The sequence below is a fragment of the Tardiphaga sp. GW821-FHT12E02 genome (genome assembly GCF_058807155.1).
Window position 1 is genome coordinate 2,281,176 of record NZ_JBXAQK010000001.1, and the last position, 54,781, is coordinate 2,335,956.

Annotated in this window: 58 protein-coding genes, 1 other RNA gene and 1 riboswitch (2 of these 60 only partly in view); of the genes, 29 read left to right on the top strand and 30 right to left on the bottom strand. The window is 62.6% G+C overall.

The features are described from left to right. The 3 genes from AC1RQ5_RS10775 to AC1RQ5_RS10785 form a co-directional block, all read right to left on the bottom strand. On the bottom strand, positions 1 to 450 hold the 5' portion of the coding sequence (locus AC1RQ5_RS10775; RefSeq protein ID WP_398481998.1) for an AAA family ATPase. 393 nt of this gene lie to the left of the window's left edge; 450 of the gene's 843 nt are visible here — the first part of the coding sequence; it begins with the start codon at positions 448 to 450; its stop codon lies beyond the left edge, outside the window. A 74-nt stretch (positions 451 to 524) separates the two neighbouring features. Further along, on the bottom strand, positions 525 to 767 hold the full coding sequence (locus AC1RQ5_RS10780; protein WP_398481996.1) for a GlsB/YeaQ/YmgE family stress response membrane protein: 243 nt from the start codon (positions 765 to 767) through the stop codon (positions 525 to 527). A gap of 140 nt (positions 768 to 907) precedes the next feature. Next, positions 908 to 2,818, bottom strand: coding sequence for a sensor domain-containing diguanylate cyclase (locus tag AC1RQ5_RS10785; protein WP_493198849.1), 1,911 nt, complete (start codon positions 2,816 to 2,818; stop codon positions 908 to 910). A 292-nt stretch (positions 2,819 to 3,110) separates the two neighbouring features. On the opposite strand from AC1RQ5_RS10785, the gene AC1RQ5_RS10790 reads away from it, so the two are divergent. From AC1RQ5_RS10790 to sseA, 3 genes are all read left to right on the top strand, one after another. After that, complete coding sequence (locus tag AC1RQ5_RS10790; protein WP_398479980.1) at positions 3,111 to 4,292, top strand: vWA domain-containing protein; 1,182 nt, start codon at positions 3,111 to 3,113, stop codon at positions 4,290 to 4,292. Beyond that, positions 4,289 to 4,708: a rhodanese-like domain-containing protein gene (locus AC1RQ5_RS10795; RefSeq protein WP_398479978.1), complete on the top strand. Its 420-nt coding sequence runs from the start codon at positions 4,289 to 4,291 to the stop codon at positions 4,706 to 4,708. The genes AC1RQ5_RS10790 and AC1RQ5_RS10795 overlap by 4 nt, the downstream gene beginning before the upstream one ends. Before the next feature lie 119 nt (positions 4,709 to 4,827). After that, on the top strand, positions 4,828 to 5,685 hold the full coding sequence (gene sseA, locus AC1RQ5_RS10800; RefSeq protein WP_493198852.1) for a 3-mercaptopyruvate sulfurtransferase: 858 nt from the start codon (positions 4,828 to 4,830) through the stop codon (positions 5,683 to 5,685). Positions 5,686 to 5,698: 13 nt separating this feature from the next. On the opposite strand, the gene AC1RQ5_RS10805 is transcribed toward sseA, so the two are convergent. Then, the gene (locus tag AC1RQ5_RS10805) at positions 5,699 to 6,478 is read right to left on the bottom strand and encodes a hypothetical protein (protein WP_493198854.1); all 780 of its coding nucleotides are present in this window, start codon (positions 6,476 to 6,478) and stop codon (positions 5,699 to 5,701) included. Between the two features lie 337 nt (positions 6,479 to 6,815). On the opposite strand from AC1RQ5_RS10805, the gene AC1RQ5_RS10810 reads away from it, so the two are divergent. Further along, positions 6,816 to 8,108, top strand: coding sequence for a L,D-transpeptidase (locus tag AC1RQ5_RS10810; RefSeq protein ID WP_398479972.1), 1,293 nt, complete (start codon positions 6,816 to 6,818; stop codon positions 8,106 to 8,108). A 183-nt stretch (positions 8,109 to 8,291) separates the two neighbouring features. Here AC1RQ5_RS10810 and AC1RQ5_RS10815 read toward each other — a convergent pair whose 3' ends face one another. Together AC1RQ5_RS10815 and AC1RQ5_RS10820 are read right to left on the bottom strand one after the other, a co-directional pair. Next, positions 8,292 to 9,251, bottom strand: coding sequence for a D-2-hydroxyacid dehydrogenase family protein (locus AC1RQ5_RS10815; RefSeq protein ID WP_493198855.1), 960 nt, complete (start codon positions 9,249 to 9,251; stop codon positions 8,292 to 8,294). 114 nt (positions 9,252 to 9,365) lie between these two features. Next, positions 9,366 to 9,563: a hypothetical protein gene (locus AC1RQ5_RS10820; protein ID WP_493198857.1), complete on the bottom strand. Its 198-nt coding sequence runs from the start codon at positions 9,561 to 9,563 to the stop codon at positions 9,366 to 9,368. A 232-nt stretch (positions 9,564 to 9,795) separates the two neighbouring features. On the opposite strand from AC1RQ5_RS10820, the gene ettA reads away from it, so the two are divergent. The 4 genes from ettA (at position 9,796) to AC1RQ5_RS10840 (ending at position 14,221) form a co-directional block, all read left to right on the top strand. After that, on the top strand, positions 9,796 to 11,445 hold the full coding sequence (ettA, locus tag AC1RQ5_RS10825; protein WP_398479966.1) for an energy-dependent translational throttle protein EttA: 1,650 nt from the start codon (positions 9,796 to 9,798) through the stop codon (positions 11,443 to 11,445). Positions 11,446 to 11,459: 14 nt separating this feature from the next. Next, complete coding sequence (gene tam, locus AC1RQ5_RS10830) at positions 11,460 to 12,230, top strand: trans-aconitate 2-methyltransferase (RefSeq protein ID WP_493198859.1); 771 nt, start codon at positions 11,460 to 11,462, stop codon at positions 12,228 to 12,230. Positions 12,231 to 12,341: 111 nt separating this feature from the next. Next, on the top strand, positions 12,342 to 12,974 hold the full coding sequence (locus AC1RQ5_RS10835) for a TIGR00645 family protein (protein WP_398479962.1): 633 nt from the start codon (positions 12,342 to 12,344) through the stop codon (positions 12,972 to 12,974). Between the two features lie 32 nt (positions 12,975 to 13,006). Then, complete coding sequence (locus AC1RQ5_RS10840; protein ID WP_493203384.1) at positions 13,007 to 14,221, top strand: lytic murein transglycosylase; 1,215 nt, start codon at positions 13,007 to 13,009, stop codon at positions 14,219 to 14,221. 71 nt (positions 14,222 to 14,292) lie between these two features. On the opposite strand, the gene AC1RQ5_RS10845 is transcribed toward AC1RQ5_RS10840, so the two are convergent. Next, positions 14,293 to 14,592, bottom strand: a complete 300-nt coding sequence (locus AC1RQ5_RS10845; protein ID WP_398479960.1) for a hypothetical protein — start codon at positions 14,590 to 14,592, stop codon at positions 14,293 to 14,295. A gap of 206 nt (positions 14,593 to 14,798) precedes the next feature. Further along, on the bottom strand, positions 14,799 to 15,107 hold the full coding sequence (locus tag AC1RQ5_RS10850) for a hypothetical protein (RefSeq protein WP_398479958.1): 309 nt from the start codon (positions 15,105 to 15,107) through the stop codon (positions 14,799 to 14,801). Between the two features lie 357 nt (positions 15,108 to 15,464). Here AC1RQ5_RS10850 and AC1RQ5_RS10855 point away from each other — a divergent pair, with 357 nt between their 5' ends. Together AC1RQ5_RS10855 and bfr are read left to right on the top strand one after the other, a co-directional pair. Next, on the top strand, positions 15,465 to 15,755 hold the full coding sequence (locus AC1RQ5_RS10855; protein WP_398479956.1) for a (2Fe-2S)-binding protein: 291 nt from the start codon (positions 15,465 to 15,467) through the stop codon (positions 15,753 to 15,755). A gap of 148 nt (positions 15,756 to 15,903) precedes the next feature. Continuing rightward, positions 15,904 to 16,389: a bacterioferritin gene (gene bfr, locus AC1RQ5_RS10860; protein ID WP_398470010.1), complete on the top strand. Its 486-nt coding sequence runs from the start codon at positions 15,904 to 15,906 to the stop codon at positions 16,387 to 16,389. Positions 16,390 to 16,409: 20 nt separating this feature from the next. On the opposite strand, the gene AC1RQ5_RS10865 is transcribed toward bfr, so the two are convergent. The 5 genes from AC1RQ5_RS10865 to AC1RQ5_RS10885 all read right to left on the bottom strand — a co-directional run bounded on the left by AC1RQ5_RS10865 (position 16,410) and on the right by AC1RQ5_RS10885 (position 18,805). Then, positions 16,410 to 16,928: a hypothetical protein gene (locus AC1RQ5_RS10865; protein WP_493198862.1), complete on the bottom strand. Its 519-nt coding sequence runs from the start codon at positions 16,926 to 16,928 to the stop codon at positions 16,410 to 16,412. 161 nt (positions 16,929 to 17,089) lie between these two features. Beyond that, positions 17,090 to 17,710: an MSMEG_1061 family FMN-dependent PPOX-type flavoprotein gene (locus AC1RQ5_RS10870; protein ID WP_493198864.1), complete on the bottom strand. Its 621-nt coding sequence runs from the start codon at positions 17,708 to 17,710 to the stop codon at positions 17,090 to 17,092. A 57-nt stretch (positions 17,711 to 17,767) separates the two neighbouring features. Continuing rightward, positions 17,768 to 18,160, bottom strand: a complete 393-nt coding sequence (locus AC1RQ5_RS10875; RefSeq protein WP_493198865.1) for a DoxX family protein — start codon at positions 18,158 to 18,160, stop codon at positions 17,768 to 17,770. Positions 18,161 to 18,210: 50 nt separating this feature from the next. Further along, positions 18,211 to 18,456, bottom strand: a complete 246-nt coding sequence (locus AC1RQ5_RS10880) for a DUF2188 domain-containing protein (RefSeq protein ID WP_398479948.1) — start codon at positions 18,454 to 18,456, stop codon at positions 18,211 to 18,213. Between the two features lie 34 nt (positions 18,457 to 18,490). Then, positions 18,491 to 18,805, bottom strand: coding sequence for a hypothetical protein (locus AC1RQ5_RS10885; RefSeq protein ID WP_398479946.1), 315 nt, complete (start codon positions 18,803 to 18,805; stop codon positions 18,491 to 18,493). 278 nt (positions 18,806 to 19,083) lie between these two features. Here AC1RQ5_RS10885 and AC1RQ5_RS10890 point away from each other — a divergent pair, with 278 nt between their 5' ends. Further along, complete coding sequence (locus tag AC1RQ5_RS10890; RefSeq protein ID WP_493198868.1) at positions 19,084 to 20,151, top strand: alpha/beta fold hydrolase; 1,068 nt, start codon at positions 19,084 to 19,086, stop codon at positions 20,149 to 20,151. Between the two features lie 177 nt (positions 20,152 to 20,328). Here the strand turns inward: AC1RQ5_RS10890 and AC1RQ5_RS10895 are convergent, their stop codons facing one another. After that, positions 20,329 to 20,907 (bottom strand): collagen-like protein, encoded by a 579-nt coding sequence (locus tag AC1RQ5_RS10895; RefSeq protein ID WP_493198870.1) that lies wholly within the window; start codon positions 20,905 to 20,907, stop codon positions 20,329 to 20,331. Between the two features lie 143 nt (positions 20,908 to 21,050). Between AC1RQ5_RS10895 and AC1RQ5_RS10900 the strand changes: the two genes are divergently transcribed. After that, complete coding sequence (locus tag AC1RQ5_RS10900; RefSeq protein ID WP_493198872.1) at positions 21,051 to 21,245, top strand: hypothetical protein; 195 nt, start codon at positions 21,051 to 21,053, stop codon at positions 21,243 to 21,245. Here AC1RQ5_RS10900 and AC1RQ5_RS10905 read toward each other — a convergent pair. From AC1RQ5_RS10905 to AC1RQ5_RS10940, 8 genes are all read right to left on the bottom strand, one after another. Beyond that, the gene (locus tag AC1RQ5_RS10905; RefSeq protein ID WP_493198874.1) at positions 21,242 to 21,547 is read right to left on the bottom strand and encodes a helix-turn-helix domain-containing protein; all 306 of its coding nucleotides are present in this window, start codon (positions 21,545 to 21,547) and stop codon (positions 21,242 to 21,244) included. The genes AC1RQ5_RS10900 and AC1RQ5_RS10905 overlap by 4 nt on opposite strands. Positions 21,548 to 21,672: 125 nt before the next feature. Beyond that, positions 21,673 to 22,608 carry a YiiG family protein gene (locus AC1RQ5_RS10910; RefSeq protein ID WP_493198875.1) on the bottom strand — a complete coding sequence of 312 codons (936 nt, stop codon included), beginning with the start codon at positions 22,606 to 22,608 and terminating at the stop codon, positions 21,673 to 21,675. A 225-nt stretch (positions 22,609 to 22,833) separates the two neighbouring features. After that, positions 22,834 to 24,762, bottom strand: coding sequence for a phosphomethylpyrimidine synthase ThiC (gene thiC, locus AC1RQ5_RS10915; protein WP_493198876.1), 1,929 nt, complete (start codon positions 24,760 to 24,762; stop codon positions 22,834 to 22,836). 145 nt (positions 24,763 to 24,907) lie between these two features. Next, entirely contained in the window at positions 24,908 to 25,501 is a 594-nt protein-coding gene (locus AC1RQ5_RS10920; RefSeq protein ID WP_493198877.1) for a thiamine phosphate synthase, read from the bottom strand. After that, positions 25,488 to 26,297, bottom strand: coding sequence for a thiazole synthase (locus AC1RQ5_RS10925; protein WP_493198879.1), 810 nt, complete (start codon positions 26,295 to 26,297; stop codon positions 25,488 to 25,490). Before AC1RQ5_RS10925 ends, AC1RQ5_RS10920 begins: the two co-directional genes overlap by 14 nt. Before the next feature lie 163 nt (positions 26,298 to 26,460). After that, entirely contained in the window at positions 26,461 to 26,658 is a 198-nt protein-coding gene (thiS, locus tag AC1RQ5_RS10930; RefSeq protein ID WP_493198880.1) for a sulfur carrier protein ThiS, read from the bottom strand. Continuing rightward, the gene (locus AC1RQ5_RS10935) at positions 26,649 to 27,686 is read right to left on the bottom strand and encodes an FAD-dependent oxidoreductase (RefSeq protein WP_493198882.1); all 1,038 of its coding nucleotides are present in this window, start codon (positions 27,684 to 27,686) and stop codon (positions 26,649 to 26,651) included. The genes thiS and AC1RQ5_RS10935 overlap by 10 nt, the downstream gene beginning before the upstream one ends. Next, a riboswitch (TPP riboswitch) is annotated at positions 27,674 to 27,812 on the bottom strand. Its footprint overlaps the gene before it by 13 nt. A 73-nt stretch (positions 27,813 to 27,885) precedes the next feature. Further along, positions 27,886 to 28,401: a transglycosylase SLT domain-containing protein gene (locus AC1RQ5_RS10940; protein ID WP_493198884.1), complete on the bottom strand. Its 516-nt coding sequence runs from the start codon at positions 28,399 to 28,401 to the stop codon at positions 27,886 to 27,888. Positions 28,402 to 28,615: 214 nt separating this feature from the next. Here AC1RQ5_RS10940 and AC1RQ5_RS10945 point away from each other — a divergent pair, with 214 nt between their 5' ends. Then, positions 28,616 to 30,076 carry a hypothetical protein gene (locus AC1RQ5_RS10945; protein WP_493198886.1) on the top strand — a complete coding sequence of 487 codons (1,461 nt, stop codon included), beginning with the start codon at positions 28,616 to 28,618 and terminating at the stop codon, positions 30,074 to 30,076. A 78-nt stretch (positions 30,077 to 30,154) separates the two neighbouring features. Here AC1RQ5_RS10945 and AC1RQ5_RS10950 read toward each other — a convergent pair whose 3' ends face one another. Further along, complete coding sequence (locus AC1RQ5_RS10950) at positions 30,155 to 31,471, bottom strand: ATP-binding protein (RefSeq protein WP_493198887.1); 1,317 nt, start codon at positions 31,469 to 31,471, stop codon at positions 30,155 to 30,157. A 2-nt stretch (positions 31,472 to 31,473) separates the two neighbouring features. Continuing rightward, positions 31,474 to 32,226, bottom strand: coding sequence for a response regulator (locus tag AC1RQ5_RS10955; RefSeq protein ID WP_398479916.1), 753 nt, complete (start codon positions 32,224 to 32,226; stop codon positions 31,474 to 31,476). A gap of 172 nt (positions 32,227 to 32,398) precedes the next feature. Between AC1RQ5_RS10955 and AC1RQ5_RS10960 the strand changes: the two genes are divergently transcribed. The 3 genes from AC1RQ5_RS10960 to AC1RQ5_RS10970 all read left to right on the top strand — a co-directional run bounded on the left by AC1RQ5_RS10960 (position 32,399) and on the right by AC1RQ5_RS10970 (position 34,094). Next, complete coding sequence (locus tag AC1RQ5_RS10960) at positions 32,399 to 32,965, top strand: hypothetical protein (RefSeq protein ID WP_493198890.1); 567 nt, start codon at positions 32,399 to 32,401, stop codon at positions 32,963 to 32,965. Between the two features lie 101 nt (positions 32,966 to 33,066). Next, positions 33,067 to 33,444, top strand: coding sequence for a PRC-barrel domain-containing protein (locus AC1RQ5_RS10965; RefSeq protein WP_493198891.1), 378 nt, complete (start codon positions 33,067 to 33,069; stop codon positions 33,442 to 33,444). A gap of 95 nt (positions 33,445 to 33,539) precedes the next feature. Then, a complete protein-coding gene (locus AC1RQ5_RS10970) occupies positions 33,540 to 34,094 on the top strand; it encodes a PRC-barrel domain-containing protein (protein WP_398479910.1) in 555 nt (184 codons plus the stop codon). A 109-nt stretch (positions 34,095 to 34,203) separates the two neighbouring features. Here the strand turns inward: AC1RQ5_RS10970 and AC1RQ5_RS10975 are convergent, their stop codons facing one another. Continuing rightward, the gene (locus AC1RQ5_RS10975) at positions 34,204 to 35,754 is read right to left on the bottom strand and encodes a DUF4403 family protein (protein ID WP_493198892.1); all 1,551 of its coding nucleotides are present in this window, start codon (positions 35,752 to 35,754) and stop codon (positions 34,204 to 34,206) included. Positions 35,755 to 35,829: 75 nt separating this feature from the next. Beyond that, a complete protein-coding gene (locus AC1RQ5_RS10980; RefSeq protein ID WP_493198894.1) occupies positions 35,830 to 36,525 on the bottom strand; it encodes a L,D-transpeptidase in 696 nt (231 codons plus the stop codon). 686 nt (positions 36,526 to 37,211) lie between these two features. Here AC1RQ5_RS10980 and AC1RQ5_RS10985 point away from each other — a divergent pair. The 4 genes from AC1RQ5_RS10985 to AC1RQ5_RS11000 all read left to right on the top strand — a co-directional run bounded on the left by AC1RQ5_RS10985 (position 37,212) and on the right by AC1RQ5_RS11000 (position 40,656). Beyond that, positions 37,212 to 37,448 carry a hypothetical protein gene (locus tag AC1RQ5_RS10985; RefSeq protein WP_493198896.1) on the top strand — a complete coding sequence of 79 codons (237 nt, stop codon included), beginning with the start codon at positions 37,212 to 37,214 and terminating at the stop codon, positions 37,446 to 37,448. After that, positions 37,449 to 37,706 (top strand): hypothetical protein, encoded by a 258-nt coding sequence (locus tag AC1RQ5_RS10990; RefSeq protein ID WP_493198897.1) that lies wholly within the window; start codon positions 37,449 to 37,451, stop codon positions 37,704 to 37,706. It begins immediately after the preceding gene. A 95-nt stretch (positions 37,707 to 37,801) separates the two neighbouring features. Further along, positions 37,802 to 39,205, top strand: a complete 1,404-nt coding sequence (locus tag AC1RQ5_RS10995) for an aldehyde dehydrogenase family protein (RefSeq protein WP_493198898.1) — start codon at positions 37,802 to 37,804, stop codon at positions 39,203 to 39,205. A gap of 197 nt (positions 39,206 to 39,402) precedes the next feature. Further along, the gene (locus AC1RQ5_RS11000; RefSeq protein WP_493198900.1) at positions 39,403 to 40,656 is read left to right on the top strand and encodes an extensin-like domain-containing protein; all 1,254 of its coding nucleotides are present in this window, start codon (positions 39,403 to 39,405) and stop codon (positions 40,654 to 40,656) included. Here AC1RQ5_RS11000 and AC1RQ5_RS11005 read toward each other — a convergent pair whose 3' ends face one another. Next, complete coding sequence (locus AC1RQ5_RS11005; RefSeq protein WP_493198901.1) at positions 40,657 to 41,289, bottom strand: TetR/AcrR family transcriptional regulator; 633 nt, start codon at positions 41,287 to 41,289, stop codon at positions 40,657 to 40,659. Positions 41,290 to 41,464: 175 nt separating this feature from the next. Between AC1RQ5_RS11005 and AC1RQ5_RS11010 the strand changes: the two genes are divergently transcribed. Together AC1RQ5_RS11010 and AC1RQ5_RS11015 are read left to right on the top strand one after the other, a co-directional pair. Next, positions 41,465 to 42,685 carry an HlyD family secretion protein gene (locus AC1RQ5_RS11010; protein ID WP_493198902.1) on the top strand — a complete coding sequence of 407 codons (1,221 nt, stop codon included), beginning with the start codon at positions 41,465 to 41,467 and terminating at the stop codon, positions 42,683 to 42,685. A 12-nt stretch (positions 42,686 to 42,697) separates the two neighbouring features. Continuing rightward, a complete protein-coding gene (locus AC1RQ5_RS11015) occupies positions 42,698 to 44,287 on the top strand; it encodes a DHA2 family efflux MFS transporter permease subunit (RefSeq protein WP_398479894.1) in 1,590 nt (529 codons plus the stop codon). 29 nt (positions 44,288 to 44,316) lie between these two features. Here the strand turns inward: AC1RQ5_RS11015 and AC1RQ5_RS11020 are convergent, their stop codons facing one another. The 3 genes from AC1RQ5_RS11020 to AC1RQ5_RS11030 form a co-directional block, all read right to left on the bottom strand. Then, positions 44,317 to 45,015, bottom strand: a complete 699-nt coding sequence (locus tag AC1RQ5_RS11020) for a pentapeptide repeat-containing protein (RefSeq protein ID WP_493198904.1) — start codon at positions 45,013 to 45,015, stop codon at positions 44,317 to 44,319. A gap of 76 nt (positions 45,016 to 45,091) precedes the next feature. Further along, positions 45,092 to 45,513: RNase P RNA component class A (rnpB, locus tag AC1RQ5_RS11025), an RNA gene on the bottom strand. 37 nt (positions 45,514 to 45,550) lie between these two features. Next, positions 45,551 to 46,390 (bottom strand): N-acetylmuramoyl-L-alanine amidase, encoded by an 840-nt coding sequence (locus tag AC1RQ5_RS11030; RefSeq protein ID WP_398480388.1) that lies wholly within the window; start codon positions 46,388 to 46,390, stop codon positions 45,551 to 45,553. A 489-nt stretch (positions 46,391 to 46,879) separates the two neighbouring features. On the opposite strand from AC1RQ5_RS11030, the gene rsmH reads away from it, so the two are divergent. From rsmH to murD, 7 genes are all read left to right on the top strand, one after another. Continuing rightward, a complete protein-coding gene (gene rsmH, locus AC1RQ5_RS11035) occupies positions 46,880 to 47,872 on the top strand; it encodes a 16S rRNA (cytosine(1402)-N(4))-methyltransferase RsmH (RefSeq protein ID WP_493198906.1) in 993 nt (330 codons plus the stop codon). Between the two features lie 2 nt (positions 47,873 to 47,874). Beyond that, positions 47,875 to 48,270 (top strand): cell division protein FtsL, encoded by a 396-nt coding sequence (gene ftsL / locus AC1RQ5_RS11040; RefSeq protein ID WP_493198908.1) that lies wholly within the window; start codon positions 47,875 to 47,877, stop codon positions 48,268 to 48,270. Further along, complete coding sequence (locus AC1RQ5_RS11045) at positions 48,267 to 50,027, top strand: peptidoglycan D,D-transpeptidase FtsI family protein (protein ID WP_493198909.1); 1,761 nt, start codon at positions 48,267 to 48,269, stop codon at positions 50,025 to 50,027. Before ftsL ends, AC1RQ5_RS11045 begins: the two co-directional genes overlap by 4 nt. Before the next feature lie 89 nt (positions 50,028 to 50,116). Continuing rightward, positions 50,117 to 51,574: a UDP-N-acetylmuramoyl-L-alanyl-D-glutamate--2,6-diaminopimelate ligase gene (locus tag AC1RQ5_RS11050; RefSeq protein WP_493198910.1), complete on the top strand. Its 1,458-nt coding sequence runs from the start codon at positions 50,117 to 50,119 to the stop codon at positions 51,572 to 51,574. After that, positions 51,571 to 53,007 carry a UDP-N-acetylmuramoylalanyl-D-glutamyl-2,6-diaminopimelate--D-alanyl-D-alanine ligase gene (locus AC1RQ5_RS11055; protein WP_493198912.1) on the top strand — a complete coding sequence of 479 codons (1,437 nt, stop codon included), beginning with the start codon at positions 51,571 to 51,573 and terminating at the stop codon, positions 53,005 to 53,007. The genes AC1RQ5_RS11050 and AC1RQ5_RS11055 overlap by 4 nt, the downstream gene beginning before the upstream one ends. A gap of 10 nt (positions 53,008 to 53,017) precedes the next feature. Beyond that, complete coding sequence (gene mraY / locus AC1RQ5_RS11060) at positions 53,018 to 54,100, top strand: phospho-N-acetylmuramoyl-pentapeptide-transferase (protein ID WP_398480375.1); 1,083 nt, start codon at positions 53,018 to 53,020, stop codon at positions 54,098 to 54,100. 4 nt (positions 54,101 to 54,104) lie between these two features. Further along, positions 54,105 to 54,781, top strand: the beginning of a protein-coding gene (gene murD, locus AC1RQ5_RS11065; RefSeq protein ID WP_493198914.1) for a UDP-N-acetylmuramoyl-L-alanine--D-glutamate ligase. 724 nt of this gene lie beyond the right edge of the window; only the first 677 of its 1,401 coding nucleotides appear in the window; it begins with the start codon at positions 54,105 to 54,107; its stop codon lies beyond the right edge, outside the window.

The following is a 54,781-nucleotide window of genomic DNA, read 5'->3' on the forward strand; positions in this document are numbered from 1 at the left end:
CTTGGCGGCCTTGATGGTCTCGCCGGTCTCGTAGACATGGAATTCCATGCGGTCGAGTTCGAGCAGCAGATCGTTGGGGAATTCGATATCAGCCTTGTCGATTTCGTCGATCAGCAGCACCGGGCGCTCGGCATGGGTGAAGGCTTCCCACAATTTGCCGCGCTTGATGTAATTGGCGATATCCGAGACGCGGGGATCGCCGAGCTGGCTGTCGCGCAGGCGCGACACGGCATCGTATTCATACAGGCCCTGCTGCGCTTTCGTCGTCGACTTGATGTGCCAGGTCAGCAGCGGCGAGCCGAGTGCCTTCGCGACTTCCTCGGCCAGCACGGTCTTGCCGGTGCCCGGCTCGCCTTTCACCAGCAGCGGGCGCTCCAGCACGATGGCGGCATTGACGGCGACCTTGAGGTCATCGGTGGCGACGTAGTCCTTGGTACCGGTAAACTTCATGAACAGTCTTGCCTTGTTGCTCTTGTCGCGCAGCTGCGCGTTGAAATAGGGAAGGTCGCGATGTGTGGGAGCGTCTAGCGCCGGATCAGCGAGAGGATCACCAGCACGATGACGGCACCAACGGTGGCATCGAGGATGGAGCCCAGCGTGCCACTGGCCAGCGTGACATTCAGTTTCGGCAGCAACCAGCCGGCGACCAGCGCGCCGATGATGCCGATCACGATATTGCCCAGCAGACCGAAGCCGGCGCCGCGCACGATCAATCCGGCGAGCCAGCCGGCAATGGCGCCGATCAGCAGCGCTGCTAGAATACCCATCCGATCAATCCTCTGATGCGCCACGACATGCGCGCTTTGGACGGAAGTTTAATTGAATTATCGGGCAGGTCCAGTCGGGCGGCCGGCATGTACGATGCGCACATATGCCATGACGCGGAAGAAGCCGGTTGGAGGTGGCGCTAGCCGTGCTGTTCGAAGCCAGCGCTGAAGTAATCCTGCTCCAGCGCCGCATGCGTCACGACGCAGTCGCGCCCGCGCCGTTTGGCCTCGTAAAGCGCAAGGTCGGCTTCACCCAGCAGGACATTCTCGTTCGGTGAACGCGCGGTACGATGGGCGACGCCGATGCTGACCGAGAGATAGCCGCGCGCCGCGGCGACATTCGGGATTTCCAGCGCACGGATACGGAGCCGCACCGCCTCGGCCACTGTCATGGCGCTGGCTTCATCGACATCCGGCAGGATGATGGCGAATTCCTCGCCGCCGTAGCGCGCGGCGAGAGCGGGCGTATTGATGGTGGCATCCGCCAGCACGGAGGCAACGCGCTTCAGGCAATCGTCGCCGACCTGGTGCCCCATGGTGTCATTGTAGCCCTTGAAGTGATCGATATCGATCAACAAGACCGAGAGCTTGCTGTCCTCCGCAAAAGCACGGCTGAGGAAATTGTCGAGGGTTCGGCGGTTGGCGAGGCCGGTGAGGCCGTCGATGGTGGCGAGTTCGGCAAGCCTTGCATTAAGCGCCGTCAACTCGTCCTGCATCGTCTTGCGCTGGGTGACATCGCGCAGCACGCCGACGATCTCGATATTCTCATCGGCATCTTCGGCGCGTTCGGCGAGCTTGAAGTTGATCTCCACCCAGGCGATCGACTTGTCGTCGCGATAGGTGCGGAACACGACATTCTCGGTGGTCACGCGGTCAGTGAGCCGCGCGCTCGCAGCGCGTACGGCGGCGAGATCGTCGGGATGCACCAGTTCGAGACAGGAGCGCCCGATGAGATCCTTCGGGTCGAGCCCGAGCACGAACTCGACCGAATGCGAGACATAGAGAAAATGGCCGGTGCGATCGAGCAGGATGACGACGTCAGCGATATTGTCGGCCAGCAGCCGGTAGCGCGATTCTCGCTCGCGGAGCGCATTCTCCATGTTGATGCGAAACTGGAACTGGGTGGACAGCAATGCCGCGAGCAGGATGACGCTGCAAAGAAGAACCGCGGCCACCGCGACATCGGACTTCAGATTGTCGCGCCAGTTTGCCAGCACCTTCTTCTCGGGAATGGCGACGGTGACAATGACCGGATAGACGTCGCTCCTCTCGTAACCAAAATACTTCGTCAGCCCATCGAAGGGCGATGCCACGCGATAAAAGCCGCGGGGGCTTTCCTTCAGCCGGTTCTGGATCAGCTGGGTGCCTGATAGATCCTTACCGACATCCATCGATGGCCAATGCGCCAGCACGATGCCGTCGGTCCTGATCAGGCTGATTCCCGATTGTTCGCCGAGATCGAAGCTCTTGAAAAAATCGCTGAAATAGTCCGTGTCGATTGCGGCTACGATCACGCCATTGAACGCGCCGGACGGATCGTTGATGCGCTTTGACAGCAGGATTGTCATCCGCCCGGTGATGCGTGATTTCAAAGGCTCGCTGATGCGAAGGCCCGCGTCGCTATTGTCGCGGTGATAGGCGAAATAGGCGCGATCGTAATTGTTGTGCCGCGGTGTTTCGGGGAGCGACGAATAGCGCCATTCGCCCGTCGTATCGAGCACGCCGAATTCGCGGATCTGCGGCAGCGATTTTGCCGTGTTGGCGAGGAAGAGATTGAACCGATCGGGACGCGGATTCTGGTATTTCAGCAGATCGACCATGCCGCTCAGGGCGACATCTGCGGCCTGGAACGTGTGCGTGGCATGTTCCTGCAGTGAGTGAGCGAGATTGCGGATATCGACTTCGCTCTGCAGCAACGCGCTACGCCGGGCATCGACGGTCTTCCACAGCACAAGGCCGAGCACGCAGGCGCTCATCGCCAGCACGAACAACGTGACAATGGCGCCAGGTGCCGAGAGCCGGCTTGGAGAATATGAGGTCGATGCGGCCATGCGTTGACTACCATTCGGGCCGTCACCATGGCCCGATGAGCTTACACGATAGCTAAGAACGCCCATTATCGGCGTGACACTCTCTCATGTGGTTACTACCGCGAGAAGAGTTGAAACAAATACCTGCAATCTCGGCGTTTGCCGTTTTACTATCCCGGTTGACGGAATTCGGCCCGTGCTTTGAGTTTGTTCGGCTATTTGGCGATTGGCGCGGGCCAGGCGTACAGGCGGCACGCAACTATCTACCACATGCGCCCTTGACGGACGCAGGGGCTCGGGCAATCTGTCAATCATGTTCCTGCAATTTTTCACGTCACTGCGCGATGCGCAGGTTCCGGTCACGCTGCGTGAGTATCTCACGCTGATGGAAGCGCTCGACGCCAATCTGGCGGATCAGTCGGTGGAGAATTTCTATTATCTCTCCCGCGCCGCTTTGGTGAAAGACGAGCGCAATCTCGACAAGTTCGATCGGGTGTTCGGCTCGACCTTCAAGGGGCTCGAGAATCTGCTCGATGCCATGGAGAAGGCGGAGATCCCGGAGGAGTGGCTGCGCAAGCTGGCCGAAAAATATCTCACCGACGAAGAGAAGAAGCAGATCGAGGCCATGGGCTGGGACAAGCTCATGGAGACGCTGAAGAAGCGCCTCGAAGAGCAGAAGGAACGCCATCAGGGCGGCAACAAGTGGATCGGCACCGCCGGCACCTCGCCCTTCGGCGCCAACGGTTATAACCCCGAAGGCATCCGCATCGGCCAGGACAAGAGCCGCAACCAGCGCGCCGTCAAGGTCTGGGACAAGCGCGAGTTCAAGGACCTCGACGGCAATGTCGAGCTCGGCATTCGCAACATCAAGGTGGCGCTGCGTCGTCTCCGCAAGTTTGCGCGCACTGGCTCAGCCGACGAACTCGATCTCGACACCACCATCCGCGAAACCGCCAATCACGGCTATCTTGATGTCCACATGCGGCCGGAGCGGCGCAATGCGGTGAAGGTGCTGGTGTTCTTCGACATCGGCGGATCGATGGATTCGCATATCGAGCAGGTCGAGGAATTGTTCTCGGCCGCGAAGAGCGAATTCAAGCACATGGAGTATTTCTACTTCCACAACTGCCTCTATGAGGGCGTGTGGAAGCAGAACAAGCGCCGCTTCACTGATCGCACGCCGACCTGGGACGTGCTGCATAAATATGCGCATGACTACAAGGTCGTGTTCGTCGGCGACGCCTCGATGTCACCTTACGAGATCATGGTGCCCGGTGGCTCGGTCGAGCATGTGAATGAAGAATCCGGTTCGGTGTGGCTGGAGCGCGTGACGCAGACCTATCCGAACACGGTGTGGCTCAACCCGGTGGCGCAGCGGCACTGGGATTATTCGGAATCGACGACGATCATCCGTCGCCTGCTGTCCGAGCGCATGTATCCGCTGACCATCGAGGGCCTCGAAGGCGCGATGAAGGAATTGGTGAGGAAGGCATGACCCAGACGATCACCCGCGGCTACAAGGCGCTGCTCGACGAGGCCAATGCGCAGATCGAGACCATGAGCGTCGAGGACGTCATCAAGGCCGCGCAGTCGCCGGATGTGGTCATCGTCGATATCCGCGATCCCCGCGAGATCGAGCGCGAGGGCAAGATCCCGGGCTCGTTCTCCTGCACCCGCGGCATGCTCGAATTCTGGATCGATCCGGAAAGCCCCTATGGCAAACCGATCTTCCAGGAAGACAAGAAGTTCATCTTCCACTGTGCGTCGGGCTGGCGTTCGGCGCTGGCGGCCAAGACCGCGGCCGATATGGGCCTGAAGCCGGTGGCGCATCTCGGCGGCGGCTTCACCGCCTGGCGCAATGCCGGCGGTGCGGTGGAGAAGGTCGAGCCGAAGGCGCCGAAGGGCGCGTAGTCACCAGTCGCATCACGAACATTCGTCGTGCCCGGGCTTGTCCCGGGCATCCACGTCTTTACCTTGAACAAGGCGTGGATGGCCTGAACAAGTCCGGCCATGACGGGAGAGAACATTGCATGACAATCATCACCGATCCGCTCGTTTCCACCGAATGGCTCGTCGCGCATCTCGGTGACCCCAAGGTCAAGGTCGTCGACGCATCCTTCAAGATGCCCGGTGTGCTGCCGCTGCCGATCGACGATTATCTCGCCGCGCATATTCCCGGTGCGGTGTTCTTCGATGTCGATGCAGTGTCCGATCACTCTATCGACCTGCCGCATATGTATCCGAGCGCAGACCAGTTCGCGCGCGATATCGGCGCGCTCGGCATTTCATCAGATGACACTGTGGTTCTTTACGATGCCGGTGGCTGGGTCGCCGCCCCGCGTGCATGGTGGATGTTCCTGTCCTTCGGGCACATGAATGTCCGCATTCTCGATGGCGGATTGAAGAAATGGCGTGCCGAGGGGCGTCCGGTCGATGACGGCAAGGTCACGCCGCAGCCGGGCAAGTTCACCGCGACATTCGATCCGTCCTATGTGCGCAGCAAGGCGCAACTCATCGCCAATCTCGACAGCCGCGCCGAGCAGACCATCGATGCCCGCGCCGCCAACCGCTTTGAAGGCAGCGTCCCTGAGCCCCGTGTCGGCCTGCGCTCCGGCCACATCCCCGGCAGCCGCAACCTGCCTTACAACCTGCTCTTCGATGCTGCGAACGGCACCATGAAGCCGATCGATGAGCTGCGGGCAGCATTCGATGCGGCCGGGCTCGATATCGCCAGGCCCGTGGTGACCACTTGCGGCTCCGGCGTGTCCGCCGCGGTACTCACGCTGGCGCTGTATCGCCTCGGCGTGCGCGGCTCTGGGCTCTATGATGGCTCATGGTCGGAATGGGGTCTGCAGAACGGCCCGCCGGTCGCGACCGGGCCCGCGTAAGTTTTCTCAGCGATCAGCGCAGCTGCGTCAGCCCGAACGGATCCTGTTGCTGCTGCGCGACCGGCGCTGCTGCCGGCGCAACGCGTGCAGCCACTCGCCGTTTGGCGGCGGGCTTTTTCACCACCTTCTTCGCAGGCTTGGCCTTGGGCGTCTCCGCCGTCGGGCGTGCGTTCGGAAGCGGCACCGGTTCGGTATCGATCGGCGGGCCACCGAGCACGGCCACCTTGCTCGACGACAGTTTGGCGTCCTCTTCGGTGAGCGTGGCCGTCGGCAGCTCCATGATCGTTGCGGTCGGCAGCGAGATGCTGCCGGTGGTCTCGGCAGCGGGCGGAGGCGTGGATTCTGCCAAGGCGGGCGCTGGCTCCGACAGGTCGACAGGAGCCGATGCAACGACCGTGGCGGGCTCGCCAGGCGTCACCGGAGGTGTTTCGACGACCGCAGGCTTGTCGGGGACAGCCGCAGGCATCGCGGCTGCCGTGGTGATCGCCGTGGGCGCCTGGGGTAGCTCAGCTTCGGTCTGTACAACCAGCGGTGCAGGCTCGCCGGGCTCAACGGCTGGGGCGGTGACTGGCTCAGTGACGTCGGTTGCACGCGGCTCGAGCCGCAACATAGCCAGCGAGGGCACGGTGTCCGGCTGTTGACTAAAAACCGTCGCCGGCGGCGGGCGTCGGTTGGGCAGGCTGGCGAATTCCTCGTGGGCGCTGCGCAGCAGCGCAGCTGCACCCATACCGAAGATGACCAGGGAGACCGCGAGGACGACAGCGGCGCACACGAAACGAATGCCGGGGAGCATGACTTCTGTTCCGCCTTCGCCATGCGCGAAGGCTTTCGAACCAGGGGAACGCGGTGAGCACGCAGAGAAAACAGCCCGAATGACAATGCGAATCAGGGCTGATCGAACATACCGCAGCGTCTTGCGAACCGTTTGTTAAAAGATGCAGGGCAGAAACGAAGCGTGCTTACTGCGGCGTTAAGGCTCATCAGCTGCGGCATGTTGGCCACGCCTGCGGGCAATCGTGCGAATGTGACGGAAATGCGGGGCTTTTTCCCGGATTTGTCTTGAATGCGCCGTGATCCTGCGCGATCTGACCTTTCAACCCGACTTACTGCTCGAAGCTTCGACAAGGGCAATGATGATCAAGCGTTTTCTGACGACGTTCGCGACCGTAGCTCTCAGCAGCGCCGCCGGGCTTTCGCTCGCTGCCGCGCAGGGCTATCCGGCGGCATCGAATAGTGGCTATTCGATCCCGGCTGAACCCGGCTACCAGCCCGGCGGCTATCCCGCCAATGCGCGCGGCAACGCCATGGACGCGATGCCCGATTTCGATGCGCTGGACGAGGATGACGCGCAGTCGCGTAACGGCCGCCCGCAGGGCGGGCTGTCGAGCCCGGGTTATGCCAATCAGGGTCCGGTGACGTCGCCGGATGATCCGCGCTATGGCCGCCCGGCAAATAATACCCAGACCTATTCCTATCGTCCGGAGCCACAGGCTCCTGTGACGTCGCCCGACGATCCGCGCTATGGCCGTCCGGCCAATACGCCGGCCTACAACAACGCGCCGGCCTATTCGGATCGCGCCTTGCCGCAAGGGCCGGTGATGTCGCCTGACGATCCGCGCTACGGCCGTCCCGCAGGCCCGCCTCCGGTCATCTATTCTGATCGTGGCGCTCCCGATGGCGGCATTCGTCCGCCCGAGGCTGTGGGCGGCCAGAACTACGGCGCGCCGCAAGGCGCCCCGGTGACCGGCTCCGTGCAGCCGGGTGGCCAGAACATGGGTGCCAATGGCCGCTCGGTGATGGTCGCCTCACTGCCGCCGGAAGAGCAGCCCGATGCGGGTCCAGTGCAACTGCCGCCGAATCTGCGCCGTCAGGAAGTCAGCTTCGTCACCAAGGAGCCGGCCGGCACCATCGTGGTCGATACGCCGAACTATCACTTGTATTACGTGCTCGGTAACAACCGCGCCGTGCGTTACGGCGTCCGCGTGGGCCGCGACGGCTTCACCTGGAACGGCGTGCAGAAGATCTCCCGCAAGGCCGAGTGGCCGGATTGGCATCCGCCGGCCGAAATGATCGAGCGCCAGCCTTATCTGCCGCGCTTCATGGCAGGCGGCGAGGGCAACCCGATGGGCGCCCGTGCGATGTATCTCGGCTCGACCGTGTACCGCATCCACGGCACCAACCAGCCGTCGACTATCGGCAAGTCGGTGTCGTCAGGCTGCATCGGCATGCTCAATGACGACGTGTCGGATCTGTTCGAGCGCACCAAGGTCGGCACCCGTGTCGTCGTGATGCCCGGCAAGCCGCCGGCGACCACCGCATCGGCTGCACCGGTACCGGGCCAGAGCGCGGCCTACGCAGCGCCGCTGCCGGGTTCGCAGCCGACGACGATCCAGCCGCTACCAGCGCCGGTGAATGTGCGCTGATTTCGGCAGACTGACTTCAAACAAAACGGGCGCGGTGCGAAAGCACCGCGCCCGTTTTGGTTTCGTAGGATGGGTTGAGCGAAGGCGCGCAGCGCCGAAGCGATAACCCATCGGCCGAGCCAGCCGCATCGACGGAAGGATGGGTTTTCGCGAAGACGCTCAACCCATCCTACGCGACAGAGTTTAGTTCAACGGGCGCACCGGCTCGCCCTTCAGAAATCCGCCAATCCCTTCGATCGTCTCGGCATAGATGCGCTTGTAGTTCTCAGCCGTGACATAGCCGAGATGCGGCGTGATCACGACATTGTCGAGCTTGCGCAACGGGCTGTCGATCGGCAGCGGCTCATGCGAATAGGTGTCGATGCCAGCGCCGGCGATCTTCTTCGCCTGCAGCGTGTCAAGCAAGGCGGCTTCGTCCACGATCGGTCCGCGCGCGGTATTGATCAGATACGCGGTCGGCTTCATCCGCGCGAGATCGTCGCGTGACACCAGCCCGCGCGAGCGATCGCTCAGCACCACATGAATGGTGATGACGTCGGATTGCGCGAGTAGCTCTTCCTTCGTTGCGTAGGTGACGCCAGCCTCGGCGCAGGCTTCCGGCGTCAGATTGGTGCTCCAGGCCAGCACTTTCATGCCGAGTGCCTGCGCAATCTTCGCAACCTTGGTGCCGAGCTTGCCCAGCCCGATGATTCCGAGCGTCTTGCCGTCGACATCCTCGCCGAGCGTGACCTGCCACGGCTCGCCGGCCTTCATGCGCGCATGTTCGAAGCCGATCTTGCGCGTCAGTTCCAGCATCAATCCGATCGTGAGCCCTGCGGTCGGATTGCCGACCATCGCCGTGCCACACACGGTGACACCGTGCTCCTTGGCGGCCACCATATCGATGGCCGCATTGCGCATGCCCGAAGTGATCAGGAGTTTCAGCTTCGGTAGCGCCTCGAACATGGTTCGCGGGAACGGCGTGCGCTCGCGCATGGCGCAGACGATCTCGAAATTCTTCAGCGCGGCAGCGGCTTCATCGCCGGATGCGAAGGGCTTGTCGAATACTGTGACGTCGATCTGGTCGCCGAGCGCGGACCAGTCGGCCATCTTGAGAGCGACATTCTGATAGTCGTCGAGGATTGCACAGCGCAGCCGCGTCATGAGGTCGGTCCATCCGGTCAGGTGACGGCGGTCAAATGCCGTCAGGGGATGGAGACATCGCGCGACGCGCGCGTGCGTGCAAGCGCCGTGGCCGGCAATTCCGGCGCGATCAGCTTAATGTGAGGTGGGCGACGTTTCCTTGGCACGGCAGGCCGGGCCGGGACCGCGCATATAGTGCTGTTCCGGATGGTACGGGTTAAATGCCGCGACGAAGAAGGTCTGCCAGAACTCGCGAATCTCGCGCAGCAGTCCGGGCTGCGCCGACGTCTTGTCGGCGCGAGCGGATGATGGTCCTGATGTAATGGTCGCCATGACGGGCTCCGCCTGTCTGCCCGCGGCTCCAGCCGCGAGGGGCGTGATGAATCGCCCTGTCCCCACAGTGGTCGCCAGTTATTAAAAACCGGTTCGAATTGTCATGATCCGGCAGCCTCCAGAGGCTAGCGTTACCAATTGCTTAAGACCCCCCCGTTGCCCTTTGGGGGCGTGGCCGCTACATCGGTGGCAACCCGATTTTCATGCTCAAGCTCCGGATTCAAGGATCACGATGGCTCGCCAGTTCGTCTATTTCATGCAGGGTCTGACCAAGGCCTATCCGACCCGCAAGGTGCTGGATAACGTCCATTTGTCGTTCTATCCGGACGCCAAGATCGGCGTGCTCGGCGTCAACGGCGCCGGTAAATCGACCTTGCTGAAGATCATGGCGGGCCTCGACAAGGAATACACCGGCGAAGCCTGGGTCGCCCAGGGCGCTCGCGTTGGTTACCTTGAGCAGGAACCGCAGCTCGATGCCTCGCTGACGGTGCGCGAGAACGTCATGCTCGGCGTCGCCAAGCAGAAGGCGATCCTCGATCGCTACAACGAACTGGCGATGAACTACTCGGAAGAGACCGCCGACGAGATGACCAAGCTGCAGGACGAGATCGAGGCCCAGGGCCTGTGGGATCTCGACAGCAAGGTCGATCAGGCGATGGACGCGCTGCGCTGTCCGCCGGACGATGCCGACGTTTCCAAGCTGTCGGGCGGTGAACGCCGCCGCGTGGCACTCTGCAAGCTGCTGCTCGACGCACCTGAACTGCTGCTGCTCGACGAACCGACCAACCATCTCGACGCCGAATCCGTGTCGTGGCTGGAAGGCCATCTGCGCAACTATCCCGGCGCGATCCTGATCGTGACCCACGATCGCTACTTCCTCGACAACGTCACCTCGTGGATCCTCGAGCTCGATCGCGGCCGGGGCATTCCGTACGAAGGCAACTACTCGTCCTGGCTGGTGCAGAAGCAGAAGCGCCTGGCCCAGGAAGGCCGCGAGGACGCAGCCCATCAGAAGACGCTGGAACGCGAGCAGGAGTGGATCGCGTCGTCCCCCAAGGCGCGTCAGGCCAAGTCGAAGGCGCGTTACCAGCGCTATGAGGACCTGCTCAAGCAGGCCAGCGAGAAGCAGACGCAGGCTGCGCAGATCATCATTCCGGTGGCCGAGCGCCTCGGCGACAACGTGGTCGATTTCGAGCATCTCAACAAAGGCTTCGGCGATCGCCTGCTGATCGACGATCTCACCTTCAAGCTGCCGCCCGGCGGCATTGTCGGCGTCATCGGCCCGAACGGTGCCGGCAAGTCGACGCTGTTCAAGATGATCACCAAGCAGGAAACGCCGGACGGCGGCACCATCACCGTCGGTGACACCGTGCATCTCGGCTACGTCGATCAGTCGCGCGATGCGCTGGACGACAAGGCGACGGTCTGGGAAGAGATTTCCGGCAAGAACGAGCTGATCCTGCTCGGCAAGAAGGAAGTCAATTCGCGCGGCTACTGTTCGTCCTTCAACTTCAAGGGCGGCGACCAGCAGAAGAAGGTCGGCTCGCTGTCAGGCGGTGAACGCAACCGCGTCCATCTCGCCAAGATGCTGAAGTCCGGCGCCAATGTCCTGCTGCTCGACGAACCGACCAACGATCTCGACGTCGATACGCTGCGTGCTCTCGAAGAGGCGCTGGAGGATTTCGCCGGTTGCGCCGTGATCATCAGCCATGATCGCTGGTTCCTCGATCGTATCGCCACACACATCCTCGCTTTCGAAGGCGATAGCCATGTCGAATGGTTCGAGGGCAACTTCCAGGACTACGAGAAGGACAAGATGCGCCGGCTCGGCCAGGACAGCATCATCCCGCATCGCGTGAAGTACAAGAAACTGACGCGCTGAAGGGAGATCGCAAGATGTCGGACTGGAGCGCGCAGCAATATCTGAAATTCGAGGATGAGCGGACCCGCCCGGCGCGGGATCTGCTCGCGCAGGTGCCGCTGGCCGATGCGCGAAAGGTCGTCGATATCGGCTGCGGCCCCGGCAATTCCACCGAGCTTCTGGTCAATCGCTGGCCGGAAGCTGCGGTGGTTGGCGTGGATACGTCGGCCGATATGCTCCGCCAGGCGCGCGAGCGGCTGCCGGCGCAGACTTTCATCGAAGCCAATGTGGCCCATTGGGTGCCGCCGGCCGGCAGCGAGGTGCTGTTCGCCAATGCGATTTTCCAGTGGGTGCCGGATCACATCAAGCAGCTCAAGCGCCTTGCCACCGGTCTGCCCGCAGGTGGCGTGCTTGCCGTGCAGATGCCCGACAATCTCGATGAGCCGACCCATGTGCTGATGCGCGACGTCGCTTACATGGAGCCGTGGCGCAAGCAGCTCTCGAAGGCCGTCGAGCTTCGCGACACGCTGCCGAAGCCGGGCGCCTATTACGATGCGCTGCAGCCGATCTGTTCGCGGGTCGAGATCTGGCACACGATCTATAACCACGCGCTGGCCGACGCCGCTGCGATCGTGGAATGGGTGAAGGGCACGGGCCTGCGCCCCTTCCTCGATCCGCTCGACGGCCCCGAACGCAAGGCCTATCTCGCCGAATACACGGCGCGTATTGCGGCCACCTACCTGCCTCACGCTGATGGGAAGGTGTTGCTGCGCTTTCCGCGAATCTTCATCGTCGCCGTGAAGTAGTGTCGATGCGGCCAGTTGCCGCGCGGCTGGACATCATCACGTCCGGAACCACCCGATATAAGCCCGCATTGCAAACCGCCCTCAAGATTCTCTCATAACGAGACCTCCCGCATGTCCATGACGCCTGAAACGCCGTTGCCACCCAAGGGATTGCGGAGAGGGATGCGACCAGTTCCGGCGCTGATCTTCGGATCACGCTGGTTGCAGCTGCCGCTCTATATCGGACTGATCGTCGCGCAATGCGTCTATGTCGTGCTGTTCCTGAAGGAGCTCTGGCACCTCATTACGCATTCCTTCGACTTCAGCGAACAGCAGATCATGCTCGTGGTGCTGGGTCTGATCGACGTGGTGATGATCTCCAACCTGCTGGTTATGGTGATCGTCGGTGGCTACGAGACCTTCGTGTCACGGCTCAATCTGAACGGCCATCCGGACGAGCCGGAATGGCTCAGCCACGTCAATGCCAGCGTGCTGAAGATCAAGCTGGCGATGGCCATCATCGGCATCTCCTCGATTCATCTGCTACGCACCTTCATCGAGGCCGGCAATCTCGGCTCGACCACGGCCCGGACGACGAACTACACCGAGGCGGGCGTGATGTGGCAGACGATCATCCACATCGTGTTCATCCTCTCGGCGGTGGGCATCGCCTATGTCGACAAATTGTCGAACAGCGCTGAAGCACACGCCAATGGCCACGGCCGGCATGGACACAAGGCCGATCACGGAACGAGCGCGCATTGACGGGGCGGGGCAGGCGAACAGCATGGCGATCGCTGCTTTGCGGCGTATTGATTGGGTTCGTCCTGCCCATCTCGGAGGCCGCCTCTGCAGCCGACCCGGCCTTTACCAGCTTTGTCTCCTCGCTCTGGCCCGAAGCTCAAAAGGCAGGCGTGTCGCGCAAGACTTTTGACGACGCAACACGCGGCCTCGAGCCCGACTACAAACTGCCTGATCTTCTGTTGCCCGGCCGTCCCGCCACAGGCGCGCCGTCACAGGCGGAGTTCGTGCAGGTGCCCGCGGACTATCTGAAGGAAGCCAGCATCGCACGCCTCGCGGCTGAGGGGCGGCGTCTCTATGATCAGCACCGCAAGACGCTGCAGGCGATCGAGCAGCAGACCGGGGTGCCCGGCACCATCATCCTGGCGATCTGGGGCCGCGAGACCGACTATGGCCGCCATCGGCTGCCCTATGACGGCATCCGCACGCTCGCGACGCAGGCCTATGTCGGGCGCCGCAAGGAGCAGTATCGCGGCGAGTTCATTGCTGCGCTCAAACTGATCCAGAGTGGTGTGGTGTCACGCGAGGAGCTGCGCGTGTCATGGGGTGGTGCCACCGGCCTCACGCAGTTCCTGCCGGCCGAACTCGAAAAGCACGGCGTCGATTTCGACGGCGACGGCAAGGTCGACATCTGGAAGTCGGTGCCGGATGCGTTGGCTTCTGCGGCACAGCAACTGGTGAACAAGGGGTGGCAGCGCGGATTGCGCTGGGCCTATGAGGTGCGTGCGCCGGCGAATGCCGATTGCACCATGGGCGTGCCCGATGTCACGCGGCCGATCGGCGAGTGGATTCGCGCGGGCTTTGCGCCAGTGCGTGGCGAGCGCGTGAGCGCCGCCGAACACGCGCAACCGGCCTCGTTGCTGCAGCCCGAAGGAACCTATGGTCCGGCCTTCCTGACCACGAAGAACTACTTCGTGATCAAGGAATACAATTTCTCCGACCTCTACGTGCTGTTCGTCGGTCACGTCGCAGACCGCATTGCCAATGGCCAGCCATTCGCAACGCCTTGGGCCGCGACCAGACAACTCCGCAGTACCGATGTGGAAGCGATGCAGCGCCATCTGACCTCGCTCGGACTTTACAGCGACAAGGTGGACGGCAAGGCCGGCATGAAAACGCGTGCAGCGGTAGGCGCGTTCCAGAAATCAGCAAGGCTCAAGCTTGACTGCTGGCCGAGCGACGAGGTCTTGCGCGCGATGAACGCACGATAAAGCTATCTCCAAAAGAAAAGCCCGGCCGCGAAGGCCGGGCTTTTCATATCGGACCGTAAGGTCGCCTGCGATTAATCGCAAACCTCGACCGGGCGGTAGCGCCAGACGCCACGATAGTCGTCCCAGACGCGCTGGCGGACGACGCGGCAGGCCGGCTCCACATAAACCGGGGCCGGGGCGTAGCCGTAGCCACCGTAAACCGGAGCCGGACGGCTGGCGGCGATGGCGCCACCGAGCAGCGCGCCGCCGATCAGGCCACCGGCAACGCCAGCAGCGATACGGCCGCCGTCGGCCTTGGCAGCGGGTGCCACGGCGATCAGCGAAGCCGCAACCGTCGCAGCGGCAACCAGAGCGGAAACTGTCTTCTTCATATCAAGTCTCTCCCACAAGGGCGCCGCAAGCGACGCGTTTAAAGGTTCTCACGCGGATTCGAACTGACGGCTACTTCAAGCGCCCAACCGTCAACCCGGCGTAAACACTCGCCAAGCAGTGACCCGAAAAAGCGGTTTTTTCGCGCCACTTCAAGTCATGCACATCGGAATCAATCTGGTCCGGTGTGCAGTCGAATCTCTCGGACTTAGCCGCAAACACGAACGCGGCGGAAGCGCCAGCCATAGCCATCCCAGAAGCGCTGACGCTGCCAGTAGCAATCGCCATAATAACCGGGGCCGGCGACATAGGCCGGGCCGCCATAATAGCCGTAACCGGGGCCATAGTAACCCGAGCCCGCGGCGATCGCGCCGCCGAGCAGGGCGCCGCCGATCAGGCCGGCGGCAACGCCCGCTCCGCCGCCGCCATGGCGCCAGTGCTGCGCGCTCGCAGTCGTCGGCGCGGCTGTCACGGCCAGAGTGGCTACGGCGGCAAGGGCCATCAGGGTCTTCTTCATGGCATCACCTCATCACGTTATGTCCGCATCAAATAGCGGGGCAGGCGACCAAAAGTTTCACATCCGACTTGAATGATCAATGAACGGAACCGCGCTGATTTGGTCGCAAATTCGTTGCCGGCAATAATTGGACGCGCTGTCAGGCAAGCCGGTTCAATGCGATCTTGTCCGGACCGGTCGCATTTTACCCGTCCAGGGCAAATGGGGGCGGGGTTCTGCGTCGTTTAGATTCATTCCAGAATAATGCAGCCAGATCAGTAGTTTGGAATAGTTTGAAGTTGCGCGTTTTAGCTTTGCATCCGGCAGGCCGCTTCCCTATCCAACAGGGGTACCGACCTGCGAGCGTGCTTTCACCTGATGATCGTCTGTTCCTGCAACGTCTTCACCGACCATGACATCCGCAAGGCTGTCTCCGGGGCCCAGCCGCCACGGACGCCGGGTCAGGTCTATGGGTGCCTGGGCTGCAGCGCTCAGTGCGGACGCTGCGTGCGCACCATCAAGAAGATCATGGACGAAGCGCTCGGCGCCTGCGCCAAATCCTGCTGCTCCGGATGCCCGCATACGGCCGCTCATGCAGCTGTTGCCGATCTCGATGTGCCGGCTCCGGTGGAGATGCACGCTTCGGCCGCCGTCGGGGTTGCTGCCTAAGTCTTTCTGTTTTATCTGAAATTTGAAATCTCCACCGTTTCTGTTCGAGCCGGTGAGAGAAGGGTTGTTCTCCGTCTCAATCTGATTTAGAAGAGTTCTAAATTGGATTTCGGGCCATTTTGGTTGAGCCCGGCAATAGGAGAGCATCATGAAGGGCGACCCGAAGGTCATCGAATTTCTCAACAAGGGTCTGCGCAGTGAGCTGACCGCGATCAGCCAGTATTGGCTGCATTTCCGCCTGCTGAACCACTGGGGCCTGCTCGACATGGCCAAGATGTGGCGCAAGGAGTCCATCGAGGAGATGGTCCACGCCGACCGCTTCACCGACCGCATCCTGTTCCTGGACGGTTTCCCGAACATGCAGGTGCTGGATCCGTTGAAGATCGGCCAGAACGTCAAGGAAATCATCGAATGCGATCTGGCCGCCGAAATCGGCGCCCGCACGCTGTACCAGGAAGCGGCCACCTACTGCCGCAGCGTCGGTGATTACGTCTCGAAGGATCTGTTCGAAGCCCTGATGAAGGACGAGGAAGGTCATATCGACTTCCTCGAAACCCAGCTCGACCTCATCGAGCGCATCGGCATCGAGCTCTACACCCAGAAGCACATGGGTGGCCTCGAGGGCGAACACTAAAACTCATGCTGCCCGGCGTCTCAATAGATGCCGGGCAACCTGGCCCGCCCTGGATCAAGCTGGGGCGGTGCCGGCATGTCGCAATTCGCGAATGCCGCCCGGATCGCCGTCCATGCGCCGGCAACGGGATATTCGACCGCGGTGCGCCCGCCGTCGATCGATCTGATCCTCACATACAGCACCGCTGATTTTTCCAGCTCCGCCACGAAACGGGCGATCGTCTCGCGATCCTCGATGACGATGATCCTGTTGTTGCGCAGGACGCGGACGGCGACGTCCTGATGTCCGGGCAAGTCGTCGAATCGATAGCCCAGCACCGTGTTGCGGCCGGTGCCGATCTTGAAATCGAACGCGAAGCGGATCAGCGGCTCCTTGCGCTCCATGCATGTAAGCAGCAGCGACGAGACCCTGGGATATTCGAGGTTGCTGTTCGAGGCCTCGGCATAGACGAAGGCGCTTGGCAGCTCGGCGCCGGAGACGCGGTCCGGCTGATGAGCGATCCACCAGTCGTGGACCCGCGTCTCGCCCAGCTCGGTCACAAAGGGATCGCGCAAACAGCCGCAAAGCGTGAATCCCGCAGCCACGACCATGCAAATCGACGCGACGCCACGCACAACGCTCTCCCCCAAGAGCATCAAATATGCAACCTTAGGGTGCTTTTAGCAAGGTTGGTTGTGGCGTCGCCTGCGGCAGCTGTCTTCTACAAATTCTTGCGATAGGCCACTTCGATTTCGCCCTGGGTCATCGGTGCGCCCTCGGGCTGGGTCACAGCCTTGGTCTGGTCGAACACGATCTCCGAAATCGACGGCATCACGTCGCGCTTCACCTGTATCTCCGGTGACCAGAGCTTCGAGCGCATCAGCGCCTTGCCGCAATGGAAGTAAGCCTCCGTCACCTTGATGCAGAGCACGGCGCGTGGTGGCTTGCCGAATTCCTCCATCGTGGCCATCAGCTCCGGATCTTTCGACAGCGTCGCGACGCCGCTGACACGCAGCGTATCGTCGATGCCTGGCACGAAGAAGATCAGCTGCACGTGCCCGCTGCCGTTGAGCACGTTCTGGAACGTGTCGATGCGGTTATTGCCGGGGCGGTCGGGCAGGTGCAGTTCGGTGTCCGATGCGATCTGCACGAAGCCGACGCCGCCACCGCGCGGCGAGGCATCGACGGTGCCATCGGGCCCGGACGAGGCGAGCACGCAGAAGGGCGACAGCGAAATGAACTTGCTCGAATGCACATCCAGCGTCGGCCGCGCCTTCGCGATCACGCGCGGATGCGGGGTGGGATAGATGTCGCGCAGCTTTTCGGCGGTCACATCGGTCACGGTCATTCTCCAGCGAATTTGCAGCGTAAAATAACACGCGGGACCGGCGCCGCAAAGCTAGCGCGACGCTCGTTTGGCTACCCGCCACGGCCAATCGATCACCCCGGCGCAAAACAGTGCCCACCAGATGATCACCGGCTGAAACGCCAGTCGTGGTCCGTGATACCACCAGCTATTGCCGATCACGGGCATCTCGATGCCGTCGAGGGCATGTTTGATATTGGCCGGCCACACGCAGAGGGCATACAGCGCCATGGCAAGGCCAGCCCACCAGCGCAGCCGCGAGCGCGACACCAGCGCGATCGAGGCCGCGATCTCGAAGACGCCGGTGGCGAGGATCACCTCGCGTGGAAATGGCACCCAGGCCGGGGTGATCAGCAGCAATGTCTCCGGCACCCACAGATGCGCGATGCCTGCGGCAGAGTAGAAGGCCGCAAGCACCCATCGCATGACCGCGCGCGTCGTTTGTTGTGGCGTCGCGTGGGACGTCGTCTCGCCTGTCACGATTTATCGACGATCACCGTATTCGGGCGGTCAGAGCCGGGCGCCGTTTCCTCGTGCCATTGGCCGTTCTCGTCTTCATAGGAAATCACTTCGGTGCGGCCGGGCGTGCGCTGTTCGGCAGCGGCGCGGCGCGCAGCAGCGAGGGCGCGCTCGCGCGTCGGATAGGGCTCGGAGAACACGGCGCCGACCTTGTAGGCCCAGCCGCCATCATGTTCGACGATCTTGTAGGTGACTTCTGCCATGGTGCTTTCTCTCATGCGGACTCGCACGCTGCGATCATACCGCATCTGCCGGGACGAAACAGCTGATGACGATGCCGTCGCCACGGCGAACATACCACACCACCGCCTCGCCGACGGGATTGCCGCGATCGCGGATCACCGCATGTCCCGGTACTTCCATCCAGACGCCTTCAATGGGAACCCAGTAGGCGCCGTGGCGCACGTCATATTCGGTGCGATGCCCATCGGACATATCGCAACACGGTACGCCCGTGGGGCTGACGACGCTCTTGAACCAGTTGCGGATGTGGTCCGGGACATCGCCGAACTGACCGCGATCCACCGCATGCGCGGTCGGAGCAAGAGACATGGCCATCGCGAAAAGAGCAAACCGCATTCCAGACCGCATGCGAACCTCACATCGGTTGAGCCGGAGCGGCTATGCCGCGAACAGTCCCGGCGACTCGGATTGTGATGATGATTAAGCCCGAGCTAGGGCGACAGCGCCTGCTCAAATGATAGGCCATCCACCGGAGATCGCTGCACCGCAAGACGGCCGGGCGCATGCTCCGCATCTTGGCTTACGCCCGTGCCATGCTAGCATTCGCGCAAGCGGTCCGATCGAGGCCGTCGTCCGGGAGGATCCACATGCCGCATCACGCGCGCGCCATCATTGCCGTTGTCATCGCTTTGCTGTGGTCGGTTACAGCGCACGCCGCCGATTATCCTGCGCCGAAACACGCCGACTGGATCGCCAAGGATTTCAAATTCCACACCGGCCATGTGATGCCGGAACTGAAGCTGCATTACACCACGGTGGGCGCACCGGGCGGGCAGCCGGTGCTGGTGCTGCACGGCACCGCAGGCTCGGCGCAGAGCATGCTGACGCCGGCTTTCGCGGGCGAATTGTTCGGGGCCGGCCAGCCGCTCGATGCGAGCAAATATTACATCATCATTCCCGACGGCATTGGCCACGGCCAATCGTCAAAACCGTCCGACGGCATGCGCACCGCATTTCCGAAATACAATTACGATGACATGGTGGATGCGCAGCATCGCTTGATCACCGAAGGGCTCGGCATCAAGCACCTGCGGCTGGTGATCGGCAATTCCATGGGCGGCATGCATGCCTGGATCTGGGGCAGCAAATATCCGGATACGATGGATGCGCTGGTGCCGATGGCGGCGCAGCCGACGGAGATGAGCGCGCGCAACTGGATGATGCGGCGCATAATGGTGGAAACCGTGCGCGCCGATCCCGACTACAAAGGCGGCAACTACACGTCGCAGCCGGGCATGATGAAATATGCCTCGGTGATGTTCGGCATCGCCACGGCGGGCGGCACGCTGGCCTATCAGTCACTGGCGCCGACTGCGGCAGCAGCCGACAAGAATGTGGATGATCGCCTGAAGGCGCCGTTTGTCGCGGATGCCAATGACTTCATCTATCAGTGGGAGTCATCGCGTGATTACAATGCGTCTGCCGCACTGGAAAAGATCGCAGCGTCGGTGCTGGCGATCAATGCTGCAGATGACGAGCGCAATCCGCCGGAGACGGGGCTCATGGATACCGCGATGAAGCGGATCAAGCAGGCAAAACTGCTGCTGATCCCGGCGAGCGCCGAGACGCGCGGGCATCTGACCACGGGCTTGGCGAAGTTCTACAAGAAGGAACTGCAGGAACTGCTGCAGACGGCGCCGCAGCGGACGATGTGAAGCGACATATCTGCCGCCTCATTTGTCGTCACCCGGCTTGACCGGGTGACCCAGTAGACACCGGTCGTGGTGATAGACTGCGGCTTTTGTGTTTACTGGATCGCCCGCTCCAAGAGCGCAATTGCGCACCAGGGCGGGCGATGACAGTCGTCATGATTGACGTCGATGCGAAGGACCTCAGTCGTCCTTCTTCTTCCGCTTCTTCTTTTTCTTGCCGTCGTGCTCTTCGTTTTCGGTCAGCTCGCCCGCAGCCGTCTCAACCTCGATCATCGCAGCGACACGCTCGGCCATCTCCTGCTGCTCGCGCAGCAAGGCGGCCTCGCGCTCGGCTTCCTCGCGCTCGCGCGTCTTGCGGTGGTCTTCCCATGCATCGAAGATCATGTGCAGCCACGGCACGATCTGCTCAAAGCTCGGCAGCGCGCCGGGCGGGCCCTGTTCGCCGCGCGGGCCTTGCTCGCCCTGAAGGCCGGGTTTGCCATCGATGCCCGGTTTACCCTGCAGGCCCTGCTCACCGCGTGGCCCCTGAGCGCCGACCTTACCTTGCGGCCCCTGCGGACCGGCCTTGCCTTGCGGCCCCTGATCGCCGCGCGCGCCTTTCGCGCCGGCTTTGCCGGGGGCACCGGGCTTGCCGACGATGCCGGGCTTGCCCTGTGCGCCTTCGGGGCCGGGACGGCCGGGATGACCCTGCGGGCCCGGTGCACCCGGCTCACCGCGTGGTCCGCGCTGTCCGGCCCGGCTGATCGTCTCTTTCGCCACGCTCTGTACTCCGTTCGTGATTCCAATTGTGGCGCTTTTAACAGGGGAAGGATGACGGCAGCAATTCTGCGGTGTGTTCGACCTGAACGCGAACCCAAATCGTTCTGCCTGCGTCAAAGGGGCGGCTCACAGGGAGACAGGTCATGCTGCCGTCCACGCGGTTGAAACTCGCATCACTATTGTTCGGCGCCTTCTGGGCGCTCGGCATGTTCTGGTGGAGCGGCGCCTACAGCATTTCCAACGCGGCGTTGCTTGCCATCTGCGGCGCTTGCGCGGGCTGTGGCTGGTACTGGCTGATGCGCGGCTGCATCGTACGTGGGCGCTTGCCGGAGCACTAGCTGCTCGCCGGCACCTCGATGCCATCCGCCGAATATTGCTTGATCTTGTTGCGCATGGTGCGGACGGAGACGCCGAGCACGCGCGCCGCATGCGTGCGGTTGCCGTCGCAGCGCGCCAGTGTCTGCAGCATCAATTCGCGTTCGACTTCCTCGACGGTGGCGCCGACCAGCATCGGCACGACTTCGCTCGGCTCGGAGGCCGGCACCAGCGCATCGGCATCGAAGCCGCCATCGCAGGTGTCGTCTGAACCGTCGGAAAATTCACGCGCGGAATAATCGTCGCTGGTGAAGCTTTGGGACATCGGCATCCTCCCGATCAACGCACGTCTTGCGAGCGCAAGGCGATACATCGAGACAAACAGCCCCCCAGCCGTGCCGGCAGGGTGGGCGCGTTTGGTTAACGAAAGGTTAACGGGACCGTCGTGAGCTACCGCCCGAACTTGGCGATGCTGTTATAGGACTCCACCAGCTGGTTGTAGTCGCGCAGCAGGCGCGCCGGTGAGCCTTCGACCATCCAGCCGCTGCCGGGCTGCATCATCATCTTCTCGCCCTGCGAATAGGGCACCTTGTCGCGAATGCGGCGCATCAGCTGCTTCGATGTCACCAGCACCGATTTCGCATTGCTGGTGAAGAAGGACGACACCTTGCCGCCATCGGCCGCGTTCGCCTCCTCGAAACCCTTCACGGTGGTCTCGAGATCGGCCACCGCCTTGGTGATCGCGTCGATATCCGGCTTGCCGGTGTCCTGCAGGCGCAGCACGCGCTTGGCGTCGATCATGATCACTTCGACATAATAGCGCGTCTTCTTGCCTTCCTTGGCCTCGATCTCCTTGAGTGCCTCCAGCTTGCGCTTGTCATTGATGGCATCGACGCCGGCGCGGAGCGACTTGTCGGCGGCGGAGAACGCATCCCAGGCGGCGACGAGTTTTGGATGCAGGGCGCGGCCCTTGGCCATCTTGTCGTCCTTGTAGTTCTCCTGGGTGTAGTAATCGTCCGCGTCCTTCAGCAACGGGCCCAGCGTCGTCACGGCGCTGACATAGGCGGAGGCGGCTTCTTCCAGCGTTGCATCGCGCGGCTCCAGCGCATTGGCGCTTTCGACGCTCTTCTTGCAGTCGTCGGTGTCGTAGATCGTATAGAGCCCATAGATGATGCGCTCCTTTCCGGTCGGCCCGGATTTCGGCGCCCAGCTGAAATAGCGCGCCTGCGAGTCATAGGCGCGCGACGACAGCCGGTTGATGCAGCCGACATAGGCATTGAGCTTTTCGGTCGCCGTGGAGGATTGTGCCGTGGCGGGCGTGGTGTTCGCCGAGGTCAGTGCGAGCGCCGCACCGGCAGCAACAACGAATGCGCGAAAAGAAATCATCGATCAGGTCTCCAGCGCCGAGCTATGCTTTGGTACGGCGGCAACGATAGGGGAGGCGCGCGAGCACAGCCAGAGAGGACCGCGCATAGCGCTATGCCGTCTTCGCTCCATTAGTTGCGTGATCCACCTTATGGGTTCACGTGTGATGCGCCTGTGACGTTCGACCAAAGCAAAAGGGCGGGTTGCTTGCGCGACCCGCCCTTCGCAATCATCAGCTTAGAATGCTTACAGCGCCTTGTTGCTGTCCTTCACCGCCTGCGCCTGGACATAGACCTGTTCGCCCATGTCCTTGAACTTCTGGCTCATGCTGGCCATGCCGTCCTCGATCACGCCACTCATCGACATGCCCATGCTCGCCTTGCCGCCAAGGCTCAGCGCGGCCTTCTCGTTGTCGCCGAGCGTCGCTGCGTAGTCGCGCACGTCCTGCGTGATCTTCATCGAGCAGAACTTTGGTCCGCACATCGAGCAGAAATGCGCGACCTTGTGGGCTTCCTTGGGCAGCGTCTCGTCGTGATAGGCAACCGCGGTTTCCGGATCGAGGCCGAGATTGAACTGGTCCTGCCAGCGGAAATCGAAGCGGGCGCGGGAGAGCGCGTCGTCGCGCAGCTGGGCGGCGGGATGACCCTTGGCGAGATCCGAGGCATGCGCCGAGATCTTGTAGGTGATCACGCCGACCTTGACGTCGTCGCGGTTGGGCAGGCCGAGATGCTCCTTCGGCGTGACATAGCAGAGCATGGAGCAGCCGAACCAGCCGATCATGGCCGCACCGATGCCCGAGGTGATGTGATCGTAGCCCGGCGCGATGTCGGTGGTCAGTGGCCCGAGCGTATAGAACGGGGCTTCGCCGCATTCCTTGAGCTGCTTGTCCATGTTGATCTTGATCTTGTGCAGCGGCACATGGCCGGGGCCCTCGATCATCACCTGGCAGCCCTTCTTCCAGGCGATCTGCGTCAGTTCGCCGAGCGTCTCCAGTTCGGCGAATTGCGCACGATCATTGGCGTCGGCAATCGAGCCCGGCCGCAGGCCGTCGCCCAGCGAGAATGAGACGTCATACTTGCGCATGATGTCGCAGATTTCCTCGAAATGGGTGTAGAGGAAGCTCTCCTGGTGATGCGCCAGGCACCACTTGGCCATGATCGAGCCGCCGCGCGACACGATGCCGGTGACGCGGCTGGCGGTGAGGTGGATATATTGCAGCCGCACGCCGGCATGGATCGTAAAATAGTCCACGCCCTGTTCGCACTGCTCGATCAGCGTGTCCTTGTAGAGCTCCCAGGTCAGCTTGACCGGGTCGCCGTCGCACTTTTCCAGCGCCTGATAGATCGGCACGGTGCCGATCGGAATCGGCGCATTGCGCATGATCCATTCGCGCGTGGTGTGGATGTTGCGGCCGGTGGAGAGGTCCATCACGGTATCGGCGCCCCAGCGGATCGCCCACACCATCTTGTCCACTTCCTCTTCCACCGACGACGTCACGGCGGAGTTGCCGATATTGGCATTGATCTTGGTGAGGAAGTTGCGGCCGATGATCATCGGCTCGAGTTCGGCGTGGTTGATGTTGCAGGGGATGATCGCGCGGCCGCGCGCGATCTCGCTGCGCACGAATTCCGGCGTGATGAACAGCGGCACTTCGGCGCCGAAGCTCTCGCCATCGGCGCGCGCGGCTTCGGCGCGCTCGAGCTGCTGCTTGCGGCCGAGATTTTCGCGCTCGGCGACATAGATCATCTCCTTGGTGATGATCCCGGCGCGGGCGAATTCAAGCTGGGTGATCATGTGATCGCCGACACCGCGCAGCGGCTTGTGATGCGCCTTGAAAGCGGCGGCAGCATGCTTGGCGCCGACATTGCCGTTGTCTTCCGGCTTGATGTCGCGGCCTTCATATTCCTCGACGCCGCCGCGCTCCTTCACCCAGTCAAGGCGCGAACGCGACAGGCCGTTATTCACGTCGATCAGCACGTTCGGATCGGTATAAGGGCCCGACGTGTCGTAAACTGGCAAGTTTGGCTCGCCGGCGCCTTCGGACAAAATGATCTCGCGCAAAGGCACGCGCAGGTCGGGTGCGCTATCAGGGACAGAATAGAATTTGCGCGAGGACGGCAGTGCGCCGGTGGTGACGGCGGGCAGGGTGGTGTCGGGATTGGAGCGGATGTTCATGGGACGATCCTCCTGGTTTGGCGATTAGGCTCGTAAGTTCTTGGGTCGTCATTGCGAGTAGCGAAGCGACGAAGCAATCCAGACTTTCTTCACTTGGCTTCTGGATTGCTTCGCTGCGCTCGCAATGACAGTGAGAGACGGATAGTCAGGCGCCGAGCCATTGCCGCACGCGGGCATCCGGATCGGAATTCTGGGTGACATCGCTGACCACAGCGATGGAGTCGGCACCCGCGGCAAAAATCTCCGCGGCGTGTTCGAATTTGATGCCGCCGATGGCGACCAGTGGAATATCGCCGACGCGCTTCTTCCACGTCGTGATCTTCGGAATGCCCTGCGGCGCGAAGCGCATAGATTTCAGCGTGGTGAAGAAGATCGGCCCGAGCGCGACATAGTCAGGCTCTGCGCGCAGCGCGGTTTCCAGTTCCTCCTCGTCATGCGTCGAAAGGCCGAGCGTGATGCCGGCCTTCTTGATCGCGGCGACATCGGCCTCGGCGAGGTCTTCCTGGCCGAGATGCAGATGCTGCGCCTTGAGCTCGATGGCGACGCGCCAGTAGTCGTTGACCACTAATTTCGTGCTTGTGCCTTTGGTCACGTCGAGTGCCGCGCGAAACAGGATCATCGCCGACGCATCGTCGAGATCCTTCGCGCGTAACTGGATGGTGCCGACACCGACCGCGGTGAGGCGCCTCACCCATTCCACGGTGTCGACGACGGGATAGAAACGGTCAGGATACGGCATGCCAGAACGGTGTCCCGATGACTGGAGTGGAAGGAGATGCGAAATCACGTTCGCCCATCAGCCCGGCCTCAAAACCGGTGCGGCCGGCCTCGACGGCGAGACGGAAGGCATTGGCCATGGCGACGGGATCGGCGGCCTTGGCGACGGCGGTGTTGAGCAGCACGGCGTCATAGCCGAGCTCCAGTGCCTCGGCCGCATGCGACGGTGCGCCGATGCCGGCATCGACGACCAGCGTGATATCGGGCAGGCGATCGCGCAGCAGTTTGAGCGCATCGCGATTGATGATGCCGCGCGCCGAACCGATAGGCGCCGCCCAGGGCATCACCACCTTGCAGCCGGCATCGACGAGGCGCATCGCGACGCCGAGATCCTCGGTGCAATAGGGGAAGACCTCGAACCCGTCCTTCACCAGGATATTCGCGGCTTCGACGAGGCCGATCACATCGGGCTGCAGTGTGTCGTTGTCGGCGATCACTTCCAGCTTGATCCAGGGCGTGTCGAACAGTTCGCGCGCCAGCTTTGCAGTGGTCACGGCCTCGCGCACGCTGCGGCAGCCGGCGGTGTTGGGCAGCACGGCGACATCGAGTTCGCGGATCAGCGACCAGAACGCATCGCCGGTCTTGCCGCCGGCGCTCTCGCGACGGACGGACACGGTGACGATACCGGCACCGGACGCGCGGATGGAATCCTGCATGATGGCAGGCGAAGGGTAGAGCGCCGTGCCGATGAGAAGGCGGGAGGCGAAGGTCCTGCCGTAGAAGGTCACGGTGGAGGTGGTTGCAGGAGTGTTGCTCATGCGGCTTCTCCAATCTCGCTTGTCATTCCCGCCCCGCTTGTCATCCCCGCGAAAGCGGGGATCCAGTAGACACGGGCAGCAGTGCTTAAGCCGCAGCGGCGGTGTGTACTGGATCGCCCGGTCAAGCCGGGCGATGACAGTGGAGTGTGTGGCATACGCATCCTCACCCTCCCTGCCGCGGCGTGATGATCTCGATCTCGTCGCCCGCCTTCAGTGCCGTTTCCGCCCACTGGCTGCGCGGCACCACGTCGTAGTTGATCGCAATCGCGCAATGCGTGCCGGCGTAATCGAGCTCGCTCAGCAGCGCGCTCACATCCGCGGCCTGGATCTCGCGGGCCTCGCCATTGACCGTCACTTGCATTGCATCACCTCATTGTCGATCGCGCCACGCTGCACATAGTTCAGCGTCAGCTCCGCCAGCGCAGGCGCCAGCAGGAAACCGTGGCGATAGAGGCCGTTCACCGCGATGGTATTCTTCTCGATCGCAATGCGCGGCAGATTGTCGGGGAAAGCCGGGCGCAGGCCCGCGCCGAATTCGAGAATGCGCGCTTCGGCAAAGGCCGGATGCACCGCATAGGCCGCGCCGAGCAGTTCAAGCGCCGAACGCACGCTGACGCCGCTGCCTTCGTTCTCGATCGACGTCGCACCCAGCATGAAACGATTGTTCGCGCGCGGGATCACATAGAGCGGCCAGCGCGGATGCATCAGGCGGACCGGGCGCGACAGCTGCACCTCATCGGTTTCAACGATGATGATCTCACCCTTCACGCCACGGAGCTTCGACGTCTCGTCCTGCTCGCGCGCAAAAAGCCCGCGGCAATCGATCACGAGGCCGTCGAGATCCTCGGCCTTCGCCTCGCAATTATATTTGATGGTGCCGCCAGCCGCGGTGATGCGCCGATGCAGTTCGGGCAGCACCAGCCGCGGCTCCACATGGCCTTCGCCGGGATAGAACAGCCCGTCGCGAAAGCGGCCTTCCAGCGATGGCTCGATCTCGGCGACACCAGCGGCATCGAGCCGCTTGTAGCCCGACGTCATCTTCGCAAAGCGTTCGAAGTCCGCGCGGTCGCGCGGGTGCGCAATCACCAGCGAGCCGTTGAACGGCGTGTCCGGCAGTTCCGCGCGCCACAGCTCCAGTGCGCGCAGACCGAGTCGCGAGATCACCGGCTCGGAGACTTCCGCCTCACACCAGGGCGCCAGCATGCCGCCGCCCCAATGGGTGGTGGCGTCGCGCATCTCCGCATTGTCGCGCTCATAGAGCGTGACGGCGTGACCGGCCTTGGCAAGCAGCAAAGCCTGCCACGCACCAGCGATACCCGCGCCAATTATGGATATAGGAGAGGTCGCCACGGCTGACTCGCCGCGCGACGCATGCGTCGTCTGATTCATCCCTGTCCCTTCGCCGGCATGACCCGGATCAGGTTCAAAGGGTCACCGCGGTATCGCATCACTCGGGATCGAGCATGCAAGCTAGCGGTATCTCAGCTCCTCGTCGGAGCCCCCCTCGGAACGACTCTAATTTAAACCTCCGGTGCTGCGTGTCAACGCGCCTTCACCGAATGGTCACAGTGGCATTCTTTTCCAAGACTTAGGGCTTGGGTGTCTCGACACTGGCCTGCTGGGTCTGCGCGGCTTCCTGCTGCTTCAGGCGCTCGGCGTCCTTGGCGAAGATCGGCTGATGCGGCGGCGCGGAGACTTCGCGGCGCTGGCGCTTGGCCGCGTAGTAGTAGCCGCCGGCATAATAGGACACCGCGCGGTTGTGGTCGCCATGGGCGGCGCGATAGGCGCCCGCCAGATATTTGACGCCGTAAGTGAGATTGGTGTTGGGGTCGCGCAGGCCTTCTGCGGTGCCGGTGTAGCCGACGCCGCGGGCGGTCGCGAGCTTGATCTGCATGAGGCCGATGGTGGCGCCGCGGCCGATCAGGCCGGGATTATACTTGCTCTCGCGCATGATGACGCGATGCACCAGCGCTTCCGGCACGCCATTGGCCTGGGCATGCGAGGCCGCCATGGCCTGATAATCGGCGCGCTGCTGCGCATGGGCGAATTGGGGGAGGGTGGCGAGGGCGACAGCCGACGCCAGAATGGTCGAAATACGGATCATCAATGGTCTCGAAAGTGGCATCCGGCGGCAGTAAAGGGCCGGTCTTTCAGATGGCCTAAACCATCCCGCTCAATTCTTCTCGTTTGAGGCGCGAATTGAGTCTTTCTCGGGGCTGGCTTGCCGGGTTCCGGCAGCGATTTACCTCAAATTATGCCGCTTTGTGGTCCCATCGGCGCATTCGCGGCTGCTGATGCCGTTCTGCCACGGTCTGTCCATGACGATGTCGCTCGCTCACGCCACCGAAGCCCGCAAGCTCGACGGCCTGTTTCCGCTCTGGGTCGGCATCGGCGTCTATGCGCTGCTGCTCGCTGTCGGCAGCGGGCTGCTCAACGATCCCGACACCTATTGGCAGATCACGCTCGGGCAATGGATGCTCGATCATCACGCGGTGCCGCGTACCGATCTCTATTCTTTCACGATGCAGGGCCAGCCCTGGATCTCGACGCAGTGGCTGGCGCAAGTCGCCTATGCGCTTGCTTACAATATCGGTGGCTGGGCTGGCCCCGTCGTGCTCGCAGCCGCATCGGCATCGCTTGCCATTGCGCTGCTCGCGCATTTCCTGAATGCGCGTCTCGCCCGCACGCCGACCCTCATCATCCTCGCGGCGACGCTTGCTTTGATGGCCGGCCACATGCTGGCGCGGCCGCATGTGCTGGCGATGCCCATCATGGTGGCCTGGGTCGCCGGCCTCGTCGCTGCGATGGATCGCAAAGGCGTGCCGTCGTTCTGGCTGCTGCCATTGATGGCGCTGTGGGCCAATCTGCACGGCGGCTTCGTGCTCGGCCTCGCGCTGATCGGTCCCATCGCACTCGATGCAATCTGGCACGCGCCGAAAGACAAACAGGCGCGCGCATTGCTGCACTGGGCCCTGTTCGGTCTCTGCGCACTCGGTGCGAGCTGCATCACGCCTTACGGCTGGGAAGCACTGCTGGCATCGCGCCGCATCCTCAGCCTTGGCGCAGCACTCGCGGTGATCGGTGAATGGCGTCCAGCCAATTTCGGCAAGGCCGGTCCGCTCGAATTTTCCGTGCTCGCAGCGTTCGCTTTCGTCCTGTGGCGCGGCATCAGGCTGCCGCCCATGCGCATCGTGCTGGTGCTCGGCTTCGTCTATATGGCGCTCGGCCATGTGCGGAATGCCGAAGTGCTGGCGCTGCTGGCGCCATTGGTGCTGGCGAAGCCGCTGGGTGAGCAGCTCGGACGCGATGACGATCGCGATGTGGCCTCATCGCCGAGCCGGCTGCTGCTTGCGGGCATCGCACTATGCCTGATTGCCGGCACCATCATCGTTGCATCCATCCGCCAATACACACCGTCCGAGCGTGCGGCGCCGATCGCTGCTGTCGATGCGCTGAAGAAGCTGAATGTCAGCCGCGTGTTCAATGACTACGATTTCGGCGGCTATCTGATCTGGCGCGGCGTGCCGACTTTCATCGATGGCCGCACCGAACTGTTCGGCGAGAAGCTGATGGTCGATCACAACGACGCCAGCGGCCTCGCCAAGCCGGATAATCTGTTCCGCCTGCTGAAGGATTACGAGATCAACGCCACCTTCATGCGCACCGAAAGTGCCGCCACAAAGTTGCTCGATCGCATCGATGGCTGGGAGAAGGTCTATAGCGACGAGCTCGCGACCATCCATGTGCGGAAAGGCGTGCCGGGTGAGCAGGTGCGCTAATCGTAGGATGGGTTGAGCGCAGCGATACCCATCACCGCGAGCGCATGCTGTGATGGGTATCGCTTCGCTCAACCCATCCTACGCCACCGCCGCCACCGGCAGCGTAATCCGTACAATCAATCCCTGCGGCTGCCGATCCCGCAATGTCAGCTCGCCGCCATGGGCCAGCGCGATCGCGCGTGCAATGGATAGCCCGAGCCCGAATCCCGAAGCCTCGTGATCCATGTTCCGTGCATCATCGCCGCGGACAAAAGGCTGCAGCATGGCGCTCTTGCGCGCATCGGAAATGCCCGGTCCGTCATCGGCCACATCGATGACGGCGCCGGTTTCCGACATGGTCAGCGTGATCACCGCCTCGCCGCCGAACTTGACGGCATTCTCCACGAGATTGGTGACCGCGCGATGCAGGTCGTCCGGCCGCGCCATTGCCATCGCATGCGAGGGGCCGTCATAGGTCACCATGTGCCCGATATCGGCGAACTGGTCGGCGATCAGCTGCAGCGTGGTGGCGATGTCGGTGAGGGTAAGCTCCTCCAGCCGGCGATCGTTGCGCAGGAACGACAGCACGGCTTCCAGCATCGCGCGCATCTGGTCGAGATCGCGCAGCATGTGGCGGCGGCTGTTCTCGTCTTCGATGAATTCCGAGCGCAGCCGCAGCCGGGTGATCGGCGTGCGCAGGTCATGGCTGATGGCGGCCAGCATCTTGGTGCGGTCGTCGATCAGCGCGGTGATGCGCTCGCGCATGCGGTTGAGCGCGCGGGCGACGGCGCGGATCTCTTCCGGCCCGCGCTCGGGCAATGGCGTCGACGTGCCGCTGAGGCTGAACTCTTCCGCCGTCCGTGCAAAGGATGACAGCGGCTCCGCCAATACGCGTGCGGCCCACAGGCCGAGCAGGGTCAACGTGATCACCGCAAATGCAAAAGTGAGGAAGACCGGCCCGCCCCAGAAAGGACGCGGAGGGCGGTCGGGCATGTCGGTGACCGAGAATTTCTGGCCATCGGCGAGCACGATGCCGACGCGGTTGTCAGCCAGAGGCAGCGCACGAACATCCGGCGCCATCTGCCGGCTCATGCGGCGAAACGGAAATGTCTCACTGCGCTCCTCGGCATCTGCGCTCTCGACCAGGCCGCCGGGCTCGTCGCGCAAATCGAATTGCGGGAAGGTCTGCATCATGCGGGCGAACAGTGCGGCGCGATCGCCTGCCGGTGTCGCCGACAGCAATTTCGCCATAGCCACCAGCTCGCCATGTCCGCGTTCCGGCGGCGGCGGTTGATCGGGCCGCAGCAGCGAGAATCCGACGCCGATGATGATATGAATGGCGACGATCGACACCACCACCAGCGCCGCGATCTGGCCGCTGATGCGCCGGAGATTGAGGACGTTCAACAGCCGCATGATCAGGCCGGCTGCAGGCCTGATGACGTTTCCCCGCCGACGGTCTCCACATTCGGCGTGAACATGTAGCCGCCGGAGCGCACGGTCTTGATCAGCTGCGCATCCTGCGGATCGACCTCGATCTTGCGGCGGATACGGCTCACCAGCACGTCGATGCTGCGCTCGAACGAGCCGGCATTGCGGCCCTGTGTCAGGTCAAGCAGGCTGTCGCGCGACAGCACGCGGCCGGGGCGTTCGACGAAGGCGCGCAACAAATCGAATTCGGCCGAAGTCATCGCAATGCGCGCGCCCTCGGGATTGCGCAGCTCGCGAAGGCGGAAATCCATCTGCCAGCCAAGGAAGGTGAGGGCAGAGGCGTCGGGCACTGCGCTCGCATTGAGTGCGGTCGCCTGCCGCCGCAGCACCGCATTGATGCGGGCCAGCAATTCGCGCGGATTGAACGGTTTCGGCAGATAATCGTCAGCGCCCATTTCCAGCCCGAGGATGCGATCCACATCCTCGCCGCGCGCCGTCAGCATGATGATCGGCACCTGCGACTCCGCGCGCACGCGGCGGCACAGGCTGAGGCCGTCTTCGCCGGGCAGCATGACGTCCAGGATCATCAGGTCGATGCGGTTGTCTGCCAGCGCCTTGTCCATTTCGCGCCCGTCGGCCGCGACAGTGACATTACACGCATTGGTACGCAGATACTTCGCAATCAGCGTGCGGGTTTCGCGGTCATCTTCCACGACCAGAATATGGGGAGGGTTTGCCATGAGACCCTTTTGGCGAGGAATGGCGCCGATTGCAGGGAAAATTTGTTTCGGTCTGTTGCTGTTCCCGTCAGCGTAACGCCTTGCAACATCTTGGCAAGCCGACAGCAAGGCTTCGTTAACATGGTTAACGGGAAATGGCTGCAGTCACAGGCCAAGCCTCCCGGAGCAGATCATGACATCCATCTCGGCTGCATCCAGCAGCCTCTATCAATCGCCTCTCCAGAAGCTGCAGCAGCAGCTGCAGGCCCAGGTCACCTCGGGAACAATCAGCAGCGGCGACCAGGATGCATTGTCAACGGCCCTGGACAGCATCGATTCCTCGATGCAGGCCGACCGCAGCAGCGCGAGCAGCGGCACACGACCGTCGGCGGACGACATGACGTCGAAGATCGACAGTCTGATCAGCGCACAGGTCTCGAGTGGCAACCTCACCTCGGAGCAGGCCGATGAATTGAAGGGCGTGTTCGAATCGGCCTTCGCCGATGCCCCCGGCGGAGTCAAGGGCGCGGGTGGTCCGCCTCCGGGCGGTGGTCCCGGCGGTCCCCCGCCGTCCGACAGCGACGACGATAGCGATGACACCGATAGCACCACTAATATCAGCGACGTCATGCAGCAGTTCCTGGACTCGCTGAAGCAGTCGCTGGAAGCGTCGACATCGAGTTCCTACAGCGCCAGCGGCACGACGGCGTCGGGAACCTCGGCGTCGTTCACCGCGCTGCTGCTGGACTACAAGAGCTAGAAATATTGATGATGTCATCCGCCGGGATGGTGGACGACGCCATCGGAACCCTTCGCATCCATCCTCATTGTTCCTTCTAACGACAACACATGGAGGCAATGATGGCTCTCGATGTCATGAAGAGGCCGCACACGCTGATCGCCAGCGACCGCATCGAAGGAACCGCGGTGCGCCGCGCCAATGGCGATCGGATCGGCCACATCGAACGGCTGATGATCGACAAGCTCAGCGGCAAAGTGTCGTATGCGGTGATGTCGTTCGGCGGCTTTCTCGGCATCGGCTCGAATCTGCTGGCGGTGCCGTGGACGCTGCTCACCTATAGCCGCAAGCTCGATGCCTATCAGCTCGATATCGACGATGAGGAGCTGCGCAGCGCGCCGTCCTTCACCGAGAAGCGCGATTTCGATTGGGGCGATCGGTCGCAGGAAGAAGCGCTGCACCGCCACTACGGCGTCGCACCCTATTGGGGTGAATTCTAACTACACTTCGCGCGACTACAATTTCATGGTGGAACCGGAACTGTGTCGAAATCCTCGCGTTGCTTTGAGACAGGTGGCAACAACAGGAGGAACATATGTTCAAGAAATATATGACGGCTGGTATCGTTGGTTCGGCTCTGCTCGCAACCGCAGCCTTCGCCCAGAGCCCGAGCACATCGTCCACGACGGCTCCCGCTGCGACGGCAACCCCGGCACCGGCGGCCGCTGATACCACGTTCAACGGCAACTGGCGGACCTCGAAGGTCGTCGGCCTCAATGTGTATAACGAGGCCAATGAAAGCCTCGGTTCGATCAATGATCTTCTGACCGACAAGGAAGGCAACATCAAAGCCGTGGTCATCGGCGTGGGTGGCTTCCTCGGCGTCGGCGAGCGTCTGATCGCCGTGCCTTATGACAAGGTCAAGTTCATGAATGAGCCGGTACAGACCTCGGCCGCGGCCAGCGGCGGCTCGGCCGGCATGGCGAAGTCGACCTCGACCTCCAGCGGCATGACCACCGGCGCAGCGACGTCGGGCGGTGCCGCGGCAACGCCGCCGAAGCAGAACCCCTGGTATCCCGATCACGCCGTGATCAGTGGCGCCAGCAAGGATCAGCTGAAGGCGATGCCGGAGTTCAAGTATTCGACCTAACGGTCGGTGATAAATACGGGTGACGTCGCATTGGTGGCGATGTCATCCGACGAAGAGGGCGCGTCTGCTCCTGCAGGACGCGCCCTTTTTCGTGTCGTGAATTGGGGGCTCACAAATTCGGCAGCTTCGTCACTGTCACATTGATCGCGCCTTCGGCCTCGGCAATGACGCGCAGCGTCTTCGAGTCGAACGCAATCCCGCCAAGCCGCAGCGCCGTGATATCCGCACCCACCCTCAACCCATCCTCATTCTTCTGGAAGTCCGTCAGCACGCCCGCGATCTTGCGCTGCGCATTCGATGCGAACGGCTTGAGATCGATCACGGCGCGCTCCGCCAGCGTACTCTGCAGCAACGGCATCGCCGCGCGCGCCGCAGCACCGAGCAGCCCGAATGCCGCTTCCGATTCCACCGCGAGTTCGAGATTGGTGAAGCGCATCACCTGGTTGACCTGATCCAGCGCCGGCTTGCCCCAGACGTGCACAGTGGCTTCGCCGCCGAGGCCGAACCAGCTCGACTTCTCCTTGGCATTGACCAGCAGCGAAATCAGCAGACGGTCACCGGAGGCGCGCACGGTCGCCTTCTTCACGGTGACCGAGACAGAGCCTGAGCCATCCTCCGGAAACGTCTTCCCGGCCAGCTGCGCTTCGATGATCTTGTTGAGCTCGGTGAACGGCATGTCGATGGGCACACCGATGTTGAGCTTACCGGGGCCGGGCGGCACGATGGCGAGCGTCGCCGGGAACGGGCAGTTCGGCGTCGTCTGCAGGCCGGTCACGCGCGTTTCCGCTTCGACGCCAAGCGTCAGCGTGATGTTGCTGCCGTCGATGCGCGGCTGTGCGGCGATGGCGCGGGTCGGTTTCAATTCGAGAAACAGGTTCTGCACCGAGCTTGCGCCCTGCAGTGGCACCGAGCGGCACAGTTTCGCCCATTCGCGCCGTGCATTCTGTTCGAAGGCGGGGTCGTTGCGCAGCCGCTGCTGCACGGCGGCGATCTGCTCATTCACCGCATTGTCGATCATCGGCTTCACCTGCGCGGGCACATTGATGCGCACGCCGCTGACCGATGCATTGGTGTCGCCGAGCGTTACTTGCGCCGTCAGGCCTGGCTCGATGCGCCAGTTCGGTGTCAGCCGCGGCTGCGACGCCACCACCACATTGCCGCGGATCTCCGCATTGGCATTGACGTTCTTGATATTGATGGTGCCGATCTGCTTGGCGACATTGCCGCCGAGCAGGTTGCCGAGCGCGCCGCCGAGCGCCTCGCGCACATTCGTTGATAGCTCGCCGCTCACATTCAGCGTGCCGTTCAGTGGCGTGGACATGGTCAGCGTATCCGACGCGCCGGTGGCCGTGATGGCGCCGCGCGCCGCACTCCATTTGATGTCGGCATTCTGCAGGATCTGCTGCGCCGGGTTGGGCGCGGTGCCGGCGAAGTTTCGCGGTGCCCCGCGTTCGACGGTGTCGCGGATTGCCGCGAGCGTCACGGCAACGGGCGCCACGATGGTGGAACTGCGCGGCGGGGACGGCGGCAGCGGCGGCAGTTCGACCAGCGTCGGTGCAGCGCCCGATCCGCGCGGCGCCACATAGTCCATGATCTTCAGAGCAGCCACGAAAGAAACGGCGATCAGCGCCGAGCCGATCAAAATGGTCTTCAGACGCATGATGTCCCCGCATGCAATATGCGGGGACAGTACATCATGGGGCGAAGTGGGCAAAGTAAGGCGGACGCATCAGCGTCATCCCCGCCTGCCATTCGCATTGTCCGCCCGCCGATCCATCGGCAGCACGATCACCTTGGTGCCGACGGTGACCCGCGAATACAGGTCCGACACATCCGTATTGGTGAGCCGGATGCAGCCGGACGACACCTGGGTGCCGATCGTCTCCGGCATATTGGTGCCGTGGATGCGATAGATCGTATTGCCGAGATACATGGCGCGGGCGCCGAGCGGATTGCCGGGGCCGCCGGCCATATGGCGCGGCAGATAGGGCTGGCGCGCGATCATTTCAGCGGGCGGCGTCCATGCCGGCCATTCCGCCTTGCGCGTCACCGTCTGCACGCCGGACCAGGTAAAACCGTCGCGGCCGACGCCGATGCCGTAGCGGATCGCCTGACCGTTGCCGAGCACATAGTAGAGATAGGTGTTCGGCGTATCGATGATGATGGTGCCCGGCGCTTCGCGGGTCGGATAGTTCACGACCTGACGCTTGAAGCGCGATGGCTGTTCGATCGCCGGGCGATCTTCGTCGGCCTGCGGTGCTTGATAGTAAGGCGCGGGCTCCGCTTGTACCGGCGGCGACATGAAGAAGGGAAACAGCGGCAGCGGCGCTGATTTAGCCGGGCCTGTAAAGGCGAAGGCGCTGACGAGCAGTGCGCCTACGGCGACAGTGATGCGGCGAACTTTCATTTCGAAACGAGCGAGCGTGAACATGGGGGTCTCCGTTTGAGCGCCTGTGAGTGAGCGCCCATTCGGCGTCTCGTTGGCGTCAGGAGTACCCGGAGCTGGTTTCAGGAGATTTGCGTCAAAGCCGCAAAACGATGTCATCGGGCGGGATAAATGTGTCGTCCGTGCTTCATCGCGAAGTGTAGTTGTGCGGTGGTGTCAGAACGGGTCGCAATGATACCGGCGGCCGGCGCGATCGGTTAACCGTGGGGAGGAGAGCGCGTGGCGCGTCTGATGGGGTTCGCCCCAGCGCGTCGCGCCTCCATTCGACCCATGCGGGCGCCTACAGCAGCCCGAGCACGATGGCGCCGACAAGGGCCATGGCCGCATAGGCGGCAACCATGCTCAATTGACCCACGAATGCCGTCATGGCGATGCCTCCTTTGTCCTGCGCCGGGTAACGCGAGAGATCGCAATCCCGTTCCTCGCTCGGTTACCAAAAGCGCGCGAGCGGTCATTTTGGGCGCCGAATTGCATCCTTTGCGTGTGTTTATGCTGCAACATCGTCGACGAATTCCGGTATTCCGACGCGATTATCCAGAATTTGACGCTCGTTTCGCGCGTCTGTTCCCAATCGGAGTGATGACTTAAGGTTGTTGTGGTGTCAGGGTGGGCCTCGCGAGCGATGCGAACCCGGAAAATCGAGCCATCGGACATGAGGGCAGGGGGCGCTGTTGGATAGACAGCTGCTGCGCCGTGCGGCAGGGGTCTTCGCCCTGCTGGTGGCGGCCACGCAGGCCGAGGCCGCTTGCACGCCCGCGGCGACCATTGCGCCTCCACTCCCGCCCGGGACCACAGTGACTTGCTCGGGCATCACGACCAGTCAGAATGGAACCAATGGCTACGGAACGGTGAGCCAGACGGGCCTGGTCATCGATGTCCAGAATGCAGCCTCGGCACCGGCACGCTAAATGGCCTGCGTCTCGGATGCCGCTGTCGGTAACGGCGCCGGCGCCGTCATCACCGGCGGTTCGGACGGGATCAATTCAATGACAGGCTTCGCCAGCATCACGAATTCCGGCAGCATTTTCGGCACCACCGGGACTGGCGTCAGGATGGAGCGGGATTTGGCGCTGCTGAATAATGGGACCGGCATCATCGGCGGAGCCATAAACGGTGTCTCTGTCTTTGCCGGCACAGCAAACGTCACCAATTTCGAATTAAAATAACCCCAACTGCGACTCCTGTGACGCCAAACGCGTGATATACACGTGGATATAACGAGGCGCGTCAAAGTCGTCCGTTAAACAGGGAGTGCACGTTCATGACCAGCTACAATCTTCTCATCGACGGGAAGATGGTTCCCGGCGCCATGCAGATGCCGGTTCTCAATCCCGCCACTGAAGATGTGATGGCGCAGTGTCCGCGGGCTTCGAAAGAGCAGCTCGATGCGGCCGTGGCAGCCGCGAAGGCCGCGTATCCCGCCTGGGCCGCGACGCCGCTCGGCGAGCGCCGCAAATACATCGTGCAGATGGCCGATGTGATCGAGGCCAATGCCAGCGAGCTCGCGCACATCCTCACCAGCGAACAGGGCAAGCCGCTCACCGACGCAACCGCAGAGGTGATGGGCATGGGCGGCTTCTTCCGCTATCTCGCCTCGCTCGATCTGCCGATGAAGGTGATCGAGGACTCAGGCGATCGCCGCGTCGAGGCGCGTCGTCGTCCACTCGGCGTGGTCGGCTGCATCATTCCGTGGAATTACCCGCTGCTGATCCTCGGCTTCAAGCTGCCGCCTGCGCTGTTGGCAGGCAATACGCTGGTGGTGAAGCCGGCGCCGACCACGCCGCTGGCGACGCTGCGCTTTGCTGAACTGGTGCAAGGCGTCCTGCCAAAGGGCGTGCTCAACGTCATCACCGACGCCAATGATCTCGGCGACGAGATGACCAGGCATCCGGACATCCGCAAGATCTCGTTCACGGGATCGACGGCCACCGGCCAGAAGGTGATGACCAGTGCAGCAGCGACGCTCAAGCGCATCACCCTCGAACTCGGCGGCAACGATGCCTCCATCGTGCTGGACGATGTCGACCCGAAGAAAGTCGCGCCCGGCATTTTCGAAGGCGCATTCCAGAACAGCGGCCAGGTCTGCCTCGCCATCAAGCGGCTCTATGTGCATGAGTCCGTCTATGACGAAATCTGCCAGGAGCTCGTGGCCATCGCCAACAACACCGTGGTGGATGACGGCACCAAGCAGGGCACAAAACTCGGCCCGCTGCAGAACAAGATGCAGTATGAGAAAGTGAAGGGCTTTCTCGATGATGCCCGCAAGAACGGCAACGTCATTGCCGGCGGCAATGCGATGGACCGACCCGGCTATTTCATCCAGCCCACCATTGTGCGCGACATCGCCGAGGGCACCAAGCTCGTCGATGAAGAGCAGTTCGGGCCCGTGCTACCCGTCATCAAATATTCCGATCACGACGACGTGATCCGCCGCGCCAATGCCACCACTTACGGGCTCGGCGCCTCGGTCTGGTCCTCGGACACGGAACGGGCCCATAAAGTCGCCAGCCAGATCGAGGCCGGTACGGTGTGGATCAACAAGCACCTCGACATGGCCCCGCACATCCCGTTCGGCGGCGCCAAGCAGTCGGGCATCGGAACCGAATTCGCCGAGGAGGGCCTCGCCGAATTCACCCAGCTGCAGATCATCAACGCGGCGCGCTGACGATCCAGGACGAAAATTCGTAACGGAGCGCTTTTGTCCATCTGGGATGGGCGAGGGCGCTCCGCCTCATTTCAGCCGCTGGTCTGCCGCTGTGCGGACGCACCGAATAATGCGCGGCCGCGCAAATACCCGCCTTTTCAGCGCTCGAAAACGCCCATGTTGAAGAGTCTTTAAAACATTTAGCTCAACTTGCGCGCATGACGCGCGGAGTTCGTTTGTATCTCGTCGGCTCCTTCGTCCTTGTCTCGATGGCTGGTTGCGGCAAAGGTTTGTTCCAAACCGAAACGCGCGACCCCTGGCGAGCCGAGGCAGAAGTCGCATGCATGAAGTCGGGCGCCGTGCGCGAAAGCGCCGGCCTGGTCCGCATCGAACCTATTTCAGGTCCCGGTGTCTGCGGCGCTGAATTTCCGTTGAAGGTCGCGGCCCTCGGTGAATCCAACAGCACCATCGGCTTTGCCGATGAAGCGCCTCGTCCGCCCGGCGGCATCGGTGGCGGCCCGTCGCGCTGGCCGGTACAGCAGGCGCCGTCGCAGCCGATGGTGCGCGCCACCAGCAGTTATCCCAATTCCTATCCGCCATCGGCGCCGCCGCGTCAGCAGCCATCCTATGGCGGCGGCTACAATGCCGGCTACGCCAATGCGCCGGCGGGCAATGGCCCAGTCTCGCTAAACGCGCCCGGCGTCCATGAGGCTGAAGACGATATCAATCTGCCGCCCGATGGTGCGCCCGAGCAGGCGATGCCGCGCAGCGCGCCGCCGCAAACGCGCGCGCCTTACGGGCGCTATAGTTCCGGTCCTGCGCAGACCCAACCGCAGCAGGATTACACCCAGCCGCGCCTCGGTCCTGGCGGCGGCAATGTCACAGGCTCCGTTGGTCCCGTTGAAGTGAAGCCGACGGCGACGCTCGCTTGCCCGATCGTCTCACAGCTCGACAAATGGCTCGCCGAAGTCGTGCAGCCGGCGGCGATGCGCTGGTTCGGCCAGCGCGTGGTGTCGATCCGCCAGATCTCCGCCTATTCATGCCGCGGTATGAACGGCAATTCGCGCTCGCATATTTCCGAACACGCCTTCGGTAACGCGCTGGATATCGCAGCTTTTACCTTTTCCGATGGTCGCAACATGTCGGTGAAGAACGGCTGGAAGGGCCTGCCGGAAGAGCAGGGCTTTTTGCGCGACGTTCAGGGTGGCGCGTGCCAGTATTTTACGACGGTGCTGGCGCCGGGCTCCAACGTCTATCACTACGACCATATTCACGTAGACCTGATGCGCCGTCCGAAGCGCCCGTCGATCTGCAAGCCGGCGGCCGTGTCGGGTGAGGAAGTCGCGTCGCGCGCCATGGGCCGCAGCTATGCCGGCCGCGGCGACGATGGCCCGACCGGTTCGATCAAGAAGGCGGCGGGCAAGAAAAACAGCAAGACGCCGGACGACGAGGACTTTTACGAGAACGAATAATCAGGTGCGATAGGCCGCGAGGAACACGCGCACCGCGCTGTCCACGACCTTGTCGATCTCCGCCGTGGTCGGAGATGGTTTTGCCTGAAAGATAAATGGCTGAAACAAAGTCGCCTGGCACGACATCATGAATTGCGCCGCAGCGAGCTCGGTGTCGTCGATTTCCAGCTCCCCCGCCTTCACGCGCGCATCGAGATAGCCGGCCACCTGCCTGATCGCATGCGCCAGCACCGCTTCATAAAAGCGCTTGCCAACATCGGGCATCCGCTCCGCAATCGCCATCACCGTGCGAATGGCGGAGCCACCGCCGGGTCGGCACAGCAACTGGATATAGCCGCGGCCAAACTCCGCGAGTGTCGTTTCAGCGTCCCGCTCGGGATTGAGATTGAAGACGGCCTTGCCCTGTTCAAGCTTTTCCTGCTCGACAATGGCTTCGAACAGCCCGCTCTTGTCGGTGAAATAGACATAGAGCGTGCCCTTGGAGACACCCGCAGCACGCGCGATCTCGCCCATGCTGGCGCCGTCAAACCCCAACGTCATGAAGACCTTACGTGCGCCGTCGAGAATCTGCCGGCGCTTGGCGCTGTCTTCTTCGCCGACCGGGGCGAGGGGGGCGTGGGAGGTGGCAACCATTCATTCAGCCTGTCGCAGGGAACCGGAGCGGACTGCTCGCCCAAGCCCGGAATAGCTCGAAATCGCGATGGAACGATGATCTCTGTATCTTGACCGAACCGTTCGGTCAATGTACATGATGCCACACCAAGCGGGAACCAGATTATTTCCGCACGATCATTTTCAGGAGGCCGGAATGGCCGCACCACGCGATCAGGCAGCACGTATCGTTCGCAGCGACGCCAAGGATGAGGTCGTCGCGGCGCGGGTGGTGCCGTTGGAAGAGCGTAGCCCCGGCGACGCACCGGAGAAGCCGGCCGAAGCGCCCGCTGCGGCGCCTGCCGCCGCAGCCAAGCCGGCTGCGCCAAAATCGCCGCGCAAGAAGCGCATCTTCATGGGCATCGGCGCACTCGCTGCCGTTGCCGCCGTCTATTACGGCGTGAACTATTATCTGGTCGGCCGCTTCATCGTCTCCACCGACGACGCCTATGTGCGTGCCAATAACTCGACGCTCGGCGCGCGGGTCTCCGGCCACATCGCGCAGATCATTCCAGGCGACAATACCGAGGTGAAGGCCGGGCAGGTGCTCTTCAAGATCGACGATGGCGACTACAAGATTGCCGTCGATGCAGCCCAGCGGAAGATCGATACGCAGAAGGCGACGATCGAGCGCATCGGTCGTCAGGTCGAGGCGCAGGACAGCGCGGTGGCGCAGGCGCAGGCGCAATTGTCGTCAGCCGACGCCGCTGCCACTCGTGCGCAGCTTGAATTCGATCGCCAGGAGACGCTGAGCAAGCAAGGCTTTGCCTCTCGCTCGGTTTATGAGACGTCGCAGTCGAACCGCGATCAGACTGCAGCTTCGGTGAAGGCCGCGAAGGCCGCCGTCGACTCCGCCAGAAGCGCTGTCGAAGTCACCAAGGCGCAGCAGGCGGAAGCCCGTGCGCAGCTGCAGGAATTGCAGAGTTCGCTTGACAAGGCGCAGCGCGATCTCGCTTTCACCGATGTGAAGGCGCCCGTGGATGGCATCTTCTCCAACCGCATGGTCAATCTCGGCGACTTCATCACAACCGGCCAGCGCCTCGCCAATATCGTGCCGCTCGACGATGTCTTCATCGATGCCAATTTCAAGGAAACGCAGCTGCGTCGCCTGAAGCCGGGTCAGCCGGTGTCGGTCGAGCTCGATGCCGATACCAGCCGCGTCATCAATGCGACGGTCGATAGCCTGTCGCCGGCTGCCGGCCAGGTATTCACGCTGCTGCCGCCGGACAATGCGACCGGCAATTTCACCAAGATCGTGCAGCGTGTGCCCGTGCGCGTGCGCGTGCCGGCCGATGTCGCCAAGCAGAATGTTTTGCGCGCAGGCATGTCGGTCTATGTCCGCATCAATACCAAGCCGGACGCGAAGCCCGCGCAGTAACGGATCGCGCAGATGTCCTCGGCATCGACCACCACCTCAGGAGCACCGCCGGCCGCGCCGGTGGATGCCGATCGGATTCCGCCGAAACGCCTGATCGCGTTCCTGATCATGGTGTTCGGCATGTTCATGTCGATCCTCGACATCCAGATCGTCTCGGCCTCGCTGTCGGACATCCAGGCCGGTTTGTCGGCGTCGTCCAACGAAGTTTCGTGGGTGCAGACTGCTTATCTGATCGCGGAAGTCATCGCGATTCCGCTGTCGGGCTTCCTGTCGCGCGCGCTCGGCACGCGCTTGCTGTTCGCCATCTCGGCAGCGGGTTTCACCTTCGCCAGCCTGATGTGCGGCTTCACGCAGTCGATCGAACAGATGATCCTGTGGCGTGCGGTGCAGGGTTTTCTCGGCGCTGGCATGATCCCGACGGTGTTCGCTTCGGCCTATACGGTTTTCCCGCGCTCGAAATTCCACATCGTCGCGCCGATCATCGGCCTCGTCGCGACACTCGCGCCGACCATCGGCCCGACGGTCGGCGGCTACATCACCGATGCCATGTCATGGCACTGGCTGTTCTTCATCAATGTGGTGCCGGGCATCGGCATCACGCTCGGTGTGCTGGCACTGGTCGACTTTGACGAGCCGCATTTCGAGTTGCTCGATCACTTCGACTGGTGGGGCCTCGGCTTCATGGCCGGCTTCCTCGGCTCGCTAGAATATGTGCTGGAAGAGGGCCCGCGCAACGACTGGTTCGAGGACGAGGCGATCCTGATCTTCGCCGTGATCTGCGCATTCTCCGCCGTCGCTTTCTTCTGGCGCGTGCTGACGGCAAGAGAACCGATCGTCGATCTGCGCGCCTTTACCAATCGCAACTTTGCGCTTGGGTCGACCTTCTCGTTCTGTATCGGCATCGGCCTTTATGGCCTGACCTATATCTACCCGCTCTATCTTGCCCAGGTGCGCGGCTACAGCGCGCTGCAGATCGGCGAGACCATGTTCGTGTCGGGTATCGCCATGTTCCTGATGGCGCCCATCGTCGGTCGCCTCATGACCAAGGTGGACCTGCGCTTTCTGATCGGCGCCGGCCTCGTGCTGTTTGCGTCCGGCACCTGGCTGATGACGTCGATCACCCGCGACTATGATTTCTACGAATTGCTGGTGCCGCAGATACTGCGCGGCATGGGCATGATGCTTGCGATGGTGCCGATCAACAATATCGCGCTCGGCACTCTGACGCCGGAGATGCTCAAAAATGCATCCGGCCTGTTCAATCTGACGCGCAATCTCGGCGGCGCGCTCGGCCTTGCACTCATCAATACCGTGCTCGATCACCGCACCGATTTCCACATCTCGCGCCTGCACGACAAGGTGACATGGGGCAACGCCCAGGCGGTCGAGACGCTGAACATGCTGACGCAGAAATTCCAGGGCATGGGCGATGCCTCGCGGATGGCGCTGAAGCAGCTGACGAATATCGTGCACCGTCAGGCCGTGGTGATGGGCTTCGGGGACGCGTTCTTCCTGCTGTCGTGTTTCTATATCGGCCTCAGCGTGATGGTGCTGATGCTGGACAAGCCGGCGAACCCCGCGGCTGCCGGCGGTGGACACTGATCGAATAGCATAGCTGTGATGGCACGCTGCTAGGCGACGTGCAGGCCGATCTGTCGCAACAATTCGGCTGCTTGAGCTGTCGAGATGACCGCGCCCTTGAAATGCCTGGCATCGGTGATTTTGACGCCTCCGAGATCGGCGCCACGTAGGTCGGTCTTGTCGAAACGACAATCCTTGATGTTGGCGTCTCGCAGCGAGCAATCCTTGAATGTTGCTCCGCTGAAGTCGCAGGCGGGCAGGTCGGCATCGCTGAAGTCGATGCCTTTGAGGATCGCTTTGCGAAACGAGAGGCGCGGAAGTTTGGCCATGCCGAACAACACGTCTTCCACCGACATTCCGATGATCTTGGCTTCGGTAAGGTCTGCGCCCGTCATTTTGACCCGGCGCAGCCGCGCGTGCTGCAGCGTCGCGCGTCGGAAGCTCACATTGTTGAAGTCGCCTTCTTCGATCATCGCTTCCGAAAGGTCGGCGCTTTCGAAACTGGCGCCGGCGGCCCGGCAGGCGAGAAACTGCGCTTCTTCGCATTCGCTGCCCACAAAGTCCGTTCGGGTCAGGTCGCAGCGCTCAAAGTGCCAGTTCTCGAATGCCATGCGCGAGAGGTCGAGGCCCGACAGGTCGCATCCGATCAGTTGAAGGCGACGGCCGGCGCTGGAGTGATCCTCGATATCCGATCGTCGAGGTGTGTCATCTTCCAGTTTGACGTCGAAGCCGTCATTGACCGCGTTCATGCCGATCCTGCGCCGAAATATTGCAACCACATCTGGAGAGGGGCCCGGCGTGTTTGCGCCGAGCCCCTCGTTATTCAGTATCAGCCGGCCTGTAAGCCGGGTTCTGTAAGGCACCGCCGCTTGCGCGACGCTACGTGACGGCCATTCTTCTGGGACCGCATTTGCATGCGGCCTCTAGCAACCTACCCGGACAGCGGGTTTGACATCACCCTGCAGTGTTATCGTTCGCGAACGAACTGACTGCCATGCCGTCCCTATTCGGTTTTGCTCCCGGTGGGGTTTACCTTGCCGTCTCTGTTGCCAGATCCGCGGTGCGCTTTTACCGCACCTTTTCACCCTTGCTGCCCCGCCCGAAGGCGGAGAGCGGTTCGTTCTCTGTGGCACTTTCCCTGGGGTCGCCCCCGCCGGATGTTATCCGGCACCGTATGTCATTGGAGCCCGGACTTTCCTCCCCCGCGACCTTTCGATCATTGCGGGAGCGGCCGTCCGGCCGACTGACGGGGAAGCCATGCGGGCTTACGGGACGCGCGTCAAGTCAGCTGGTCTTGGCGGCTTCGCTGTGCGGCAAACTCACAAGGAGCGCCTCCAGCGTTTCCAGCGTGGAGAGGTCCGCAATGCCGTCCACGCGCTCGGGACGGAAATGGCGCTGGAAGGCCGTCACGACCTCGGCCGTGGTCGCATCATAGATGCCGGTGACCTCGATGCCGTAGCCATAGCGGGCGAGTGCCTGCTGTAGCGCTTTCACCTCATCGCCATCCGCGCCGGTGCGCAGGCCTTCGCTGGAGGTGATGGGCGCCGGGTGGACCCAGTGTCCGACGCCTGAACTGGCGAGCAGATGCCACGGGAATTTCTCGCCGGGGTCCTTCTTGCGCGCCGGTGACACGTCGGAATGGCCAAGCACGCGATGGGTCGGCATATCGTGGCGCAGCAGGATGCCGCGGCACAGCGCGGTGACGGCCGCGATCTGTCGGGTGGGATAGTCCGGGTAGCCCCAGTCATGGCCGCGATTGATGATCTCGATGCCGATGGAGCAGGAATTGATATCGTCTTCGCCGGACCAGTAGGACGAGCCCGCGTGCCATGCGCGCTTGGCTTCGGGTACCGTCTGCACGATACGGCCGTCCTCGAGCACGATGTAATGGGCGGAGACGTCGGTGCCGTCGCTGCATAGCCGGGTGATCGCACCTTCGGCATCGGGCATGCCGGTGTAATGCAGCACGATCATATCGGGCACGAGTCCCTTGTTCCGGTCGCCAAAATTCGGCGACGGGATCACGTCCGACACGACGGAGGAATCCGGCGTGAAGGTCGGCAGATTCGCGACACCTTTCGGGATCGGCAAGGGGCGCGGGCGCTTGGTCTCAGATCCGGGCAATCTCTTTCAAACTCCACGACTGTCCTCGCCGCGCGGCTGCCGCAAGGGGAGGGACACTATTCCGATCACTGCCAGGTTGCGCAACGATGGCAGGGCGGTTTTACCCTTTTATTTCATCGCTCTATGCGCGATGCGCCAACACTACGATACAACCTCTGCCGTGTGAATTGAATCGAGACGGTTGGGCTTCTTCAACGCTTTCTTAACGCTAACCGACGTTACTGAAAGTTGAAGCGCCGCGCTCGTTTTCGCGCGGTCTGAGTTCCATTTGACGCTCATCCCATGGCCTTTCTTTCCATTCCATGCGGACGACAACGCGCCCCGTCGGATCACGCGGGCGATGCGTCGAGGCGGAACTGCGAATGCGCGATGCCGCGGATGAGCCGCGGCTTGCGACAGAATTTGAGACGTCACGGGCGTATCGGAGTCCGGATCGGTGTGGTGTCTCGCAGTAAAGGAACGGAACCCGTTGCCCGTTCGCGTGCGCGTATGACTGCTGACAGCCGCCATATCTCCGTGCTCGGCCCCGAGGCCGTGGAGATGCTGTCGCCGCGCGCCGGTGGCGTCTATGTGGACGCGACTTTCGGGGCGGGCGGCTATTCGCGCATGATCCTGGCGACGGAAGGCACGCAGGTGATCGCGATCGATCGCGACAGCACGGCGATTGTCGGCGGCGCGGATCTGGTGGCGTCATCGGCCGGTCGTCTCAAGCTGATCGAGGACCGCTTCTCCAATCTTGCCGATGTCTGCGAGGCGCAAGGCTTGCCGTTGGTCGATGGCGTCGTGATGGATGTCGGCGTCTCGTCGATGCAACTCGATCAGGCCGAGCGCGGCTTTTCGTTTCGCTTCGACGGCCCGCTCGATATGCGCATGAGCCAGCATGGACCGAGTGCTGCGGATGTCGTCGCCAAGGCGTCCGAGGCTGATCTCGCCAATATCATCTATATCTTCGGCGAAGAGCGGCATTCGCGCGCTGTGGCCCGCGAGATTGTCGCTGCGCGAAAAGAAGCCGAGATCACGACGACGAAGCAGCTCGTCGATATCGTGCAGAAGGTCGTGTGGGCCAAGCCCGGCGAGATCCATCCAGCGACGCGGACCTTCCAGGCGCTGCGCATCTTCGTCAATGAAGAGCTCGATGAGCTGCATATGGCGCTTGAGGCGGCCGAGCGTGTGCTGAAACCGGGCGGCCGTCTCTCGGTGGTCTCGTTCCATTCGCTGGAAGATCGCATCGTCAAGAATTTCATCGCCGAGCGCAGCAAGACCGGCGGCGGCTCGCGCCATCTGCCGGAAATCGCGCAGTCCGTGCCGCGCTTCAAGATCGTGAACAAGCGCCCGATCATCGCTGATGAGGCGGAGACCAAATCCAATCCACGCGCGCGTTCCGCCAAGCTGCGCGGTGCGGAGCGCACCGATACACCGGCGCAGGATGCTGGCCCATTGCCGGGCTGGCCGACGCTCGCATCCGTGATGCGGGGAGGCTGAGCATGCGCATCATCCATCTCCTCGTCATCGGCGTCCTCGTTTTCGCGGCCGCCTATGTCTACCGCATCAAGATGGAATCCACGGTGCGCACCGAGAAGGTGCTGCGCCTGCATGCCGATATCCGCGAACAGCGCGATGCGATTGCTTCGCTACGCGCCGAATGGGCCAAGCTGGATGCCCCGATGCGCTTGCAGGGATTGGCCGAGCGTCACCTCAAGCTGCAGCCGATGACGGCGCAGCAGTTCGACAATCTGAAAAACCTGCCCGATCGCCCGCCAAGCTTTGCCCGGCCGGGCACGCCCGATCCCATCGGTGCCATGCTCAACTCCATCGATCCCAACGACATCGTGACCGGATCGGTGAAAGACAAGGCGGATCAGCCGGAGGATCAGCAATGACCGCGCAGGCGTCCGCCAACAAATCCAATGAGCGTCCGCCGGAGCCGTGGCGCCAGCGCCTGATCCGCACGCTGCTTTACGGCAAGAACACCGACCGTGCTGCCAAGGCGCGTGCGCGCGTCGGTCTTGCCATGCTCGCTTTCGGCGCCGTCTATGGCATCATCGCCGTGCGTCTCGTTGTGTTCGCCGTTAATGGCGATACCCATGCGGAACGCCGTGCGTCGCGTGACGCCATTGCCACGGCACGCCCGGATATTGTCGATCGCAACGGGACCATCCTCGCGACCGACGTAAAGTCGCCATCGCTGTTCTCCGAGCCGCGCCGCATCATCGACAAGGACGAAGCGGCCGAATTGCTTACCGGCGCACTGCCCGATCTCGACAGCAATGAGGTGCGCGAGCGCATCAACAGCCGCAAGGGCTTTGCCTGGCTGAAGCGCGACATCACCCAGCAGCAGCAGCGTGACATTCATCGTCTCGGCATTCCAGGTATCGGATTCCTGCGCGAGAACAAGCGCGTCTACCCGAACGGATCGACGGTGTCGCATGTGATCGGCCTGACCAATATCGACAATCAGGGCATCGCCGGCATCGAGAAGTGGCTCGACAATAACGGTCTCGCCGATCTGCACCGCGCGGGTTTCGCCTCGGACCGCATGCAGAGTCCGGTCGAGCTCGCGCTCGATACGCGTGTCGAACACGCATTGCGCGACGAATTGCTCAAGGCGAAAGCGAAATTCAGTGCCAAGGCGGCGTCAGGTCTGGTGTCCAACATCCGCACCGGCGAGATCATCGCCATGGTGTCGCTGCCGGATTTCGATCCGAACAATCCGAAGGAAGTGCACGATCCCGACCGCATCAACCGCCTGACCACCGGCGTGTATGAAATGGGCTCGACCTTCAAGACGCTGACGCTGGCGATGGCGCTGGACTCGGGCAAGGTCAATCTCAACACCATGTTCGATGCGCGCTATCCGCTCAGCTATGGCAAGTTCAAGATCCACGATACCCATCCGGTGCCGCGTCCGATCTCGCTGGCCGAGGTGTTCACATTCTCGTCGAATGTCGGCGCTGCGAAGATCGCGCTTGGCCAGGGCGTCGAGGCGCACAAGGCGTTCCTGAAGAAGGTCGGTCAGCTCGATCGGCTGCGCACGGAACTGCCGGAAAGCGCGATGCCGATCGTGCCGAAGCGCTGGGGTGATCTCAACACCATCACCATCTCCTTTGGTCACGGCATCGCGGTGGCGCCGCTGCAGGCCGTGATGGCCGTGAATGCCATGGTCAATGGCGGCAATCTCATTCCGCCGACCTTCATGAAGCGCACCGAAGAGGAAGCGCTGGCGGTGGCAAAGCGCGTCATCAAGAAAGAGACGAGTGACAAAGTTCGCTACATGATGCGCCTCAATGCGGAAGTTGGCTCGGCGCGCCAGGCGGAGGCCAAGGCGAAGGGCTATTATCTCGGCGGCAAGACCGGTACGTCGGAAAAGGTGGTCAATGGCCGCTATTCGAAGAAGCAGGTGCTGAACTCCTTCACCGCCGTGCTGCCGATGGACAACCCGAAATATCAGGTGCTGATCATGCTGGATGAGCCGAAGGCACTGCCGGAGACCCATGGCTTCATCACCTCGGGCTGGAACACCGTGCCGACCGGCGGCGCCGTGATCGCCCGGATCGCGCCGCTCTTGGGCCTGGAGCCGCGCTTCGATCTGGCGCCAGCGGATCGCCTTATTCTTGCGACATCTCGGGTGACTCAGTAACGCTGCATCCGCGCTTTACAGCGGGGGCAAAATGCGGTTTGCGTGGCTTGCGGAACCCGTCCGTCCTGATTTGCCCTGTCCGGAGCAGCATGAAACTACGCGATCTTTTCAGCAGTGATGTTGCACTGGCGCCGCAGGCTGCGGATATGGCCGTGACCGGCCTTGCTGTGGACAGCCGCGCGGTGAAACCCGGCGATGTGTTTTTCGCGCTGGCCGGCGCCAAGACGGATGGTGTGCGTTTTATCGCGCAGGCGGTTGCATCTGGCGCTGTAGCGGTGGCTGGCGAGCATGAGCCGGCGAATATCGCGCTGCCATTTGTTAAACTCGCCAATCCCCGCCGCGCGCTGGCGCTGGCTGCGGCGCGGCTCTATCCGCGCCAGCCGCGGGTCATTGCTGCTGTGACGGGAACGTCGGGCAAGACCTCGGTGGCATCGTTTACGCGCGAGATCTGGGGTCGGCTTGGTCTGGTCTCCGCGAGCATCGGCACCATCGGACTCGTCTCGCCGAAGCGCACGGTCTATGGCTCGCTGACCACGCCCGATCCGATCTCGCTGCATCAGCAGATCGACGAGATCGCAGGCGAGGGCGTCACGCATCTGGCACTCGAAGCCTCGTCGCACGGGCTCGATCAGTTCAGGCTCGATGGTGTGCGCGTGTCCGCGGCTGGGTTCACCAATCTGTCGCGCGACCACATGGATTATCATCCGGACGTGGCGCATTACCTCAATGCCAAGCTGCGCCTGTTTCGTGATCTGGTCGCGGATGGTGGGCCGGCTGTGATCGCGGCCGATCATGATTGCTCGGCCGAGGTGATCGAAGCTGCGCGCGCGCGACAACTGCGCGTGATGACGGTGGGACGTGGCGGCGACGGCGCAAGTGAGGGCATTCGCCTGATCGATGCCGTGGTCAATGGTTTCGAGCAGCAACTCAAGCTCGAACATCGCAACAAGGTTTACGCTGTCCGTCTTCCATTGGTCGGCGAATTCCAGATCGAGAACGCATTGGTTGCGGCTGGTCTCGTCATCGGCACTGGCGGTGACGTAGACGCAACCTTCGCCGCGCTCGAACATCTCGAAGGCGCCAAGGGCCGCCTCGAACGCGTCGGCGATCGCAATGGTGCGCCGGTGTTCGTGGACTACGCGCATAAGCCGGACGCACTCGCCAAAGCGCTGCAGGCTCTGCGGCCTTATGCGAAGCGCAAGCTTGTCGTCGTGTTCGGCGCCGGCGGCGATCGCGATGCCGGCAAGCGTCCGTTGATGGGCGAGATCGCCGCTGCGAACGCGGACACGGTCATAATCACTGACGACAATCCGCGCAGCGAAGATCCGGCAACGATCCGCGCTGCCATTCTCGCTGCTGCCAAAGGCGCAACCGAGATCGGTGATCGTGCCGAAGCCATCTGCGTCGCAATACAGGGACTGGAAGCCGGCGATGCACTGCTGATCGCGGGCAAGGGGCACGAGACCGGCCAGATTGTCGGCACCCGGACGCTACCGTTCAGCGATCACGAGGCCGCTGCCGCGGCACTTGCTGCGAGGACTTCATGAGCGATTTTCTCTGGACATCAGCTGCGATGGCAGAGGCGATGGGCGCCGAGATGCATGGCGATCTGCCGGCCGGCGTCACGGGCATCTCCATCGACAGCCGCACCATCAAGCTCGGCGAGGCCTATTTCGCCATTACTGGCGACGTGCATGACGGCCACAAGTTTGTCGATGCCGCGCTGAAGAACGGTGCCGCATTGGCGGTGGTGGAAGCCGCGCAATGCGAGGATTTCGGTGCCGATGCGCGACTGCTCGTCGTGGATGATGTGCTTGAGGGCCTGGTCGCACTCGGCATTGCCGCCCGCACACGACTCGGCGCGCGCGTCGTCGCCGTCACCGGCTCGGTCGGCAAGACCTCGACCAAGGAAGCGCTGCTGCGCGTGTTGTCCGCGCAAGGTCCGACGCATGCGTCAGTGGCGTCCTTCAATAACCACTGGGGCGTGCCGCTCACGCTCGCGCGCTGTCCGGCCGATGTGCGCTTCGCGATCTTCGAGATCGGTATGAACCATGCCGGCGAGATCGAGCCGCTGGTGAAGATGGTGCGTCCGCATTACGCCGTCATCACCACCGTCGAGCCGGTGCATCTCGAATTCTTTTCCGGCATCGAGGCGATTGCCGATGCCAAGGCGGAAATCTTCCTCGGCGTCGAGCCCGATGGAGTCGCGATCCTCAATCGCGACAACCATCAATTCGCACGTCTGGAAAAGAGCGCAAAGAAGGCCGGCGTGTCGCGCATCGTCTCATTCGGGTCAGATGCCAAGGCCGATGCGTGCCTGATCGATATCGCGCTGCATCCGACTTGCTCGGCCGTGCATGCCAATGTGCTCGGTCAGGACATCACCTACAAATTTGGCATGCCCGGCCGTCACATGGCGATGAACTCGCTGGCAGTCCTCGCGGCTGCGTCACTCATGGGCGCCGATCTCGCCCATGCGGCGTTGACGCTGTCGCAGGTCGTGCCGGCGGAAGGCCGCGGGGTGCGCCAGATATTGGAGGTCGCCGGCGGCGAAGCGCTGCTAATCGACGAGACGTTCAACGCCAACCCGGCCTCGACCTCGGCCGCACTCAATGTGCTCGGCGCGGCCGCCATCGGCGGGCAGGGCCGCCGGATCGCCGTGCTCGGCGACATGCTCGAACTCGGCCCGCGCGGCGGCGAATTGCATGCCGGCCTGCAGGAGGCTGTGACCTCCAACGCAATAGATCTCGTATTTTGCTGTGGCCCCCTGATGCGCAACCTCTGGGATGCCCTTCCCAGCGGCAAGCGGGGCGGTTATGCCGGGGATGCAAAGGCGCTCGAATCACAGGTGGTGAGTGCAATCCGGGCCGGGGACGCGGTTCTGGTCAAGGGCTCGAAGGGCTCCAAGATGGGGCCGATCGTTGCCGCGCTGACAAAACGCTTTCCCGGTAACGCCGCGCGCGATGACGCTGCGGAATAAGGCAGGCTGAATGTTCTACTGGCTGATCGATTTCGCGGGCACCTTCCCGGTGTTCAACGTGTTCCGCTACATCACCTTCCGCACCGGCGGCGCGGTGGTGACGGGCGCCTTGTTCGTGTTTCTGTTCGGACCGTGGATCATCGACAATCTGCGCCTGCGCCAGGGCAAGGGTCAGCCGATCCGCACCGATGGTCCGCAGTCGCATCTGGTCAAGGTCGGCACGCCCACCATGGGCGGGCTGATGATCCTGTCAGGCCTCGTGGTCTCGACGCTGCTCTGGGCCAATCCGCGCAATCCCTATGTCTGGATCGTGCTGGCGGTGACGCTCGGCTTCGGCTTTGTCGGCTTCTATGACGACTATCTCAAAGTCACCAAGCAAAGTCACAAAGGCTTTGCCGGTCGCACGCGCCTGCTGATCGAATTCATTATCGCCGGTGCGGCCTGCTACGCGTTCATGCGCCTTGGCCGTGATCCCTTGTCGAGTTCGCTGGTCATTCCTTTTTTCAAGGACATCATCCTCAAGCTCGGCTGGTTCTTTGTCATCTTCGGCGCCTTCATTGTGGTCGGCGCCGGCAATGCGGTAAATCTCACCGATGGTCTCGACGGCCTCGCCATCGTTCCCGTGATGATCGCCTCCGCAAGCTTCGGCCTGATCGCCTATCTCGCCGGCAATGCCGTGTTCTCCGATTACCTGCAGATCAACTATGTAGCGGGCACCGGCGAGTTGGCCGTCTTATGCGGCGCTGTGCTCGGCGCCGGTCTCGGCTTTCTCTGGTTCAATGCGCCGCCGGCCTCGATCTTCATGGGCGATACGGGTTCGCTCGCCCTTGGTGGCATGCTCGGCTCCATCGCGGTTGCCGTAAAGCACGAGATCGTGCTCGCGGTGATCGGCGGGTTGTTCGTGCTTGAAGCTGTCTCGGTCATCGTGCAGGTGACATCGTTCAAGCTCACCGGCAAGCGCGTGTTCCGCATGGCGCCGATCCATCACCATTTCGAGCAGAAGGGCTGGACCGAGCCGCAGATCGTGATCCGCTTCTGGATCATCTCGGTGATGCTCGCGCTGGTCGGCCTCTCCACGCTGAAGCTGCGGTGATCGCGTGATCCCCGTCACCTCATTCGCTGGCAAGACAGTCGCGGTCTTCGGGCTCGGCGGTTCGGGCCTCGCATCGTGTCACGCACTGAAAGCTGGCGGCGCAGAAGTCATTGCGTGCGATGACAGCCCGGACAAGATGGCCGAGGCTGTGCGTGCCGGCTTCATCACGGCCGATCTGCGTACGGTGTCCTGGGCAAGCTTTGCGGCGTTGATTCTCACGCCTGGCGTGCCGCTGACGCATCCGCAGCCGCACTGGACCGTGCTCGCCGCGCGGGAGGCAGGCATCGACGTCATCGGCGATGTCGAATTGTTCTGCCGTGAACGCAAGGCACATGCGCCGGATGCGCCGTTCATTGCCATCACCGGTACCAATGGCAAATCCACCACCACGGCCTTGATCGCGCATCTGGTGCGCGAAGCCGGTTTCGATACGCAGATGGGCGGCAATATCGGCACCGCGATCCTGTCGCTGGAGCCGCCGCGCGCTGGCCGTGTCCATGTGATCGAGATGTCGTCCTATCAGATCGATCTCACGCCCTCGCTCGATCCCACCGTCGGTATCCTGCTCAATGTCACGCCTGATCATATCGATCGCCATGGCACCATTGAACACTACGCCGCCGTGAAGGAGCGCCTTGTCGCCGGCGTGCAGCCGAGTGGCACCGCGATTGTCGGCGTCGA

Coding starts and splice junctions, on each gene's coding strand:
- AC1RQ5_RS10780 (WP_398481996.1), bottom strand. CDS start 767: ATGGGTATTCTAGCAGCGCTGCTGATCGGCGCCATTGCCGGCTGGCTC.
- AC1RQ5_RS10785 (WP_493198849.1), bottom strand. CDS start 2,818: ATGGCCGCATCGACCTCATATTCTCCAAGCCGGCTCTCGGCACCTGGC.
- AC1RQ5_RS10790 (WP_398479980.1), top strand. CDS start 3,111: ATGTTCCTGCAATTTTTCACGTCACTGCGCGATGCGCAGGTTCCGGTC.
- AC1RQ5_RS10795 (WP_398479978.1), top strand. CDS start 4,289: ATGACCCAGACGATCACCCGCGGCTACAAGGCGCTGCTCGACGAGGCC.
- sseA (WP_493198852.1), top strand. CDS start 4,828: ATGACAATCATCACCGATCCGCTCGTTTCCACCGAATGGCTCGTCGCG.
- AC1RQ5_RS10805 (WP_493198854.1), bottom strand. CDS start 6,478: ATGCTCCCCGGCATTCGTTTCGTGTGCGCCGCTGTCGTCCTCGCGGTC.
- AC1RQ5_RS10810 (WP_398479972.1), top strand. CDS start 6,816: ATGATGATCAAGCGTTTTCTGACGACGTTCGCGACCGTAGCTCTCAGC.
- AC1RQ5_RS10815 (WP_493198855.1), bottom strand. CDS start 9,251: ATGACGCGGCTGCGCTGTGCAATCCTCGACGACTATCAGAATGTCGCT.
- AC1RQ5_RS10820 (WP_493198857.1), bottom strand. CDS start 9,563: ATGGCGACCATTACATCAGGACCATCATCCGCTCGCGCCGACAAGACG.
- ettA (WP_398479966.1), top strand. CDS start 9,796: ATGGCTCGCCAGTTCGTCTATTTCATGCAGGGTCTGACCAAGGCCTAT.
- tam (WP_493198859.1), top strand. CDS start 11,460: ATGTCGGACTGGAGCGCGCAGCAATATCTGAAATTCGAGGATGAGCGG.
- AC1RQ5_RS10835 (WP_398479962.1), top strand. CDS start 12,342: ATGTCCATGACGCCTGAAACGCCGTTGCCACCCAAGGGATTGCGGAGA.
- AC1RQ5_RS10845 (WP_398479960.1), bottom strand. CDS start 14,592: ATGAAGAAGACAGTTTCCGCTCTGGTTGCCGCTGCGACGGTTGCGGCT.
- AC1RQ5_RS10850 (WP_398479958.1), bottom strand. CDS start 15,107: ATGAAGAAGACCCTGATGGCCCTTGCCGCCGTAGCCACTCTGGCCGTG.
- AC1RQ5_RS10855 (WP_398479956.1), top strand. CDS start 15,465: ATGATCGTCTGTTCCTGCAACGTCTTCACCGACCATGACATCCGCAAG.
- bfr (WP_398470010.1), top strand. CDS start 15,904: ATGAAGGGCGACCCGAAGGTCATCGAATTTCTCAACAAGGGTCTGCGC.
- AC1RQ5_RS10875 (WP_493198865.1), bottom strand. CDS start 18,160: ATGCGATGGGTGCTTGCGGCCTTCTACTCTGCCGCAGGCATCGCGCAT.
- AC1RQ5_RS10880 (WP_398479948.1), bottom strand. CDS start 18,456: ATGGCAGAAGTCACCTACAAGATCGTCGAACATGATGGCGGCTGGGCC.
- AC1RQ5_RS10885 (WP_398479946.1), bottom strand. CDS start 18,805: ATGTCTCTTGCTCCGACCGCGCATGCGGTGGATCGCGGTCAGTTCGGC.
- AC1RQ5_RS10890 (WP_493198868.1), top strand. CDS start 19,084: ATGCCGCATCACGCGCGCGCCATCATTGCCGTTGTCATCGCTTTGCTG.
- AC1RQ5_RS10900 (WP_493198872.1), top strand. CDS start 21,051: ATGCTGCCGTCCACGCGGTTGAAACTCGCATCACTATTGTTCGGCGCC.
- AC1RQ5_RS10905 (WP_493198874.1), bottom strand. CDS start 21,547: ATGTCCCAAAGCTTCACCAGCGACGATTATTCCGCGCGTGAATTTTCC.
- AC1RQ5_RS10910 (WP_493198875.1), bottom strand. CDS start 22,608: ATGATTTCTTTTCGCGCATTCGTTGTTGCTGCCGGTGCGGCGCTCGCA.
- thiC (WP_493198876.1), bottom strand. CDS start 24,762: ATGAACATCCGCTCCAATCCCGACACCACCCTGCCCGCCGTCACCACC.
- AC1RQ5_RS10920 (WP_493198877.1), bottom strand. CDS start 25,501: ATGCCGTATCCTGACCGTTTCTATCCCGTCGTCGACACCGTGGAATGG.
- AC1RQ5_RS10925 (WP_493198879.1), bottom strand. CDS start 26,297: ATGAGCAACACTCCTGCAACCACCTCCACCGTGACCTTCTACGGCAGG.
- thiS (WP_493198880.1), bottom strand. CDS start 26,658: ATGCAAGTGACGGTCAATGGCGAGGCCCGCGAGATCCAGGCCGCGGAT.
- AC1RQ5_RS10935 (WP_493198882.1), bottom strand. CDS start 27,686: ATGAATCAGACGACGCATGCGTCGCGCGGCGAGTCAGCCGTGGCGACC.
- AC1RQ5_RS10940 (WP_493198884.1), bottom strand. CDS start 28,401: ATGATCCGTATTTCGACCATTCTGGCGTCGGCTGTCGCCCTCGCCACC.
- AC1RQ5_RS10945 (WP_493198886.1), top strand. CDS start 28,616: ATGACGATGTCGCTCGCTCACGCCACCGAAGCCCGCAAGCTCGACGGC.
- AC1RQ5_RS10950 (WP_493198887.1), bottom strand. CDS start 31,471: ATGCGGCTGTTGAACGTCCTCAATCTCCGGCGCATCAGCGGCCAGATC.
- AC1RQ5_RS10955 (WP_398479916.1), bottom strand. CDS start 32,226: ATGGCAAACCCTCCCCATATTCTGGTCGTGGAAGATGACCGCGAAACC.
- AC1RQ5_RS10960 (WP_493198890.1), top strand. CDS start 32,399: ATGACATCCATCTCGGCTGCATCCAGCAGCCTCTATCAATCGCCTCTC.
- AC1RQ5_RS10965 (WP_493198891.1), top strand. CDS start 33,067: ATGGCTCTCGATGTCATGAAGAGGCCGCACACGCTGATCGCCAGCGAC.
- AC1RQ5_RS10970 (WP_398479910.1), top strand. CDS start 33,540: ATGTTCAAGAAATATATGACGGCTGGTATCGTTGGTTCGGCTCTGCTC.
- AC1RQ5_RS10975 (WP_493198892.1), bottom strand. CDS start 35,754: ATGCGTCTGAAGACCATTTTGATCGGCTCGGCGCTGATCGCCGTTTCT.
- AC1RQ5_RS10980 (WP_493198894.1), bottom strand. CDS start 36,525: ATGTTCACGCTCGCTCGTTTCGAAATGAAAGTTCGCCGCATCACTGTC.
- AC1RQ5_RS10990 (WP_493198897.1), top strand. CDS start 37,449: ATGGCCTGCGTCTCGGATGCCGCTGTCGGTAACGGCGCCGGCGCCGTC.
- AC1RQ5_RS10995 (WP_493198898.1), top strand. CDS start 37,802: ATGACCAGCTACAATCTTCTCATCGACGGGAAGATGGTTCCCGGCGCC.
- AC1RQ5_RS11000 (WP_493198900.1), top strand. CDS start 39,403: ATGACGCGCGGAGTTCGTTTGTATCTCGTCGGCTCCTTCGTCCTTGTC.
- AC1RQ5_RS11005 (WP_493198901.1), bottom strand. CDS start 41,289: ATGGTTGCCACCTCCCACGCCCCCCTCGCCCCGGTCGGCGAAGAAGAC.
- AC1RQ5_RS11010 (WP_493198902.1), top strand. CDS start 41,465: ATGGCCGCACCACGCGATCAGGCAGCACGTATCGTTCGCAGCGACGCC.
- AC1RQ5_RS11015 (WP_398479894.1), top strand. CDS start 42,698: ATGTCCTCGGCATCGACCACCACCTCAGGAGCACCGCCGGCCGCGCCG.
- AC1RQ5_RS11020 (WP_493198904.1), bottom strand. CDS start 45,015: ATGAACGCGGTCAATGACGGCTTCGACGTCAAACTGGAAGATGACACA.
- rsmH (WP_493198906.1), top strand. CDS start 46,880: ATGACTGCTGACAGCCGCCATATCTCCGTGCTCGGCCCCGAGGCCGTG.
- ftsL (WP_493198908.1), top strand. CDS start 47,875: ATGCGCATCATCCATCTCCTCGTCATCGGCGTCCTCGTTTTCGCGGCC.
- AC1RQ5_RS11045 (WP_493198909.1), top strand. CDS start 48,267: ATGACCGCGCAGGCGTCCGCCAACAAATCCAATGAGCGTCCGCCGGAG.
- AC1RQ5_RS11050 (WP_493198910.1), top strand. CDS start 50,117: ATGAAACTACGCGATCTTTTCAGCAGTGATGTTGCACTGGCGCCGCAG.
- AC1RQ5_RS11055 (WP_493198912.1), top strand. CDS start 51,571: ATGAGCGATTTTCTCTGGACATCAGCTGCGATGGCAGAGGCGATGGGC.
- mraY (WP_398480375.1), top strand. CDS start 53,018: ATGTTCTACTGGCTGATCGATTTCGCGGGCACCTTCCCGGTGTTCAAC.